Raw genomic sequence first — 57671 nt, forward strand, 5'->3', positions numbered from 1 at the left:
CCCCGGCCCCTGGTGGGCCCCCCCGCCAACCCCCCCGCCCCCTGGTTTTACACCCATTCCCGCGGGGGCCCCCCCCCTTCCCCCCCCAATGTGGGGCCCCCGCCGTCGTACTCGGCGCGAACGGACACTTAAGCCCCGGGGGCTTAAGTGTCCGTTCGCGCCGAGTACGACGGCGGCTCCGCACCTTTCGTGGGAAAGGTGCGGAGCCGCCGTCGTACTTCGTGGAAATCCCTGGGGACGTGGTCTAGGCCGGTGGGCCCACGCTGCCGAGGGGCCCCAATCGAGCTTGCGAGATTGGGGAGGCAGTGGGGACTAGGCCAGGCGGGCCTTCAGGCCCTCAAGTTCCTGCTGGAGGGCCTCCGGCAGCGAGCTGCCGAAGTTGGCGAACCATTCCTCGATGGATGCCAGCTCGGTCTTCCACTCTTCAGGGTCGACGCGCACGGCCTCCTCCACCTGGGCCGGGGTCATGTCCAGGCCCTTGAGGTCGATGGATTCGCCGGTCGGCACGAAGCCGATCGGGGTTTCAACGGCATCAGCCTTGCCTTCGAGGCGTTCGATGGCCCACTTGAGGACGCGTGAGTTGTCCCCGAAGCCCGGCCAGGCGAAGCCGCCCTCGGCAGTGCGGCGGAACCAGTTCACCAGGAAGATCTTGGGCAGGCGCTCCGGGTTGGCCTTGGCGGAGAGGTTCACCCAGTGGTTCAGGTAATCACCTGCGTCGTAGCCGATGAAAGGGAGCATGGCCATCGGGTCGCGGCGTACAACGCCAACCGCGCCGGCGGCTGCAGCCGTGGTTTCCGAGGAGAGCGTGGCTCCCATGAAGATGCCGTTGGACCAGTCGCGGGACTGGGTGACCAGCGGGATGGTGGTCTTGCGGCGGCCGCCGAAGAGGATGGCGGAGAGCTCCACACCGTTGGGGCTGTGGTATTCCTCGGCGAGCATGTCGATCTGGTCGATCGGCGTGCAGAAGCGGGAGTTCGGGTGGGCAGCAGGCTTGTCCGAGTCCGAAGTCCAGGAGTTGCCCTGCCAGTCGGTGAGGTGCGCAGGCACTTCCTCCGTCATGCCTTCCCACCAGACGCCGCCGTCGTCGGTCAGTGCGACGTTGGTGAAGATGCTGTTGCCCTTGGCGATGGCTCGCATGGCGTTGGGGTTGGTGCCCCAGCCGGTGCCCGGAGCGACGCCGAACAGGCCAGCCTCGGGGTTGACGGCGCGGAGCTCGCCCTCCTTGCCGAAGCGCATCCAGGTGATGTCGTCCCCGAGGGTCTCCACCTTCCAGCCTTCGATGGTCGGGTCCAGCAGGGCAAGGTTGGTCTTGCCGCAGGCGGACGGGAAGGCCGCGGAGACGTAGTACGTCTTCTTCTCCGGCGAAGTCAGCTTGAGAATCAGCATGTGCTCGGCCAGCCAGCCCTCGTCGTGTGCCATGACGGAGGCAATGCGCAGGGCGTAGCACTTCTTGCCCAGCAGGGCGTTTCCGCCGTAACCCGAACCGAACGACCAGATGGAGCGCTCCTCGGGGAAGTGCACGATCCACTTGTCGGGGTTGCACGGCCAGGGAACGTCAGCCTGGCCAGCCTCCAGCGGAGCGCCGAGGGAGTGCAGTGCCGGAACGAAGAACGCGTTGGTCTCGGTGATCCGGTTCAGTACGTCCGTGCCGATGCGGGCCATGATGCGCATCGACGCCACAACGTAGGCGCTGTCCGTGATCTCCACGCCGAACTTGGGATCCTCGGCGTCAAGGTGTCCCATGACGAACGGGATGACGTACATGGTGCGGCCGCGCATGGAGCCGGCGAACAGACCGCGCAGCTTCTCCTTCATCTCGGCCGGGGCCATCCAGTTGTTGGTGAAGCCGGCGTCATGCTCCTTTTCGGAGCAGATGAAGGTCTGCTCTTCAACGCGGGCCACGTCGGCGGGGTCAGAAAAGGCCGCGAAGGAGTTGGGGAACAGGTCCTGGTTGAGCCGCTTCAGCGTGCCCGCGGCGACGAGTTCGTCGGTCAGGCGGGTGTTCTCTTCCTCAGAGCCGTCGACCCAATGAATCCGGTCCGGCTGGGTCAGCCCAGCGACCTCTTCAACCCATGCCAGCAGGCCGGCATGTGTGGTGGGTGCTTCCTCAATCAGAGGCAGTCGCGCCAGATGGCCCATTTCGGTTCCCTTCTTCGGGTTCAGTGGTGTGTCCTAAATGCTATTTCCGATCATCTAGTCCATTTCCTCGTCAGACATCAGACGTCCGGGCCGCAGAGAGAGGAAAACCCCGGAAAATCAAGGGTGCTGGATTGAGAATTTGCTAAATTCGTGACGAAGGTCACATAGACCGGTCTAGTAGTGCATATTACACACCGCTCGATTTGGAACTACGGGCGTCCTCGCGTAAAGTTATTCGAGGTTCGGGGCGAGCGGAAAGTTCGCCAGGGACCGGAAGATGCGCCCATAGCTCAGCTGGATAGAGCGTCTGTCTACGGAACAGAAGGTCAGGGGTTCGAATCCCTTTGGGCGCACAGAAAGAAGATCCGCACCGGAATCCGGTGCGGATCTTCTGCTTTAAGCCTTGGTTGACGCCGGCGTTATTGACGCGCCTGACGCTGCGGCGATCGGGCGGTGGTGCCGCCGCGTGCGGCACCGCGCCTTACTCCCCCACGGCCTCCCGGATGCGCCGGCGGATGCCGTCGAAGTGGCGGGTCAGCTGTTCGGAAGCCCCGGCCTTGTCACCGGCAGCGACGGCCGTGAAGATGTTGCGGTGCAGAGCCGCCAGGGCAACGAGGTCCTCGCCGTCGGGCCCGATCTCCGAGTGGATCTTGCGGTACACCCTCCAGAAGACGCCCAGCAGGTTGAGCAGCAGCTCATTGTTCAGGGGCGCAAAGAGCCTGCTGTGGAAATCAGAGGCGGCTTCCATGAAGGCCTCCCCGGACGCTGCCAGTTCCTCCATCCGGACAACGGCCGCTTCGATGGCGGCAAGCTCCTCCGCGGTCATGACGTCCATCGCGCTTCCGATAAGCCCGGATTCCAGGGCCTGGCGCACGTCCACTAGCTGCAGCGCTTCGAGGCCATGGTGCCGCAGCGACAGCCTGCCGCGGAAGATGAGCCCGTCTGCAAGCGCCTCGAAGTTGCTGGGCGCCACGAACATGCCGAAGCCGTGGCGGATCTCAATGACCCCGAGGGCCTGCAGCACTTTGAGCGATTCCCGGAGGGTGTTCCGCCCTACGCCCAGGGCAACGCACAGCTCGTTCTCGGTGGGCAGGGCATCCCCGGCTTCGAGTTCGCGCTCCAGGATGAGTTCCATGATGTCCGACTGAAGCGCACGGAGGCGGGCCTGGGCGCTGAACCGCGCGGGCGGCACCATGTTGGCGGGCGGCATTGGAACTCCTTTGCGAGGCTGTTTCCACCGTATCGGATGTCCCATGTCCTCCGGACGGGATGCCTCCCATTATTACGCCGGAGGCCGGCACGCGTGGGGCGCGGCGCCGGCACGACACCGGGCCCGGTGGGCCACGCCCGTCCCGCCGTGCAGGCCGGAGGCGGGCGTAGGCTGTTGCCATGACGCCACATGCTGTTGAGCGGGAAGTTGATGTCGTTGTGATCGGTGCCGGCGCCGCCGGGGAAAACGTTGCGGACCGGGTGGTGCAGGGCGGCCTCACCGCAGTGCTGGTGGAGGCCGAACTGGTGGGCGGTGAATGCTCTTACTGGGCCTGCATGCCGTCCAAGGCCCTGCTCCGGCCAGGCACGGCCCTGCACGGCGCACAGTCTGTCCCCGGAGCCAGCGAGGCGGTCACCCGCACCCTGGATGCCGCGGCCGTCCTCCAGCGCCGCGACTCCTTTACCTCGCACTGGCAGGACGACAGCCAGGTGGAATGGGTGGACGGCGCCGGCATCGAGCTGCTCCGCGGCACGGGCCGGATCACGGGCCCGCGGACCGTCGAAGTAGCCGGCCTCGACGGCAACCCCTACCAACTCACGGCGCGTCACGCCGTCGTACTCGCCAACGGATCGACGCCGATCACGCCGCCCGTCGAGGGGCTTTCCGGGATCCGGTACTGGGGGACGCGCGAGGCAACGTCGGCAAAGGAGGTGCCGGAGCGCCTGGCCGTCCTGGGAGGAGGGGTGGCCGGGACGGAGCTTGCCCAGGCCTTTGCCCGGCTCGGATCAGCCGTCATGCTGATTGCCCGCAGGGGCCTGTTGGGGAACTTCCCGGAAGAGGCCGCCAAGCTGGTGGAGGCAGGACTCCGCGCCGACGGCGTGGAACTCCGCCTCAACACGACAACCCGCAGCGTCCGCCAGGACGACGACGCCGCGTTCACCCTGACGTTCGGGGACGGCGACACCCGCTCCGTGGACCGGCTGCTCGTGGCTACCGGGCGCCGTCCCGCACTGGAGGGACTCGGCCTGGAAAGCGTGGGGCTTGCCGCCCGCGACGGAAAGCCAATGACGCTGAGCACCGACTCCACAGGACTGGTCAGCGGAGCTGCCGGAACGGACGACGGACCCTGGCTGTACGCCATCGGCGACGCGGCGGGCAAGGCCTTCCTCACCCATCAGGGCAAATATGAGGCGCGGGCCACCGGTGCCGCAATCGCCGCCCGGGCCAAGGGCGAACTGCAGGGCGCGCCCGAGGCCTGGAGCCGCTATGCGCAGACCGCCGATGAGCATGCCATTCCCAACGTCGTGTTCACTGATCCCGAGGTGGCGAATGTCGGCCGTTCGGTGGAGCAGGCGAGGAAGGACGGCTACAGCGTGTCGTCCGTGGAGCTGCCCATCTCCGTGGCCGGCTCATCCCTTCATGCTGAGAATTACGAGGGCTGGGCGCAGCTCGTGATCGACGAGGACCGTCGTGTGCTGCTCGGCGCCACGTTTGCCGGTCCCGACGTCGCCGAGTTGCTGCACGCGGCGACCGTCGCCGTCGTCGGCGAAGTCCCGCTCGACCGGCTCTGGCACGCCGTCCCCTCGTACCCCACGATCAGCGAAGTCTGGCTGCGGCTCCTGGAGAAGTACGGCCTCTGACGCCCGGCCGACGTTCTCTTGGCAGCGCGAACTGGCAGCAAATGCCCTCAAGTGCGAGTTTTGAGGGCATTTGCTGCCAGTTCGCGCATGACGGATCGATCAATCTATTTGAACTGACTGGTCAGTTCAGTTAACCTTGGAAGCAGACGATCCCTGCGAAAGGCTTTCCTTGCTCTCGGCACAACAGCTTCATGTGAACGGGCGGCGGCACTCGCTGCTCCCGCCCACCTCACTGCAGGCCACCCGCGGCGAACTCCTGCTCGTGACCGGGGGCCGCCAGGACCAGCGCACCGCATTGGCGCTCACCCTGAGCGGCCGGATGAAACCGGACGCCGGAACGCTGAGCTGGGACGGTAACCCCAGGACAAGGCACCTTCGCCTCGCCAGCGCCGTGGTGGACGCCCCCGGCGTCAACGATCCCGAGCAGCACCTGAGCGTGCGCGATCTCGTCACGGAGGACCTGTCCCTCGTGCCGCGCCGCTACCGGGGAGCACTCCGCAGCATGCCCTGGCTGAAAATCAACAGCTTCGGGGACATCGCCGGGATGTGGACGGAACAGCTCCCGGCCCGCCGCCGCACGGAGCTCCTCACGGCACTCGCCCTCGCGAACCCCCGCACCGATCTCCTGGTCCTGGACTCGCCGGACCGGCACAGTGCCGACACCGCTGACTGGCTGCCCAGGCTGGAAGCCCTGGCGCACGACGGCGGCAGGCCGCTCGCCGTCGTCGCCGCCGTCAGCGCCCTCCCGGACAACTGGGCGGGACCGACGGCGGCGATCGGCAATGCGGTGCCGCATGAGGCCGCCGGACCCGCAGGCAGCCTCCCGCAAGAAGAATCCGACGATGAACCGGAAGAACAACCCGAAACCGAGGACGCCAAGTGACTGTGCTCCGGCTGGCCGGCTCTGAACTCAAGCGGATGACCGGCGGGCTGCTGCCCAAGCTGACCATCCTGGCCCTGGCCCTGGTGCCGCTGCTCTACGGCGCCGTGTACCTCTACGCCAACTGGAATCCGTACGACAACCTTGACAGGATCGACGCCGCGCTCGTGATGGAGGACGCCGGCGCACCGGCGGGCGACGGGACGCAACTGCGGGCGGGCCAGAAGGTGGCAGAAAGCCTCATCGAGGACCGCGTGTTCAACTGGCAGCCCGTGGCGTCGGCGGCTGAGGCCGACCAAGGTGTCAGCGACGGAAAGTACGCCTTCGCGCTGAAGATCCCGGGCGACTTTTCGGCGAGCCTGGCTTCGCCGGGCGACTTCGACACGGCCACCCGGGCCATGCTCAACGTCACCACCAACGATGCCAACAACTACCTGCTCAGCACGATCGTGGACAAACTGACCACGGCCGTGCATGACTCCGTCGCCAAGGATGTCGGCGAAGAAACCGCCAACCAGCTCCTCACCGGCTACGGGACCATCCATACCCAGATGGTCAAGGCGGCAGACGGTGCGGCCAAACTGGCCGGCGGCGTCACCCGCCTCCGCGACGGCAGCGCCGCGCTGCACCACGGCTCCACCCAGCTCGCGGCCGGCGCCGCGGAGCTCTACACCGGCCAGGTCAAACTGCGCGACGGCGCCACTCAGCTCTCCGCCGGAGCCGGCCAGCTGGGCAGCGGACTGGCACAGCTCGAGGCTAAGACCGCCGGGCTGCCAGCCGATTCGCAGAAGCTCGCCGACGGCGCCGCCCAGGTGGCCGCCGGAAACGCCGCGCTGAACACCAAAGTCCAGGACACCGTCGCGCAGCTGGACGCCGCGGACAACGGCCTCCGGGACCGGGTCCGGGAATCCAACGCCCGGCTGGTCGCCTCTGGTGTCCTGACCCAGGAGCAGGCTGCCAAGGTGCTTGCCGAATTTGACGCCGCCTCCGCGTCAGGTCCCGTGACTGGAGCCAAGACGAAGATCCAGGCCGACGCCGCACAGATCCAACAGCTCGCCGACGGCTCAGCCGCGGTGAGCGCCGGGGCGGCCAAGCTGGCCGCAGCCACTCCGGCCTTGACGGACGCCATCTCGGCGGCGTCCACCGGTGCCGACCGGCTCTCCGCGGGAGCAACCGCGCTCGCCGCCGGCGGCGAGGCGGCGGTGAGCGGCACAGCCTCGCTGGTGGACGGCGCCAAAAAACTCGACGACGGCGCGGCGCAGCTGGAAACCGGCGCACATTCCGCAGCGGACGGGTCCACAACGATGGCCGGCGAGCTGGCAAAGGGTGCCGGCAAGGTGCCCAATCCGGACGGACAACAGAAGGAGAACCTCTCCGGCGTCATTGCCGACCCGGTATCGGTCAGCAACGTCTCGCAGGCGAAGGCGGACTCCTACGGCGCGGGCCTCGCTCCGTTCTTCCTGTCCCTGGCCCTGTGGATCGGCGTCTTCATGCTGGTCCAGGCCATGCGTCCGGTCACCCAGCGGGCCCTGGCGTCGAATGCGCCTGCCTGGAAAATCGCGCTCGGCGGCTGGCTGCCGTTCCTGGCGGTATCCGCCGTCCAGGCGAGCCTGCTCGTCCTGGTGGTCAATGGGGTGCTGGGGCTGGACCCCGCCCACCCGGTGCTTATGTGGCTGTTCCTGCTGGTCGCGGCCATGGCGTTCAGCGCCATCATCCACGGCGTGGTCGCGCTGCTCGGTTCACCGGGGAAGCTGGTGGTGCTTGTCCTCCTGGTCCTGCAGCTCGTCTCCTCCGGAGGAACGTTCCCCTGGCAGACCATTCCGCAGCCTTTGCACCTGGTGCACCAGGCCCTGCCCATGGGCTACGTGGTCAACGGCATGCGGCACTTGGCCTACGGCGCCGACCTCAGTATGATCCCGTCCACCGTTGCGGGCCTGCTTGGCTACACTTTGCTGGGGATGGCACTCTCGATGCTCGCCGTCCGCAAACACAAGTTCTGGACCCTAAAGACCCTGAAACCGGAGATCGCCGTATGAGCACGTCGGAAGCGGGTCCGCCGGACGAGCCGCCTGCGGCTCCTGCCGCGGCCAAGAAGCTCCGCCCGGCCCGGACGAATGCCACGAAACAGAAGCTTTTTGAGGCGTCCATGGAGCTCATCGGCGAACGGGGCGCGGCGGGCGTCACGGTGGATGAGATCGCCGCGGCGGCCGGAGTGTCCAAGGGAACGGTCTACTACAACTTCGGCAGCAAATCGGATCTGATCGCCCAGCTGCTGCGGCATGGCGTGGACATCCTGGAAGCACGGCTGCTCAGCGTCACGGGCGCATCGGCGGACCCGCTCGCCGGAATGGACGCCATGGTCGGACAGGCCATGGACTTCATGGCAGAGTATCCGTCCTTTGCGAGGCTCTGGGTCAGCGAAAACTGGCGCACGCCCAGCGAATGGCAGGACACGTTCGCCGAACTGCGGACCCGCCTGCTCGCAGTGATCGGCGCGGCCATCGACGGCGTCGCGGCGAAGTACCCAGTGGATGCTTCCATCTCCCGCGGAAGCCTGGAAACGGCGATCTTCGGAGCCTGCTTCGTGGTAGGGCTGGACCGCCAGACATACAACCCCGAGCGGACCCGTGACCAAAGTGTTGCAGCCATCATGGCAATCATGCGCGGCTACGTCCTGAAGCAGCCCGATCCTCAGGGATGATTGGTCCCATGGGCCACATGGGCAACAGCGGGAAGATAGCCGTCGGAGCGTTCTTCGCTTCCCTCGGCATGCTCGTGCTGACGGCAATCACCCTTGAGGCAGCTGCGCTTCTTGCGTTCGTCGGACTCGTGGCCGTGGGCTACGTGGCTTCGGTGGCGGAAGCCTTTGCCCGGCGCCGCCACCTGGCCCTCCTCGTGGGCGCGGCGGGGACCAGCGCGTTCATCGGGTGCGCCATCGCGTTCCTTCGGATGTGGGGCCTGGCATTCAACCAGGATCCTGCTGCCCTGGGCGAGGCCGTGGCCACGACCGATTCGGACATCTACTTTTACCTGGCTGCCGCCTCGGCGGCGCTCACTCTTCTGGTGCTGTTCGCCGCCGCGGTCTGGCCGTCACGCCGCCAGGCGCGACGTCGGTCCCGCACGCCCGCCCGGAGAGGCCGCCCGGCGTCCTCGCGCGCTTCAGCCGGCCGCCCGGCGTCGCCACGCCCACCGGCGCAACGCCAACAGCGCCAACCGGCCCAGCCCCAGCCGGCCGCACGCCGGCCGTCGGCACAAGGCCAGCCGGCGCAGCGCCAGCCCGTCCAGCGCCAGCCGGTCCAGCGGCAGAGCCGCAGCGCCGGGGCGGCCAAGCCGCCCGCGGGTCCTCAGCGAGCAGCCGCGCCCCGGCCCGAGGCCCGGCCCGCCGCCGGGCGGCCCCGCCGCTGACCAGGGGTCAGCGGAATATGCTGTACGGGCCCCATCCGCTGCCCACCTGCCGGCTGCCGGTGAACTGATTGGTGCCGAGGCTGTAGTGGAACAGCCGCCCGTCGGCGGCCTTCGCCGTAAGCCCGCGGGTTCCCGAGCCCAGGAACCCGAACGAGGCATGGGACTGGGCGATGGCATTCCAGCCGTTCGCCAGCTTCCTCCGCGGCTCCGGCACGAACCTGGCCGCGCCGTCCGACCTGTACAGCAGGAGCTCGCCCGTTGACCTCGTGACCAGCAGGTCCTGCCGGCGGTCGTTGTCGAAGTCCGCCATGGTCAGCTTCATTCCCTGGAAGCCGAAACCGATGCGCTGCGGGGCGCCCAGTGCACCGCCGCCGGGGTTCGGGTAGTAAACCATGGTGCCGTCGGCCCCGGTTCCCACTACTCCCGGATAGCGGTGGCCGTTATGCCACCTGCCCACCGTGATGTTCATGGCCTGCCAGCCGTTGGCTCCCACGATGATGGGGCTGAGGAATCCGCCGGAGCCCTTGCCGCGGTACACCGTCAACCTGCCCGTGTTCCATTGGGCCACGATGTCGTTGATTCCGTCGGAGTTCCAGTCCGCGATGAAGCCCGATTTCAGGCCCGTCCATCCGGAACTGCCGATCTTCACGCGCGCGCCCAAACCGCCGCGGCCGTTGGCGGGATAGTTCCAGAGCGCCCCGCCGGGATCGGCGGCCAGCACGTCGGCAGCGCTCCTGATGGTGGGCCTGAGCGAGAAGTACTGCTCCATCGTTGGGATGGCCCGGCTCTTCATGTCGATGGCCAGCGCAACCCCCACGTAGCGGAGGTGCCACGGCTCGTACGTGTAGCCCGTGATGTGGGTATAGCCCTGCGGGTACCGCACGATGAAGCCGAAGCGGTGCGCGTTGGCCGCCACCCAGCGTCCGCCCGCCGTGTCTCCGAAGCAGGCCGTCAGCCCGCAGCCGCCGCCGACGTTCCCCACGTCCATGGCCAGGCCGGTCTGGTGCTCGCTGTAACCGGGACGGGCAGAGATCTGGTCTGCATACGCCTGGCCATAAATCTGGACGTAGTAGTTGTACAGGTCACGCTGGGTGGCATAGGACCTGTAGCCGCTCACGACCTCCAGTGAATGCCCCGCAGCCCGCGCTGCGGTGAACAACTGGTTTGCCGCCGTGGAGACGCCGCGCCGCAGAACGTGCCCGGTGCCGTTCCATGACACCAGGTCCGGCGGAATGAACTGCAGCGGGTTAAGCGGCCGGGTTTTAGTGACCAGGACCCAGGGGTGGCTCGGAGTGGTCACAACACTCGTCGACAACTGCTCGCCTGACGGCGCTGCCTGGGCTGCCGGAGCACCGGCCAGGAACAAAGCAAGAACTACGACGGCGGCAGCGCACCGCCGGGCATACGCCCGCCACTGCATCCAACCAGAATCACGCATGGCGGGCCCTTCCCCCTAGACGACGCTAGGTTAAGAGTACCCGCGCGGCTGACCTGCTAATGTGCGCGCGGAACCTTGAAGTGGGTGATTCGCGCGTCCTGCCCATCCAGCTCCGCCCACGATTTTTCGGTTTCGAGGACGGTCAGTCCACTGGTGGGAAAGCGCGTGGCGGCATCCATGTAGGCGTCGTGGTTCGAATCGCGGGACGCGAGGTGCATGGCGAGGTCCTGGACCCCGGGCATATGGGAAATCACCATCAGCGTGGTGACGGTGTCCGGGACGTGGTTTATCACCGACAGCATGCGCAGCGCAGAAGCGCCGTAGAGCCCGTCCTCGAGTTTCGGCGTCGGTGCTTTGTCGCCCAGCTCGCTGCACACCCAGGTGCAGGTTTGCCTGGTCCGCAAGGCACTCGAGCACAGGATGAAGTCGGGGACGATGTTGTGCTTGACCAGCCATTTGCCCGCCAACGGAGCCTCGCGATGGCCGCGCTCTTCCAGCGGCCGGTCGTGGTCCGCCACGCCGCCGGGCCAATCGGCCTTGGCATGGCGCATGATGACCAGCCGCTTCTTGTGGTGCCCACTCATGGACTCACCCTACTACCCGGCTGGCGGGCCGGCCGGGCAGTGCCCCGCTCAGTCGTCCAGGACGAACGTCACTTCCAGCACCACATGCCATGCCACCACTTGACCGTCGGCGATTTCGACTTTCTGTTCCTTAACCCAGGCGCCGGAGACACCGCGCAGTGTCTTGTTGGCGCGGGCAATGCCTTCCTTGATGGCGTCGTCAAAAGAGGTTTTGGAGTTGGCGCTCAAGGTAGTGATGCGTGCGACGGACATGGTCTTCCTCCTCATAGTCGGACGGACGATCCGAGCCTACGCCGGAGCAGGAAAAGTCAACAGGGAGCAAACAAATGGCCCGGCAGCACACGCAAAGGCGCCCGCCCCTCACTGAGGAACGGGCGCTAAGGCACGGCGGAAGCCGTCTTCGTGGGTGAAGCTAGATCGAGTATTCCGGAGCTGCCCAGACGACAACCTCGGGGTGCTCGTAGAAGCGGTAGCCCTGGCCGCGGACGGTGCGCACGGTGTTGGCGAGGCGGCCCAGCTTGGAGCGGAGGCGGCGGATGTGGACGTCGATGGTGCGCTCGTTGGGCACCTCCTCGGCGTTGCGCCACAGGCCTTCGAGGAGCTCATCGCGGCCCACGGTGCGGGTGCCGTTTTCGACGAGGTAGTTAAGAAGCTCGAACTCCTTGAACGTCAGGTTCAGGGATTCGCCGTCGAGGTGTACCTCGCGGCGGGCGAGGTCGATCAGGACGCCGGACGGGCGGGGGTCCTGGGCCGGCTGGAGGCGGGTGGTTTCGGTGCGCTGCCGGGAATTCACCGTCGGGTCACCAAAGGTGGAGCGGACGACGTCGAGCGCGGAACCGGGCGCGCTGGCCGGCGCCACCGCGACGGCGGCGTAGCTCTCCGCGCCGGTAACCAGCGACTGGGCGTACGCCCGGATCTCCTGGGCGAGCTTGGCAATGGAGGTGCCGGCAGCTGCGGCGGTCTCCTCGTCGATGCCCATGTACAGGACAAAACCGCGGGCCACGTTGTCATTCTGCACCGGCCGGACGGTGGCGCCGTGTGCCGGGGCCACCACAGGCGTGGGAGCGGTCAGCGGCGCGGCTTCCTCAGCCGGGACAGCGCGCAGCTGGCCGTAGGAATTGGGGTTGTAGCCCTGGGGTGCGTAACCCGGCGCGGGGACGGCGGTGCCCTGGCCTGCGGGGAATGCGGGGCGGGCGCCAAAACCCTGGCGGTGGCCGGACGCCTGGCCAGGCTTGTTGGCGTTACGAACGGAGATGTGGACGTATCCAGATGCAACTGACATGAATGCTTACCTCAATGTGAATGGCCGTCATCGCGGCTCGAATGCTTGGTTCCCCGCAATGGGTTCTGGGGAGGGCGCCCGACGCTGGGCTGGGGGGCGAATGCCTAAAAACTTTGTGGGGTAGAAAGTTAGGCGTGCATTCGACAACAGCGCATGTCGGCAGCAGCGGGTGTGCTGGGCCAATATTCTGCGGCTGCAGGTGCTGTTGAGTTCTTGTTCACATTTGAAAGTGTGCAACGTAACAATGAAAACTTGCAAGTAACAATGGGCCTCCTGGTCCACATAGTGAGATTAAATGCGCCTTTGTGGGGCAAATCACAATTCTGGGGAGCTTCGTTTTCCCTCATATTTTTCCAGAACGAACGTTCAGGAAGACCATTTTCCCGAATTAAGTGCGCCGAAGTCCCAATTCATCGATCATTATTCAGCGGGATCAACGAGGCCGGAATTCCGCGCCAGCGAATCGGCGATTGTCCAGCTATGACGCGGCCCGGAGGGCAAATTCTTCGCCGACGCACTCTTGCCCCGTCCGGTCAAGCGGACCCGGACAGCGGCTTTCTGCACCTCAGGAACCTGTGCTGTCGCGTCCGGCTCGCTAGGCTGGGATTCACAGCCGGCGCACAGGAAGCTGAAAGCACCGGCTAACCAGCAGAACGGATAGTTGTCCCATGGCCACTTCGAACTCCATGACTAACAACCTTCCCCAGCTGACCCACCCGGACGGCTCCCCCATCCGTGCCCTGGTGGTGGATGATGAGCCCAGCCTCTCCGAGCTCATGAGCATGGGCCTGCGGATGGCCGGCTGGTCCGTCGCGGTGGCGGCCGACGGCCCGGAGGCGGTAAAGCTCGCAAAGGAGTTCCGTCCGGACGTCCTGGTCCTCGACGTGATGCTCCCCGGGTTTGACGGCGTTGAGCTCCTCGGCAGGATCCGGTCATTCGCGCCGGAGGTGCCGGCGCTTTTCCTCACCGCCAAGGACGCCGTGCAGGACCGCATCGTGGGCCTCGCCGCCGGCGGGGACGACTACGTGACCAAGCCCTTCAGCATGGAGGAAGTCCTGCTGCGCCTTCACCGTCTGGTGCAGCGCTCGGGGGTCGCAGCCATGGACACTGCCGAACTCGTGGTGGGAGACCTCGTCCTGAACCTGGATACCCGCGAGGTCACCCGGGCCGGGGACGAACTCCAGCTCACGGCGACGCAGTTCGAGCTGCTGCGCTACCTCATGGAAAACCCCAAGCGGGTGGTGAGCAAAGCGCAGATCCTGGACCGTGTGTGGAATTACGACTTCGGCGGCCAGGCCAACATCGTGGAGCTCTATATCTCGTACCTGCGCAAGAAGGTGGACGCCGTCCACCCGCCCATGATCCACACGGTCCGCGGCGCGGGCTACGTCATCAAACCGGCGGACTAGCCGTGACGAAGCTGACCGGCGCCTCCCGGAGCCACAGGCGCCGCTGGCTGAACCCCGGGACGTGGCACCTCCGCACCCGCCTGGTCCTCGTGGCCATGGCCCTGCTGGTGGCCATCTGCGCCGCGGTCGGACTGTTCAGCTACGCCTCCATGGACTCCTTCCTCACCCGCCAGCTGGATGAACGGCTCACGGGCGCATCAGACCGTGCCCGCGTTTTCGGCCGGCCGCCCCTCGGGCAACAGGGGAACAGGCCCGATCCTTTGGACGCCAAGGGCCAGGGACCCGGAACGCTCGTGGGCCGGATAGAAAACGGACAGGTGTGGAGCGCGGGTGTCCTCACCAAGGAGGGCACCCGCGCCGCGGTTTCCGCAGCTGACAACCAGGTTCTCCTGAGCCTGAGTCCCAATGGGGCCCCGGCCGACCGGACGCTGTCCACCGGCGACTACCGCTTGGTCGCCGACCAGACGCCTTACGGGGATGTCATCGTGACAGGCCTTCCCCTGGCTGACAAACAGAACACCCTGACGTCGCTCATCTGGACCATCAGCATGGTGTCTCTGGGGGGACTTGTGCTGATCGGCCTGGCCGGAACGGTGATCATACGCCGCACCATGAAGCCACTCGAACAGCTTTCCGAGGTTGCCACACAGGTTTCACTCCTGCCCCTCGACGCCGGCGAAGTTGCACTGGCAGTGCGCGTCCCGCCGTCGAACGCCCATCCCGGAACGGAAGTGGGCAGCGTGGGGTACGCCCTCAACCTCATGCTGGACAACGTGTCCAACGCGCTGGAGGCCCGGCAGGAGAGCGAAATGAAGGTCCGCCAGTTCGTGGCGGACGCTTCCCACGAACTCCGCACGCCGCTCACCGCCATCCGCGGATACACCGAGCTGATGCGCATGACCGAGACCTTCACCCCTGACGGCCAGCGGTCCCTCGCCCGGGTGCAGAGCCAGTCCGAGCGGATGACCACGCTGGTGGAAGATCTGCTGCTGCTCGCCCGGCTCGACGAGGGCCAGCCGCTCAAGCTCAGTGAGGTGGACCTGACCCAGCTGGTGATCGAGACCGTGAGCGATGAGAAAGTCATGGCTCCGGACCGCACCTGGCACCTGGAACTCCCCGACGAGCCCGTGGTGGTGCGCGGCGATGCCTCCCAGCTGCACCAGGTGCTGGTCAACCTGCTGTCGAATGCGCGCAAACACACCGGTAAGGGCACCACGGTGCTCACCGGAGTTGCGAGGGCTGCGGACGGCACTGCGGTAATCACCGTGACTGACGACGGCGCGGGCATCCCGCCGGAGTTCGTGGACCGGGTTTTCGCGCGCTTCGCCCGCGCAGACGCGTCCCGCACGGTCCGGGTGCCGGCCGGAGCCGTCCCGGCTGGAGGAGGTCCAGCGGACCAGGCATCGGCCGAAGGAACCAGCGGACTGGGCCTTTCGATCGTCCAGTCCATCATCGAAGCCCACGGGGGCACAGTGGCCGTCGCATCGCGGCCCGGCCGGACCGTATTCACCGTACGCCTACCCATGCGGCCCGCCGCACAAGGAGACGCGCCGTCGTCGTGATGTCCGTTACCTAAATGTGACTTAAGCGTTAGCCTCCTGTACGGTCGATAGGGTGCGGCCATCATCTGGGCCGCATATCCGGATGGACGCCCAGCTCTGCCGCTTCCCGGATTCCGCTTGACCAGGCAGAGGCGGGGGAACCAGAGTCCCGGGCAATCCGCATCAGCCCTTGGGGTGAAGCCGACACGTGAATTTCCGTGCGGCCGGATGACCTCATCCGAACCCGACAGCTAACTCCGCAGGTGTTGAGAGGCAATCCACCATGTCTGATTTCAAGGTACAACCACGCCCTGATCGCGATCCCAAGTCCCGGCAGAAGATTTCACGCCACCGCGCCGAACCAGCACAGCCCGCATCAGCCTGGGCCCGTCTCACCGCGGACATCCCGTCGTTCGGCCGCCGCGCAGCCGTTGCCGCCACCGCCTGCGCCGTCCTGATCGGCGTCGGCGCAGCGGGCCAGGCCGCCGAGCAGGCCACTCCCCAGGCAACGTCCGAAGCGGCCCCCGCCGCGGACGCGGGGCAGACGCTCAACTTCGACAAGACCCTGATCTCCGCTTTGCCTGCCCCGACGGCAGCCCCGGTGGCACCCCAGTCGGTGGCCAAGCCGGTGACGCCCAAGGCTGCCCCCAAGGCCGCTCCCAAGGCCGCGGCTGCCAAGCCCGCTGCCGCGCAGCCCAAGGCTGCGGCCGCCGCAAAGGCTGTTGCCCCTGCCAAGGTTGCCCCCGCAAAAGCTGCGGCCCCCAAGCCTGCAGCGCCCGTAGCAGTGGACGACCCGGCCGGCGCGCAGGCCTATGCCGCCAGCAAGCTGTCCTCGTACGGCTGGGCCGCAGACCAGATGCAATGCCTGAAGAAGCTCTGGACCAAGGAGTCCGAGTGGCGCACCACCGCGACGAACCCCAGCAGCGGAGCGTATGGCGTGGTGCAGTCCCTGCCTGCCGAGAAGATGGCGAGTGCCGGAGCTGACTACCGCACCAACTACCGCACTCAGATCAACTGGGGCCTTGACTACGTCGAGGAGCGCTACGGCTCCCCCTGCGCTGCACTGAACTTCCACTACGCCAACAACTGGTACTAAGCCGCCAGCCAGCTCTGTGGCGGAGGCGGTTCGCCTCGCATTTCTGCACCGCTTTGAGTTTCCGAAGGGCCCTGGATCCGCGTGATCCCGGGCCCTTCAGCGTCGGTGCACCTGCCGCAGGCGGGAAAGTGGGGCAGAAATGCGTCAGAGCGAAATGCGTCAGAGCAGGAACGAAATGACGGGTCGGCCGTCCGGGCCGGCTTCCACCGAGGCTGTCACAGCGGAGTAGTCCGGGATGTGCGGTACGCCGTCGGGCACCACTCCTGTGTTCGGGCCCACCGCCACCGTCCGGATTCCGGCAGCCAGGCCGGCCGCGATCCCGGCTGGCGCGTCCTCGAAGACCACGGCATCCGCAGGTTCCACGCCCAGCAGCTCGGCGGCGCGCAAGTATCCCTCGGGATGCGGCTTGCCGCGGGTGACCAGGTCCGCCGTGACGGCCGTGGCCGGCATGGGCAGGCCCGCCGCGCCCATGCGGACGTCTGCCAGTATTCGGTCTGCTGAGGTCACCAGCGCCACCGCATCGGCAGGCAGGGCCCGCAGGAGTGCGGCAGCCCCGGGCAACGCTACGATGCCTTCGGTCCGGACCCGCTCCATTGCGCCGAGTTCGGCGGTGAGTGCCACAACATCCGCACCGGCGGGGGCAAACCGCCGCACGGTATCCCCTGCCTGAACGCCGTGCGAAGTCCGCAGGATCTCTGCGATGTCCAGGCCGTACCGCGCGGCAAACTCACCCCACACCTGCTCCACCACCGCCGTGGAATCAACCAGGGTGCCGTCCATGTCAAAGAGGACGGCACGGGCAACCAGGGCAGTGGAGACGGATTCGGCAGGAAGGTTCATGCATCCATCCTGCCTCATGCGCCGAGGCGGTGGCCCGTCCCTCAGCCGTCCGACCGGTTGGGGATGTACTGCACGGCCCACTTGTTGCCGTCGGGATCGGCGAAGTAAACGAAGTGGCCCCAGGCCTGCACGTCGACGTCACTGACGTCCACGCCGTTGGCCTTCAGCTGGTCGTGGGCTGCGTGGATGTCGCTGACCACGAGCTGGAGGCTGGGTGCAGTGCCCGGCGGGGCGTCGTTGAGGCCCTCGCCGATGGCGATCGAGCAGCCGGAGCCCGGAGGTGTCAGCTGGACGAAGCGGATGCCGTCCATGGGCCTCTCGTCGTAATCGGCGTTGAAGCCGACCTTGTTGACGTAGAAGTCCTTGGCGCGGTCCACATCGGACACCGGGACGAAGACGAGTTCAAGTTTCCAGTCCATGGTGCACAGGCTAACCCGCGGGCGGAACGATAAGGAAGGGTCCGGGGCAGGCGGCCTGAGTCAGTGGGCGATGCCGTACAGCCGGTCACCGGCGTCGCCCAGCCCGGGCACGATGTAGGACTTCTCGTTCAGCTTCTCGTCAATCGAGGCCAGCACGATGGTGACGTTGGCATCGGCGAGTTCTTCCTCGAGTTTGGCCAGGCCCTCCGGGGCGGCCAGCAGGCAGATGCACGTGACGTCGGAAGCCCCGCGCCTGAAGAGGAATTTGATGGCCTCCCGCAGCGTGCCGCCGGTGGCGAGCATCGGGTCCAGAACGAAGATCTGCCGGTCCGTGAGGTTTTCCGGCAGCCGCTCGGCGTAGGTGATGATGTCCAGGGTTTCCTCGTCACGGGCCATGCCAAGGAACCCGACCTCGGCCGTGGGGACCAGCTTGGTCATCCCTTCGAGCATGCCCAGGCCTGCCCGGAGGATCGGGACAACGAGGGGTGTGGGCTTGGTGAATGCCGTGCCCACGGTGGGGGAAACGGGGGTCTCAATGGTGACAGGCTCGGTGCGGACGTCGCGGGTTGCCTCATAGGCGAGGAGGGTGACGAGCTCCTCGGTCAGCTGACGGAAGACCGGTGATGGTGTGTTCTTATCCCGCAGGACGGTGAGCTTGTGGGCGACCAGCGGGTGGTCCACGACGAGAGTTCGCATGGGTCAAAACTATCACCCGGAGGAGGGCTCCCCGCCGCGGCTTCCGCCCCCTGCGGCAGCGCCGCCGGGGCCGTTCTCCGGTTCGCGTGCACCTACGTCGGAAGACGCTTTGTCCGACAGACGGGCCGGGTGCTCGAAGGTCGGCGCCGGACCTGCATGCTCACGGCGCCGGATGACGTGGAACAGCCTGTGGGCCATGATCACAATGCCCACCCACGCGAACCCCAGCAGCCATGCCGCCATCACATCCGTCATCCAGTGGTGCCCCAGGAACACCCTGCTCAGGCCCATCGCGATGATGAACAACACACCCACCGTGATGACGGACGCACGGACCAGGTTCTTCTGCGTTTGCAGGCACATCAGGTACACCACGACGCCGATCACCACCGTCGTGTTGAGGGTGTGCCCGCTCGGAAACGAGGGCGAAAACTCGAAGGGCGGAACGGCGTCGATGTGGTCCGGACGGACCCGGCCCATGAGCGTCTTGCTCACAGTGGTGGCGGTGATTGATACCGCCGCCGCGCCGCCCACCAGGATGAGCGGCCGCCAGCTGCGGCTGACATAGGTCAGCCAGGCAACGAGGATGCTCGCCAGAATGGGCATGCCGATGCCGCCGCCGATGTTGGTGAACGCCGTTACGACAGCATCCAGGCCAGGATTTCGGTATTGCTTGGCCACCTCAAGGGCAGGCTGGTCCAGACCGGCAACACCGTCCTTGGCCACAACGCTCTGGTAGACCTCGGCTCCGAGCAGCGCCATGGTAATGACCAGGAAGCCGCCCACTATGAGCGTGATCCACAGCGCCGCGTACGGGCCGAGCCACCGGCCAAACCGATCATTCAGGGATTTCATCATTTCTCCCGGCCACGCGCTGTCCGAAGCTAAGTACCCTTCGAAACTATCATTGAGCCATGGCACCGGCAGATCCGCAACACCTCGAATGGATGGGCCTTGCGCTCAAAGAAGCCCGACGGGCGCTGGCCACGGAGGACGTGCCCATCGGCGCCGTCGTCATCGGTCCCGACGGCGCGGTGCTGGGATCCGGACGGAACGAACGGGAGGCGCTGGGTGACCCCACCGCCCACGCCGAAGTCGTCGCCATCCGGGAAGCCGCCGCCCGGCTCCGCGAGCGGGCTGCGCGCCAGGGCGGCCGCGGCGACGGCTGGCGGCTCGAGGACTGCACTCTGGTGGTGACACTGGAACCATGCGCCATGTGCGCCGGTGCGATCGTGCTGGCGAGGATTCACCGCGTGGTGTTCGGCGCCTGGGATGAGAAGGCGGGGGCAGCGGGCTCCGTATTCGACATCCTCCGCGAGCGCCGCCTCAACCATTGGGTTGAGGTCTATGGGGGCGTCCAGGAGGAGGAATGTGGTGCCGTACTGCGGGAATTCTTCGCCGCCCACCGGGGTGCGCCGCGCCTGTAAGCCTTTCTAACTCCGGTAAGCCTTCCTAGCCCCGGCCCCCGGCGGCGTCCAGCGCGTCGAGCCGCTCCTGCCGGGACGCCGGCGAGTCCAGGCTGTAGGACCGGAAATCGCCGAGGTCCTCCTGGATCCAGGCCTCCACCTCCGCGATTCGGCGTGTAACAGCCGGCGTGGGGCCGTCGAAGAGCCAGTGCGCGATCCGCGCCTTGGCGGGGTCGTACTGCCACAGCCCGATGATGCGTCCGCGGTCCAGGACGGGGTGGTCCGGGAGGTCCGCCTGCAGCGCCAGGGTGGAGTTCAGCACCTTCCTGCCTTTGTCTGCCTCGGCGAACAGGTCAGCAGAGTTCCGGCGCTGCAGCACGAGGGAGTCAGTTCCTGCCAGCAGCTGGATCTGCTCCTTCTCCGGGGCCGTGAACCGGGCGAGGCTGCCGACGTCGTCGGGCAGCATCCACAGTGGCCCGCCGCTTGCGACGGGAACCTCGACGGCGGCGGCGGCCAGCGCCGCTTTGCTCTGGGCGACGGTGAAGCCGGTGAACCACTGGGACTGCCCAAGGGTGGCGCCGCCGGTCCAGCCCAGGTAGCGGCGGATCAGCTCAGCCCGGGCGTCCTCGGGGCCGAGTGTGCTGTGCGGCAACCCCCAGGGGGTGTAGGTGTAGCGCTGCTGGTCCAGCCGGCCGTTGACGGGAACGCGGCGGATCCGGCCGTCCGCCTGCAGCAGTCCCAGGGCCGTGGGCAGGGTGGTGGACGCGCCCTTTTTCCTGCCCTCCTCGCCGAGGCTCCGGACGGATTCGCCCAGTTCGTCCCTGAGCTGTTTGGGGTCCATGGGACCGTCGGCTTCCGAGAGCACGTGCAGGATCTGTTCTTCGAGCAGGGTGATCTCGCCGCGGTCCACGCCCAGCCGGGCCAGGACCCTGAAGGCCTCCTCGGCGTTCTTGCCCAGGCTCAGTGCCCAGGCGAAGTCTTCCCGGCCCAGGACGTAGGTGCAGCCCCGCGCCGTGGGAAGCTCATGGATCTTCAGGTCCAGCACGTCCCGGTCCACCTGGTCGCGGCGGATGCCGGCCCGCGCAAAGAGCGTGAGGTACGGGTTGGCGCCGCCCACCGAGCGCGCCCACCCGGCGCGGGCGAGCACCTCTTCGGACGTGGCGCCGGCGAGGCTGCCGTCCAGCCCCTGTTTGTGCCAGGCCCACGCACGGAGCAGCCCGGGCGTGAGTCGTTCAGCCTGGAGGCCGTCGGCGCCGACGCTGTCAGGGGTCGAGACGTGGGTAGTCATGCGCTAATTGTCCACCAGCATCCCGGAGCTAGGAATGCCCGGCCTGCGGTGTCGCTGCTCCGATGACATCCAGCACGCACCGGGCGGTCGCATCCCAGCCCGGCAGCTGTTCCCTGCCGGCTAGCGCCGCCCGGCGCCACGCGGCCTGCCGCTCCGGCGAGGTGAGCCAGCTCCGCAGCGCTTCTGCGAGCGGGGCCGGGTCCGAGTCAAGGACGACGACGGCGCCCGGCAGCGGGGATTCGTCGCCTTCCGGTGTGGTCCCGTGTTGTGCTCCGAGATTCAGTGCCTCCACCGCGCCCGTGCCGGCACGCACCACCACCGGCACGCCCCGCGCCAGCGATTCGGTGACGGCCATCCCGAAGGCCTCCACTTTGGAGACGAGCAGGCTAAGGTCCGCCGCGTGCCATTCATTCTCCAGCTCCTGCCCCTTCAGCTCGCCGGCGAGGCGCACGCGGGCCTCCAAGCCGGACTCCTGCAGCGCCGCCCTGACGTCCCGCGCGTAGCCAGGGTCCGCCTCGTCTGAACCGACCAGTGCAGCCGTCCACTGCAGATCCTGCAGCAGTGACAGGGCCCCCAGGACGATCAGCTGGTCTTTGTTGGGCAGCAGGGCCGCTATGGAGACCAGATGCGGCGGGTCCGATCCTTCGGCCGGCTCCCCCATGTCCGTGCCGGGGAGCGCCACGTGCACGTTGCGGGTGCCGTGGCGGCGGGTGATCTCGGCGGCGACGGAGCCGCTGGTACAGATCACGCCGGCGGCGGCGCTGAGGGCGCGGATCTCCAGCTGCGGGTGGTCGAGCAGGACCATGTGCAGCAGGATCCACGGCGGCTGCCCGGCCGCTGCCGCGGCTTCCAGGGCCTCCGGGGCTCCGGAAGCGATGAGCCCGTCCACTATGGTGACCGTGCCGCCCGCCGCCTGCCCCTCGTCGGGGGCGGCGGAACCTTCCCCCAGGAGGCGGGCGAACCGCCGTCGGTCTTCACTGCTGCCCACCGGCCAGTTACCGTCCACCCGTTCCACGGTCGCGCTGACGCCCAGTTGGGCGAGTCCGCGCACCAGGGATGCGTTATAGACGTTGCCGCCGGAGTTGTGGAGGATGTTGCCGGGAACGAGCAGGCGGACGGCGGCTGGACGGGGCTGCATGGGGGCTGCTATTCGAAGTCGAGGGTGTAGGTGGCCCAGGCATCCGGGTTTTCGCGCAGCGTGACGTCCAGTCCGGACAGCTCTCGCCCGTCCACGTCGTCACGGATCTGCGCCGCCACCGCGTCGGCGATGTACTGCGCCAGGGCTTCGGTGGTGCTGAGCTTGCCTTCGAAGTCCGGGTGTTCGTCCAGGTTGCGGTAGTTGAGACCGGCCAGCACCTTTTCGATGATGGTGCCCGCGGCACCGATGTCCAGGACGATGGCGTCGTCGTTGAGCGCACGACGGCGGAAGCTTACCTCTGTCACGAACGTCGCCCCGTGCAGGGCCTGCGCGGGCCCGAACGCCTCTCGGGGCAGGCTGTGGGCGATCATGAAGTGGCGGCGGACGGTCAGGCTGAACACTGGTTACCTCGTGGTTTCTGTTGCGCGGGATTCAATGACTGTTGGGTATTCGATGACATGGCACAGCGCCTCCAGCGTGCCGTCCGAGAGCCGCTCGACGACGCCGGGCAGTTCCTTGAACGCAGACGTGCCCGTGAGGAAGGCGTCGAAGACGGGGTCTGTCAGCAGGGACGCCGCGGTCTCGAGGCGCTGGGCGCTGGTGCGGCGGTGGCGCCGTGCCCTGGCCACAGTGCCCACCTGGCTGGCACGGATGGAGAGCCTGCGGGCGTGGAAGTCCTCCCCCAGCGGCAGAGTAACCTTCCGGTCCGCGTACCAGGACATCTCGATGATTTCGCCTTCGTCGCCCACGAGCTTCAGGCTGCGCTCCAGGCCTCCCTCGGAAGCGGAGCAGTGGAAGACGATGTCGCAGTCCGGCAGGGCGTCGTCCGGGTGGGCAAAGTCCACGCCCAGGGCGTCGGCGAGTTCCTTGCGCCCAGGGTCGAGGTCCACCAGCTGGAGGCGCGCGAGCGGGAAGGTGCGGAGCAGCGTTGCCACCATGCCGCCCACCAGTCCTGCGCCGATCACCGCGATGCGGTCGCCCAGCCTCGGTCCCGCCTCCCACAGTGCGTTGACGGCCGTCTCCACGGTGCCGGTGAGCACCGCCCGGCGGGGCGGGACGCCGTCGGGAATGCGGGTCAGCGCGGAGACCGGGACGACGTACCGGTCCTGGTGCGGGTGGAGGCAGAAGACCGTCTGGCCGGGCCAGCCGTCCGGCCCCTCCTCCACGACACCGACGGAGAGGTAGCCGAACTTCACCGGCGAGGGAAAGGAGCCTTCCTGGTGCGGAGCCCGCATCTGTTCCGCGACGCACTGCGGAACGGCGCCATGGTGCACCACAAGTTCGGTGCCCTTGCTGATTCCCGAATACAGCGCGCGGACCAGAGCCTCGTCATCGCCCGGACGGCGGAGCTCCTCGGCGCGCAGCTCGCCCTGCTCAGGGCCGATGGTCCAGTATGCGGTTGCTTCTGCGTGCTGCGGAGAGGTAGTCATCTTGCTTATGAATCTAGTGCCCGGCCGCCTGCAGGCGGAAGAGGTCGCCCGGCGTGCCCCGCTGCCTGCACGTAATCTACGCGCGGGCGGCAGGTCCGCGGCCGCCGTTTTGGGGATGCGGGCCTTGCTCCGGTACCCTAGTCAGGTTGGTGACGTGTCCGAGCGGCCGAAGGTGCAACACTCGAAATGTTGTTTGGTGTCAAAGCCAACGTGGGTTCAAATCCCACCGTCACCGCCAAATAGCGAGGCCCCTGCTTCCCTTTGTTGAGGGAAGCAGGGGCCTTTTGCTTTGCCCACGAAATTCGCCCCGCAGCAACGCAGCGGTAACAGAAATCTCGCGGGGCGCTGTGCGTTCAGTGCGCTGTTGGTGTTAGTGCTCTGCTTCTGCGGCAGCCTTCTTGGCGTTCTTCTCGGCGTCCTTCTCGGCGCGCAGAGCCTCCGCATCGTGCTGTTCCTCGGCTTTTTCCTTGTGGATGACCTCTGCCAGGAGCTTCTCCATCTCCTTGGCGACGCCGGCCGCTGACGCCGGGTTCTGGCCGGTTACCAGCCGGTCGTCCACCACGACTTTCTCTTCAAAGACACCAGCAGAGACGTGGGTCGCGCCTTGTTCCTCAAGCCGGTCTGCCAAAGGGAACGGGATGACTTTGTCCTTCCCCGCGGCAACCTCCTCGTCGTTGGTGAAGGCAGCGACCTTCCTGCCCTCGACTAGCCGAAATCCGTTGGCCAACTCGACGTTCAGCAATCCGGCCGGCCCGTGGCAGACAGCACCCACCACGCCGCCCGCGTTGTAGACGCTGGCTACCAGATTCTGCAGGCCCTCGCTGTCCGGGAAGTCCCACATGGTGCCGTGGCCTCCCACGAGGTAGACGGCGTCGTACTGGTCGGGATCAACGACGTCGACGCGGGCAGTGTTGTAGAGACCGGCGCGAGTGGTCTCGTCCTCCGTGAAGGCAACCTGGATGGGATCATCCACGTCCACCTCGTCGCGTGGGGGCTGGCCTCCCTGGATGGACGCGAAGTCGACGAAATGCCCGGAATCCTTGAAGACCTTCCAGGGATGTGCAGCCTCGGCCACGTTGTACCCGGTCTTCTCTCCGGTATCGCCGATCTCGGAAACGCTGGTCAGTACCATGAGGATTTTCTTCATGAAGTGCTCCTTTTCGTCCGACTTCCACCCTACGCCCAGCCCTGTTCAGGCCCTCCCTCCCCGCCTTAGACGGTGGCGGCCTGAACGAGTACGAGCCCCGTCCTTCTGGACGGGGCTCGTACTCGTTCAGCGTTGGTCGTGTCGTTGGCCGGCTGGGACAGATCTATCCCAGCAATCATGCGCGCCATATGGGCGCCCGTGCCGCTAATTGATCGGTGCGGGCGGTCCTTCGCCGCTGAGCACGGCGAGGGCGTTGTCGGCGGCGAGCATCGCCATCGCGGTGCGCGTCTCCACTGTGGCGGAGCCCAGATGCGGCAGCAGCACCACGTTCTCGAGCTCAAGCAACTCGGGGTGCACACGGGGCTCGTGCTCATAGACGTCGAGCCCAGCGCCCGCGATCTGTCCCTCGCGAAGCGCAGACGCGAGCGCCGCTTCGTCGACGATCGGTCCGCGCGCGGTGTTGACGAGGTACGCTGAGCTCTTCATCGCCGCGAGTTGTTCGGCGCCGATCAGATGATGCGTGGCAGGCCCGTAGGGGCAGTGCAGCGAAACGACGTCGGAGACGGTCAGCAACTCGTTGAGATCGACCCGCCGGGCGCCCAGCTCGGCGGCGATCTGGGGATCGATCTCACTGCGCGACTGGTAGACGATTTCCATGCCGAAGGCCTTGGCCCGGCGCGCGGTCGCCTGGCCGATGCCGCCCATGCCGACGACGCCGAGGGTCTTACCCTGCAGGCTGCTGCCGAGCAGGAAGAACATGCCCCACTTCCAGGCCTGGCCGGAGCGGATGAGCCGCTCCCCCTCGCCGAGCCGGCGGGTCGACATGAGGATGAGGCCCATTGCGATGTCGGCTGTGGCATCCGTGAGCACGCCGGGGGTGTTGGCGGCCACGATGCCCCGTTCGGTGCAGGCGGGCACGTCGATGTTGTCATAGCCCACGGCGACGTTCGCGACGACCTTGAGCTGCGGGCCGGCGGCGTCGAGCAGCTCGGCGTCGATGCGTTCGGTGAGCAGGCTCACCACGGCATCGGCCCCGGCTACTCGGCGCAGGAGCTCCTCGCGGCCAATCGACTCCGGACCCTGCCATGCATCGACTTCGTGCTCGGCGCGCAGCTTCTCGAGTGCGGCTTCGGGTACACGTCCCGTGACGACGACCCGGCTCATGCCGTCTCGATCCACTTGCGCAGGCGGCCGAGGCCGTCGCGGATGTCGGCGACGTCGATGCCCGAGTAGGCGAGCCTGATGTACTGCCGCTCTTCGCCGGGCTGGCGTCGGCCGAAGTGCTCACGTGTGCAGAAGGAGACGCCGGTTTCGTACAGGGCTGCGGTGGCGAAATCGCCAACAGCCGTGTAGCCCATGCGCTCCATCGCGTCGGTGACGTCGGGGAACAAGTAGAACGTCGACTGCGGCACGGCGACGTGCATGCCGGAAATGTCGTTCACGAGTTCGCATGCGGCATCCCGGCGCTCACGAAGGATGTCGAGCATCTGCTGCACGGGTTCCTGGGTGCCACGGAGTGCTTCGATGCCGGCCCATTGCACGTAGTGCGTGGTGCACGACTCATCGTTGGTGTTGAGTGTGCTGAGAATTTTGGCGATCTCGATCGGCGCGACGGCGCAGCCCAGGCGGGAGCCTGTCATGGCGAATTTCTTGCTGAATGTGTAGAGGATGACGGTGCGCTCCGCCATGCCGGGAAGCGACGCGATCGAGCTCGAGACCCCCTCGTAGCGCGTCTCGAAGTAGGCCTCGTCGGAGAGTACCCAGAGATCGTGCTCCTGGGCGAGCTGCGCGATGGCCTCACGCTCGGCCGCCGTCGACTCGGCCGAGATGGGGTTCTGCAGGTCGTTGTAGATGATTGCGACCGTGTTCGGGGTGATCGATGCGCGCACCTGGTCGAGGTCGATCGCGAAGCCCTGGCTCGTGGGCAGGTAGCGGTAAGGCACGGCCGTGCCGCCAAGGTACTCGATCTGCGATTCGTAGATCGGGAAGCCGGGGTTGGGATAGAGCACTTCCTGGCCGGGGTTCATGACCGCCTGCAGGAACTTCGTGATAACGGGCTTGCCGCCCGTCATCACGACGACGTTGTCGGGGGAGAACTTGATACCCCGGCGGGCCCCGAGATCGTCTGCGAGCGCCTCGCGCAGCTGCGGGATGCCGGGGCCGGGGCAATAGCCCGTATAGCCGTCGGCGATGGCCCGGTTCATCGCCTCAACGATGTGCGGGGCCGTCGGGATGTTGATGTCGCCGAGATGGAAGGGGTACACGAGGTTCCCCTTCGCTTTCCAGGCGGCCGCGGCCTGGGCGACGCTGAAGGCAGTTTCGGTGCCCAGACGTTCGAGCCGGTGCGCGAGTTGCTGCATGCTGTTCCACTCCTCATCGAGTTGACGATCGATCCTCCGGCGGATTCAGATCAAGTATAGGACTCATATATCAATCTCCGCAATAAGATATACAGCCAAATCCTGGAGGGAACCTTAGAGGGTCCGCCCTCACAGTGAGGTGCTGAATCGCCCCCTCGAGGATTTCCAGCTTTTAGCTGGCGGCTCGGGCGAGGAGGAGGGCGAGGAGTACCACGAGGGCGTTGTTGGCTGCGTGGAGGAGTATTGGCGCCCACATGTTCTGGTGAAAGCGTCGGACGAGGGCCAACGCGATGCCAAGCGTGAAGAGGTAGGGAAAACTCAACGGGACAACGTGGACGGCGGCGAAGAGGGCTGCCGAGAGGATGATCGCCACGGCTGGCCGGAGACGCCTGGAGAGGCCGTCGAGGAACGCACCCCTGAAGAGGACTTCCTCCCACAAGGGTGTCAGGACAACGATGACAAGCACTGTGACTACAGCGATTGAAGCAGGTAGGTCTGCGAGGTCTGTGAGGGGGTCGTTGGCAGCTTTTGCGGTTGTCGTATCCAGGCCGGTGAGGGTGAGCAGTGCAAGGGACAGGCCTTGCATGAGGGCGCACACGATGATGGTGGCAGGTATCTGCCAGAGCAGATGGAACAGTCTTGGCGTGAACCGTCGGAATCCAAGGTCCGCCGGCGTGAGGTTGTTCCGCCGGAAAAGGTGCAGGTAGATGGCGAGAATCGCGGCTGCGGTAGCAGTGGGAAGCAGGACGAGAAGGAGTGAGTCGGGGGTGAAATCGATGATGCCTGGCAGGCCGAGCGCGAGGATCACGCCGGCGACTAACGCGATGTAGATGGCGACGAACATCAGCGCCCATGCTGCCTGCCCGAGTGTCACAGACACTGTTCGATGTGTAGGAGCGTGCATTTCACTGGCTGGTGTGGCTGACAAGGATCCCCAATTGTTGGTGCAGACATGCTGATGTGCGGGCGGAAGTCTCATTTACGGTGCTGGTCTAATGGTTCGCTGCTGAGGGCTTCGACCGCACGCATGAACATGTCCCATTGCGCGCCTAGGTCCTCCAGCTGTTGACGCCCTGCGGGTGCTAGTTGGTAGACCTTCCGCGCGGGCCCGGATCCGCCCTGTTCCCATTGGGCAAGGATCGCTCCCTCGTCTTCGAGCCGCACGAGTGCAGGGTAGAGCTGAGCGCCCTTGATGGGTTGGAGTCCTACTGAAACGAGGGCTTGGGAGATGCCATACCCATGCCGGGGAGCAACGGCAAGCACCTTGAGGATAAGCATCGGCAATGAAGCCCGCTGCCAGGCCGGGAGAGTCATCGCTTCATCATCCGCGGTTGGTCCCTCCAGCCCACGCTGAACGCGACGACGGCGGACAGAACGAAACCTACCGCGATAGGTACCGTCAACATCCCCCAGCTTTGGTTCGTGAGGATGAGAGCAGCCATCAACAGCGGACCGCCGGTACTGACAGTCGTGACCGCCCACCGCTGTCGCGCCCGCGTGGCTCGGTCAGCTGCTGCCAGTTCACGCGCGAATGACAACGGGTGCCCGAATTCCGTGTAGGCCGTGTTACCCGCCCATTCCAGGGCCTGCTCGACTTCAGCAACGTGACCTCGTGCCGTCTTGGACGGCATCAGACGAGACCGCAAACCGCCCCTGAATCGGCGCAACCACGCGCCGTCATCCCACGTACTTCGCAGATCGTGCTGCGGCATTCGACTCAAAACCAAAAGTACGACGATGCCCGGCCCAAGTATCACCGGCGCGAGGAGGAGAACAGATACATCGCTGGCCGCCATGTGTCCGGTGCCGAGATTCGCTGCGGAGGCGATCCCGGCGACAACGACCGTGCCGACGGCGATCAGTGCACCGATCGCCGAGCCCGATCGCCCAGCGGTGAAAAGCGCACGTCCTACGTTCCAGCCCAGGAACGCGGCAGCCACACTAGCGGCGACAAGAACATGGGAGGCATCCAGGTCCACGGACCAGCCGTGACGCAGGACCATGATCAGCACCGCGACGGCACCAATGCCCACCCAGGTGCCTGCAAGTTCCCGAAGCGCTGGTTTCAGCCCTCCTCCCATAGAGGTTCGCACCGTCTCGTCCGTAGTCGCGAGCTCAGCGGCATCTTCGGTCGCGAGTGTTTTGGCATCACCGAACAGCTCGGCCGCGGGCATGCCGGCCTCACGGATCGCGTCGAGCAGATCTTGTTCCCGCTCTCCAAGCGAAAGGGCCGGAACACACTTACCCGTCATCGCCAGGCGGTACCGCATCGCCCACCCCTGATCGATTGCAGGCCACTCGTCGATGTCAACCACGATTCCCCCGTATCTAGGTAAAATATCTACCTAGATAGAATCATGAGTTTGGCGATATAGGCAACATCCAACCGGCCAGGATAGGAGGTCAGCGCCGGAGGAGGTCCGCCGGCGAAGCCCCCACCCTCGCCGCCACATAGCGAAGGCCCCTGCTTCCCTTTGCTGAGGGAAGCAGGGGCCCTTGCTGCGCCCGACACTGCCGGTCACCCGCTTGCTACATGGCCTCCGGCCTCTGGTCTCCCTTGTGGCCCCTCAGGTTCTCCTGCACCTTGCCAAACAGGTCCTTTATGGTGGTCTCGGTGTTGGTCAGCATGTCCGGCTGGACGTACACGTTTTGGGTCGGGGAAACGGTGTAGTTGGTCTGCAGTCCGCCGGTGCCATCCACCCCTTCCAGGGCAATCGTCACGCCGGTGTCCTTGCGCACAATGGCGCCGATGCGGCCAAACACCAGAGTGCCGTCGTCGGGCTGGAAGCTGACGGTCAGCCCAACGTGTGTCCTGTTGAGGTCGGTGGCCGCGACAGTCTTCTCGTTGCCGGTCCCTGCGTAGTTCATGACTTCTCCTTGCGTTAGAGAGCGACGTACCTCAGCAGTCTATGGCGGGGTGTTAAGCCCGTACAGGGCGCCGTCCACAGCCACCCCAGGGGCCTGAGGCATTGAGCCCGGCGGCCAACGGCGCTTGAATGGACGTCAGACCGTTAACCCTGAGGAGGCCCTGTGGATTCGCGGCGCACCAGAAGCACCGACTACGAGTTCCGCACCGTGTGGCGTGTGGCCGGAACCCCGGACGAGGTGGCGGCCATCCTGGGCGAGGCGGCCACGCTGCCGGACTGGTGGCCGTCGGTCTACCTGTCGGTGGAAGGCATCCACGCGGGCAGGGAGGACGGCACCGGACGCATGGCCAGGCTTCACACCAAGGGATGGCTGCCGTACACACTGCGCTGGACGTTGACCGTCACCACACCCATCACCAGCAGGGGCTTCGCCATCCGGGCTACCGGGGATCTCGACGGCACAGGCACATGGGTTTTTGAACAGGACGGCCCGGAAACCGTCGTCACCTATGACTGGAAGGTCAGCGCCAGCAAGCCACTGCTGCGGCGCCTGAGCTGGCTGCTGAAGCCGGCGTTCTCGGCCAACCACCGCTGGGCCATGGCACGGGGGCAGGAAAGCCTCGCCTTGGAGCTGCGCCGCCGGCGGGCCCTCACGGACCCGCACACCGTACCCGCACCACCGCCGCCCACGTTCCCGCGGTTGGCGGGGCGTCGGCGGCGGGTGGCCTAATTACTGTTCGGGTGTTACTTACGCGTTGACCAGCTCGGGCTGGGGCGGCGCCTCATTCCGCTCCTTCCGGGATTTGGCGAACCTCAGGTAGAGCGACGGCACCACGAAGAGGTTAAGCAGCGTGGACGTCACCAGCCCGCCGAGGATCACGAGCGCCATGGGATGCTCGATCTCGTGTCCCGGAATTGCGCCCAGGACCACCAGCGGAACGAGGGCCAGCCCGGTGGCGAGCGTGGTCATCAGGATCGGCGAGAGCCGCTCCCCTGCACCGCGCAGCACGAGCTCGGGGCCAAACTTCATGCCCTCATACTTCTCCAGGTGCTGGCAGTGGTTGATGAGCAGAATGCCGTTCCTGGCCGCGATACCCATGACTGTCAGGAAGCCCACGATCGAGCCCAATGACAGCACGCCACCTCCCAGGAAGGCGGCGAACACGCCGCCCACGAGGGCTATCGGCAGCGTGAGGATGACCAGTGTGGCCAGCCGCCAGCTCGCGAAGGCTACCTGCAGGAGCAGGTAAATCACGGCCATTGCCCCGATGGCGAGGGTCATCAGCGTGTTGGTTGCTGCTTGGCGTTCCTGGTACTCGCCCAGGATTTCCGTACGGAAGCCCGGGGGCAACTCCAGTTTCTTGAGCCCTTCCTCCATGGCCGCAACCACCGTGCCCAGTTGGCCTTCCTTCACGTTGGCCTGGATATCGATGCGCCGGGAGTGGGCATCGCGCTGGATGACGTTCGGGGTGGGCTTGACCTGGACACTTGCCACATCGGACAGCAGTATCTTCTGCCCGCTGGGTGTGTCGATGGGGAGGTTCCTGATGGCGGTGAGATCGGAGCGGACCTCTGGCGGACTCCAGACCTGGACGTCATATGCCTTACCGCCGCGGTACACGTCGCCCACTTCCTCTCCGGCCACGAGCGTTGCCGCGGCCCGCCGGACGTCGCCCGGCTTCAGCCCATAGCTCTGGGCCTTTTCCAGGTCAACCTCGACATTAATCTGCGGAATGTCCTTTTGCAGGGCCGTGTTGGTGCCGACGGCTCCTTCGGTCCCTTCAAAGATCGCGTGGATTTCCGCGGCCTTTGAACGCAGGAGCGCCAAGTCGTCCCCGTAAAGCCTCACGACGACGGCGTTGCTGGCGCCCGTGAGGACCTCGCGGATCCTCTCCTTCAGGTAGGTCTGAACGTCGCGCACGATCCCGGGGTAACCATCCACAACTTCGTGGACTGCGGCCAACGTCTTGTCGTAGTCCACTGCGGGGTCGACGCTGATCCAGTTCTCACCGAAATACACCCCCACCACTTCGTCGGCGTTGAAAGCCTGCCCGATGTGGGAGCCGCAGTTCCGCACCCCCGGGATGGTCAGCAGTTCCGCGCAGGCCTTCTGGCTGACGCGGTACTCCTCCTGGACCGAAGTGCCCGGCTGAGTCAACCAGTGCATCAGGAAGTCGCGCTCCTTGAAGTCAGGCAGCAGCGACTGGCCCAGCAGCGGTGCCGTGATGACACCGATGGCCGCCATGGCGCCGAAGGTCGCGTAACCTGCCGCAGGGCGCCGGACGGTTTTACTCAGGATCCGGTGGTAGCCACGCTTGAGCACCCGGACCAGGGGTGGCTCCTGCTCCTTCAACGGAACCTTTCGCATGAAGATCAGCGCCAGGGCAGGGGTCACTGTCAGGGCCACAGCCATTGATGCCAGCACCGCCAGGGTGTAGGAAATGGCCAGCGGTCTGAAGAAAGCGCCGGTGAGTCCCTGCAGGAAGAAGATCGGCACGGCAGCTGCGATGATGATCAGCGTGGCATAGACGATCGGTCCGCGGACCTCCAGGGAGGCCTCCAACACCACCGAAGCGATGGAGCGGGTTCCGCCCGTCGCCCGGTGCTGCCGGAGTCTTCGGATAATGTTTTCAATGTCGATGATGGCGTCATCCACCACCACCCCGACGGCAATCACCAGCCCGGCCAGGACCATGGTGTTCACAGCAGTACCGGTGAGGTAGAGGACGGACGCGGCCGTCACGAGCGAGAGCGGGATGGCTATCAGGCTGATGAGTGCCGTCCGCCACTGGAAGAGAAACGCCCCCAGCACCAACACCACGAGGATGCAGCCCAGCAGCAGCGCGCGGCTGAGGTTGTTGAGGGACTCCTCGATGAAGGTCGCCGGGCGGAAAATCTCCGTATCAACGGTGATGCCGCTGAGTCCCGGCTCCATCTGCTTCAGCGCTGCCTCTACACCCTTGGTGACTTCCAGGGTGTTGCCCCATGGAAGTTTCTCAACGATGAGCATCAGCCCTTGGCCCTGGTTGATCACAGCATCACCAATGAGCGGCTGATGGTCTTCCACAACATTGGCCACGTCACCCAGGCGGAGCGGCTTCCCGTTCTTCTCCTCGATGGTGATCTCCGCGAGATCCTTCGGAGTGGTGATCGGCAGCACGTGCTGGATGCTGAGCCGCTGGTTCGGCGTCTCGATGTGGCCGCCGGTGCCGATGACCGAACCCGGCGAATACTGCAACAGGCCGGCGTCCAGGGCATTGGCTGTAACATCCATGACCTGGTTCAGCGTGACGTCGTGGGCCTTCATCTTCTCCGGGACGGCCTGCACCTGGAGCATTTGCAGCCGCTCACCCCAGATGGCGATGTTGGCGACACCCGGGACACGCAGCAGGTGGGCGCGGATCTTCCAGTAGGTGATCATGGACATTTCCATCAGCGAGCGCTCGTCCGACGTCAGGCCGATTTTCATGACCCGGCTGGTGGACGAAAGCGGCTGCAGCATCATCGGCGGTGCCGCCCAGGTGGGCAGCGACGGGGTGACGGTGGCGATGCGCTCCGAGACCAGCTGGCGGGCCTTGAGCAGGTCCGCCCCCGGGGCGAAAATCAGCACGATCGAGGACAACTGTTCCACGGATTTGGAGCGAATTTCGTCCAATCCCTCGACGCCGTTGAGGGCGTCTTCGAGCGGAACGCTCACCAACTGCTCCACCTCGGCAGCGGTGAGACCAATGGCGATTGTCTGGATCTCGACCTTTGGCGGCGCAAATTCGGGAAAGACGTCCACGGAGGCCGTGCTGAGCTGGACGCCGCCGAACGCCATCATTGCCACCGCGATGGCCACCACCAAGGCGCGGAATTTCAGGCTGAACCCGACGATCCGGCGCATGTCAGTGCCCCTTCGTACCGAATTCGGCGCCGAACAGTTCAGCGGCCCCCACGGTCACAACATCGGTTCCTGCCGGCGGGCCGGACCGGAGCTGGACCTTGTTGTCGGTGATCCGGTCCACCGTCACCGCAGCCCGGATGTAGGTACGCGGCTCCGGGTTGGTGTAAACCCAGGTCTTACCGGCGCCGTCGTAAATCAGCGCCCCGTATGGCATTTCAACGGCGCTGCCTGCGCCCTTGGTGACCTTCGCCGTGGTTACCCCCAGCCTTTCCACTGCCTTGTCTGTCAGCGTCAGCTTGTTCAGATCCGGGCCGACCTTCTCCATGGTGGACGCTGCCTCCCCGGTGGCCACAGCAGCAGGTTTCACTGCCGCACACCCGGAGAGGCCCACTGACGCTGCGAAGGCAAGCACCAGAACAGAACGCCAGCCCCCAAAACCACTATTGCTTTTCATGACAATTCCGACCTCTCCGGCAGAACCGGTCCGTTGTTAATCACCAATGAGCTTCCCCAGTCCGTGTTGGCGGCCGGACCGAAGCGGAGGAAGAGGACCGGCAGGACATACAGGGTGAGCAGGGCCGACGTGATCAGGCCGCCCCACACGATCAGCGCCAGCGGCAGCAGCATGCCAGAGCCGACAGACCCGCCGAACAGCACCAGCGGCAGCAACGCCAGACCGGTTATGAGCACCGACAACACCGTCGGCTGCAGACGCTCCGAAGCCGCCTGTTTCATCAGCACTCCCGGAGCCTCCGTTGGCGCCTGTTGTTGCAGGGACTGATAGGTCCCCATCAACATGACGGCGTCTCTGACCGCGAAGGCCAGTACGGCCGCCAGGGCCACCAGGACGTACAGGGATCCGAAGCCGCCCGTAAGCCAGGCGGCAATGATGCCCCCTGCCAACGCCACCGGCAGGAGCACAAATACCAGCGCTGCGAGCCGCCAGCTGCCGAGCACCGTGAGCAGCAGAACCAGGATGCCGGCGGCCGCAGCCAGTGCCAGCCACCAGAACAGCGAGCCGGCAGCCTGCTGCTCGCCGTACTGCTTGGGAATCTCGGCGTGGTATTCGATGGGAAACTGCATTCCCTTAATCGCCGACTGAATTTCTGCGCTGACATCAGCGAGGTTACGGCCCTGAATGTCAGCCACAACATCGAGGCGCCTGGACGTGTCGTCGTGGTGGATCACCGTCTGGTTGGGGCTCAGCCTGACACTTGCGACGTCACCGAGACGTACCTGACCGCCTTCGGGCTTGTCCACCAGCATGTTCTGGACAGTGGTCAGGCTGTGGCGCGTCTCCGCCGTGCCCTTAACGACAACCTGGAACACCTTCTGCTGCTCGAACATGTAGCCGACTTCGATGCCCTGCAGCACGGTGGCCGCGGCACGCCGCACATCGCCGGGCTTGACGCCTGCCTGTTGAGCCTTCACCAGATCTACCTCGATCTCGGCGACGGGTTGTTCGGCAGTGGCTTCCACGGTCGGATTGACAACCCCGCCCGTGCGCGACAGGATGGCGCGGATTTCCTCTGCCTTTTCCCGCAGGATGGCCAGGTCCACACCGTACACGCGGACCCGGAACTGGCGGTCGTCAAGGGCCTTGGCCGCGGCGACCTGCTGCTCAGGATACGTGGTGACATTGGCGTTCAGGCCGGGGTAGCCCGCCACGATCTGCCCGACATCGTTCCGGACGTCAGCGGAATTCGCACCCTCTTTCATGGTGACCCAGAGTTCGCCGGCGCTCACGTTGGAGGACTGGTCCGAGGTGACGGCACGGCCCACATGACCGCCAACTTTCGCCACTCCTTCCACAGTGCTGAGCTCCTCACCGGCTTTGGTCATCAGCCGGTTCATGACGTCCGGTCCCGTTCCTGCCGCCGCTTCCCACTCAACCAAGAGAGTACGGTCCGGAACGGAGCCCACGATCGGCAGTTCCCTGGTCAGTCCCGGCACCAGTGCCACGGCCACGATGGCCAGCACTGCGGCGACGGATGCAACCAGAACGGCCCCGGTCTTGGCGAAGGCTCCCGCTGCCCTGCGGTAGCGCTGTCCCATCTTCTGGACCAGCGGCGCAGTCCGCCGTGGCCGCTGGCGGCCGCGCAACAGCAGGCTCGCCAGTGCCGGCGTGACCGTCAGGGCTACCAGCATTGCCACGGCAGTGGCCAGCAGATATGACAACACCAGGGGCTTGAAGAAGGCCCCGTCCACGCCGGGAACGAACAACGCCGGCGCCAGAGCCAACAACGCGACAAGGCCCGCAAAGAGGACAGGTACCCGCGAACGCTGCAGCCCATGGGCCAGCAGGGCACCCTGGGACACCTTGTCGTCTGCGGCGTCCCTTCGGAAACTGTGCAGGTCCATGATGACGTCGCCGATGATGACGATAAGTGCCAGAATCAGGCCGGCGAACGCCATCGTGTTCAATATCGCGCCCTGGAAGTGCAGCACCAGCGCGGCAGCCGTCGCTGCCACGGAAATCGCCACGAACGCCAGCACCGCATACCGCCAGGACCGGAATGCCAGCCCGATCGCGGCCGTCACCACCAGGAGGCTCACTAGCAATGCGACGCCAAGCCCGCTCGCAGCGGATTCAAGGAACGATGCCGGACGGAAGACTGTGGAATCTACTGTGATGCCTGTCAGGCCGGGACGCAGACCGTCGAGGATTTCTTCAACGCCCTTGGTTACGTCCGCAACGCTGGTGTCCGGGAATTTCTCGATCACCAGCAGTAGCCCCGGAGTCTTGCCGGTGACGGCGTCGCCGATCAGGGGCTGGTGATCCTCGACCAAGGTCGTCACATCGGACAACTTCAGCGACTTGTTTTCGGCCCCCTCAACACTGACCTTTCCAAGGTCCTCGGGAGTCCTGATCGGAAGAACGTGCTGGATGCCGATCCGCTGGTTGGCGGATTCCAGGAACCCGCCGGTTCCCGGGGTTGAGGCCTCAAGGAAGCTCAGCGGCGAAACCCACACGGCGTTGCCGGCAGTCTCCACGACCTGGTTCAGTGTCACATTTTGGGCGCGGAGCTTAGCGGGGTCGACCTGGACCTGCAGCTGCTGCTCCCGCTGGCCGTAGATGGAAACGTTGGCAACACCTGGCACGCCCATGAGCGCGGGTTTGATGTCCCAGCGTGCCAGCACCGACATGTCGATTGGCGAGACCTCCTCCGAGGTCATCTGCACCATCATCACTCGGCTCGTCGATGACAGCGGCTGCATCAGCACCGGCGGCGTCGAGACATTTGGCAGGGCGAACGCCTGGGTCAGCCGTTCGGCCACCAGCTGCCGGGCACGCAATATGTCCGTTCCCGGCTCGAAGACCATCTCAATGGAGGACAGGCCCGGAACGGAAACGGAACGGATTTCATCAAGCCAGGCGACCCCGTTCAGCAGGTCCGCCTCCATGGGTGAGGTAATGAGCTGTTCGACTTCTACGGCGGACAGGCCCAGCGCCTCGGTTTGAATTTCCACATGCGGTGGAGAAAATTCGGGAAGATTATCCACTGGCATGGACGGCAGGCTGGTCAACCCAAGCCCTAAAATGCCGGCCGCAGCGGCCAAAACGATCAAACGAAACTTAAGACTCCAGCGGACAAGCCAACCGGTCATATCCTCAGCCCCCATCGCCATCGGAACGGGCACCACTGCCGGTTCCAATTACTGATGCGCCTATTCAGGGTTCACCCGCAGCGGCGTTGCCGCGGATGAGTGCCGAGTTGCCTCCCTCAACCCTGCACGTCCCCGATCATCCGGGGACGTGGCTGGCGCGCAGGTGATGGAGCAGACGCGGCCAGACGGAGAGCTATTTTCTTATCCGAATTGATTAACCAATTCCCGGGCAAGTGAGACCACGCTCATTCTGACATAGGAAAATGAGCTTATCCATTGATTTTTGGCCCTTATCCCGGCCTTTTTTCGGGCGGGCAAAGATTTATCGTTGCATCATTCTCCGCAGGCGCGGGAACCTCCGAATTAAGGGCCCGCCGTGAGACCGTCACGGGCCCAGGAGGTCACAATCGGGGCAGCAAATCCGCCACGCGGTCCTGCCTTCGTTGACTCCGGACGCGAGTGCCGCAAGGTTAGACCTATGAGGCTTCAGCGAATCCCCACCGGACTGGCAGGCACGACGGCGGCTGCCGCCCTGGCGCTCTTGCTCACGGCCTGCGGGCCGAGCCAACCGTCCAGCCAGTCAAGCCCAGAGCAGACAACGGGCCCGGCTGAGGCAAGCAGCAGCGCCAGCCCAGGGGCCTCCGCAACGTCGGATCCGCCGTCGTCCTCCCCTGCTGCCTCACCTACCGCCTCGGCGCCGTCCAAGCCGGCTCCGAGCAGCGCGGCGCCAGCGCCAGGTTCCACGGCCGCCGGCGCGCAGCTGTGCAAGTCGTCGGCGCTGAAAGCCAGCACGGACGCCAGCGGCGGCGGTGCGGCCGGCAGCGTTTACATGCGGCTGATCCTGACCAACAGCGGCACCGTGGCCTGCCACCTCAAGGGCTTCCCCGGTGTATCACTGACCAACGGTGCCGGCGGCCAGCCGATCGGCGCGCCGGCCCGGCGGGATGCGGCCACGCCCGTGAGCGATGTCCTGCTGGCCCCCGGACAGTCAGGTTCTGCCGAGCTGCGCTACACCCAGGCCCGCAACTACCCGGACTGCGCCCTGGCTCAGGCGGCCGGTTTCCGGATCTACCCGCCCGAGGACACCGCATCGCTCTTCATGGCCAGGCCTTCGGACGCCTGCAGCAACGCCTCCATCGAACTCCTCACCATCGGGGCGTTCCAGCCCAGTTAATCCTGCCGCCTCACCGGCTCCTTCGCTTCCGCCTGGTCCTGCCCACGGGTTGGTGGCTGCGCTGTTCCTCCGCCCCAATTTCATAAGTACACTTGCGATTACGTCGGGGGCCTCACCGCCTGGCAGGGCCCACGGCAGGAGTGCTCCGCGATGTGGCTACGGTTGAAGGCAGGTTGATTTCCATGACGTCGCTCTGGTTGGACCGCACCGATACTTTCAGCGGAGACGACTTCCACCACGGTGGGAAGTACGACACTGTCGTCGTCGGCGCGGGCCTCACCGGGCTGGTCACCGCGCTCCTGCTGGCACGCTCGGGACAGAACGTCCTGGTGCTCGAAGCCAGGAGCCCCGGCGCCGTGACCACCGGCAACACCACCGCCAAGGTCACCCTGCTCCAGGGGACCGTCCTCTCCGCCCTCCGGCGCCAATACCCCGCCAGAATGGTCGATGCCTACGTGGCCGCCAACCGCGAGGGGCAGGCCTGGCTGCTGCGGTACCTCGAATCCAGCAACCTTCCCTACCAGGAGCGTGACGCTTATACGTACGCCACCACGCCGCAGGGCGCCGGAATCCTGCGCAAGGAACTCGCCGTGGCTTTGGCCGCGGGCGTCGAGGTGGACTACCTGCGGAACCCCGGGCTGCCCTTTCCGGTCCACGGTGCGGTGCGGCTCCGCGGACAGGCGCAGATCAATCCCATGGATGCTGTCCTCGCCTTGGCCAAGGACGTGCGCTCGCACGGCGGCACCGTCGTCACCGGCGTCCGGGTCCTGAACGTCAGCGGTACCGCCCCGTCCACGGTCGAGACGGACCACGGGGCGGTGCGAGCCAATTCCGTGGTGGTCGCCACAGGCACGCCGATCCTGAACCGCGGCCTGTACTTCGCCAAACTCAAACCCAACCGCTCCTATGCCGCAGCGATGGAACTGGCAGACTCCACGGAACCCCCGGACGGCATGTATCTGTCCGTGGAGCAGCCCGTCCGGTCGCTGCGCGACTACCCTGCCGACGGCCGGCGCCTGCTGCTGGTAGGCGGCAACGGCCATCCTGTGGGACAGGCGGGATCGGAACAGGCGCACCTGGACGAACTGCTGGCCTGGGCGCACTCGCACTTCCCCGGCGCCACCGTGACCCACACCTGGTCTGCCCAGGACTACCAGTCCACCAACCTCATGCCCTTCTTCGGGAAACTCCCCCGCGGACGGGGCCGCATTTTCTTCGCCACGGGGTACAACAAGTGGGGAATGACCAATGCGGTTGCGGCATCCCTCGGCATCGCCGCGGACATCCTCGGCGGCAATTTGGAGTGGGCCAACACCATCCACCGCCGCGTGACCGCGCCGCAGGGCGCCGTGTCCGCCGTCACGCTCAACGCCGGCGTGGCAGCCACCCTCGCGAAGGACTGGGCGCGGGCCGGACTCCAGAAACTGCCCCAGGAAGGCCCCGCACCCGCGGAGGGGACGGGCAGCGTTGCCCTTCGCGGTCGCAGACCCGTCGCAACGTCCACCGTGAACGGGACGACGTGTTCCTTGTCGGCCGTCTGCACGCACCTCGGCGGCATCGTGCACTGGAACGACAACGAGAAATCCTGGGACTGCCCCCTGCACGGTTCCCGTTTCAGCAGCGACGGCACGTTGCTCGAAGGACCGGCCACACGCGACCTGCAGCCTGCGGCGGAGTCCGGGCCGGAAGACCGCGGCTGACGGGCCGGCCTCGGCGGGCCGGCGACGGGTGCTCGCCCGCCGACGGCGGAATACTGTCGGGGCCTTAGGGCATGATGGAGGCATGCAGTCGCAGGGGCCCGCCGGCACATCCGGCGGCACATCTTCGGTGGACTCCATGGGCCAGTTCAGCCGGCCCACCAGGGAGTGGTTCCTGGGTGCCTTCTCGGAGCCTACGCCGGCCCAGCGCGGTGCCTGGAACGCCATCTCCTCCGGTTCTCACGCCTTGGTTGTCGCCCCGACCGGTTCGGGAAAGACGCTCGCCGCCTTCCTGTGGGCACTGGACAGGCTGCTGCATTCCGAGGCAGAGGTTTCCGGGCCCTCCATGCCCGCGGAACTGCCGGGCCTGGAGGGCCGCCCGAAGGCCGAGGGCGAGGATCCTCCCGCCGGCGCCCCGGGCGGCGCACGGGCCGCCAAACAGTCCAGGGCCCGGCGGCCAAAGCGAAAAACCCGCGTCCTGTACATTTCGCCGCTCAAGGCGCTTGGCGTCGACGTCGAACGCAACCTCCGCTCCCCCCTCATCGGCATCACCCAGACGGCCAAGCGGCTGGACCTGCCCGCGCCGCTGATCACCGTGGGCGTCCGGTCCGGGGACACGCCGGCGTCCGAGCGCCGTGCCCTGCTCAGCAACCCGCCGGACATCCTCATCACCACCCCGGAATCGCTGTTCCTCATGTTGACGTCCAGGGCGCGGGAAACCCTCAGCGAGGTGGACACCATCATCGTGGACGAAGTCCACGCCGTGGCTGGCACCAAGCGCGGCGCCCACCTCGCCGTCTCCCTCGAGCGGCTTGACGCGCTGCTGCCCAAACCGGCACAGCGGATCGGTCTGTCCGCCACGGTGGAGCCGCGGGAGCTCGTAGCCCAGTTCCTGGCAGGCTCCGCTCCGGTGGAGATCGTGGCCCCGCCTTCCCGCAAGAACTGGGACCTCACTGTGTCTGTCCCGGTGGAGGACATGTCGGATCTCCAGGGCGCAGCCGGGGCCTTCGATTCAGGTCCGGCCTCGGGGCTGCAGCCCCAGGCCTCCATCTGGCCGCATGTGGAGGAGAAGATCGTGGACCTGGTGCTGGCTAACCAGTCCACCATCGTCTTTGCCAATTCCCGGAGGCTCGCTGAACGGCTGACCGCGAGGCTGAACGAGATCCATGCCGAACGGCAGCTCCTGGCTGTCGGCGGCGGCTGGGAGGAGCCGGCACCGGCTGTGCCCGGCCCCCTCCAGACCTCCACGGCCACTCCCGCCCACATGATGGCGCAGGCCGGAAGCACCTCGGGCGCCGAACCGCTGTTGGCCAGGGCCCACCACGGCTCCGTCTCCAAGGACCAGCGGGCCCTCATCGAGGACGACCTGAAATCCGGACGACTGCGCTGCGTCGTGGCGACGTCCTCATTGGAACTCGGCATCGACATGGGCGCCGTGGACCTTGTGGTCCAAGTGGAATCGCCGCCGTCCGTGGCCAGCGGGCTGCAGCGCGTGGGACGCGCCGGGCACCAGGTTGGCGAGATCTCGCAGGGCTACCTCTTTCCCAAGCACCGTGCCGATCTCGTCCACACCGCAATCACCGTGGAGCGCATGCTGGCCGGCAAGATCGAGCGGCTCAGCATTCCGGCCAATCCCCTGGACATCCTGGCCCAGCAGACCGTCGCCGCCACGGCCCTGGGCAGGATCGATGTGGAGGAGTGGTTTGCCACCGTGCGGCGCTCCGCCCCGTTCGCCACCCTCCCCCGCTCCGCCTTCGAGGCCACCCTGGACCTGCTGGCCGGGCGCTACCCGTCCGACGAATTCGCCGAACTCCGCCCCCGCATCATCTGGGACCGGAACGAAGGGACCATCGAGGGCAGGCCAGGCGCGCAGCGCCTCGCCGTCACGTCCGGAGGCACCATTCCCGACCGCGGGCTGTTCGGCGTCTATATCATCGGCACCGAAGCGGAGGGATCGGCCTCACCTGGCGGGGACGCCGCCGGCAAGGTTTCCGGCACGGCCTCGCCCGCAAAGGGCGGCCGACGCGTCGGCGAGCTTGACGAGGAGATGGTCTACGAATCCCGGGTTGGCGATATCTTCGCCCTCGGTGCCACGAGCTGGAAGATCGAGGACATCACGCACGACCGCGTGCTGGTCTCCCCCGCCTTCGGACAGCCCGGCAAACTCCCGTTCTGGAAGGGCGACTCCTTGGGACGGCCCGTTGACCTCGGCCGCGCCCTTGGCGCGTTCGTCCGGGAACTGTCCGCGTCCGACGTCGGCCCTGCTACCGAACGCTGCAAGGCCAGCGGCCTTGACGACTTCGCCGCCAACAACCTGCTGCAGTACCTCAATGAGCAGAAGCTTGCCACCGAGGTGGTGCCCAGCGACACCACGCTGGTGGTGGAACGCTTCCACGACGAACTCGGCGACTGGCGGGTCATTCTCCACAGTCCGTTCGGCATGCCGGTCCACGCGCCGTGGGCACTTGCCGTGGGCCAGCGCCTCCACCAGCGCTATGGCTTGGACGGCTCCGCCATGGCGGCAGACGACGGCATCGTGCTGCGCGTGCCCATGATGGAGGATGAACCTCCCGGCGCCGAGCTGTTTCTGTTCGACCCCGAGGAACTGGAGCAGATCGTCACGGCCGAGGTGGGCGGCAGCGCCCTGTTCGCCTCCCGCTTCCGCGAGTGCGCAGCCCGTGCCCTGCTGCTGCCGCGGCAGACCCCGGGCAAGCGGCAGCCGCTGTGGCAGCAGCGGCAGCGGTCGGCCCAGTTGCTGGATGTCGCGCGGAAGTACCCCGCTTTCCCCATCGTGCTGGAAACGGTTCGGGAGTGCCTCCAGGATGTCTATGACCTGCCGGCGCTGAAGGACATCGCCGCTTCGGTGGAACGGCGGGAACTCCGGATTGTCCAAACCACCACCCAGCAGCCCTCCCCGTTCGCCAAGTCCCTGCTGTTCGGCTACGTGGCGCAGTTTCTTTACGAGGGCGATTCCCCGCTCGCCGAACGCCGGGCGGCTGCATTGGCGCTCGACTCCACGCTGCTCAACGAACTCCTGGGGCGTGCGGAACTGCGCGAACTCCTGGACGCCCGGGTCATCGAGGCCACAGAACGCGAGCTGCAGCGCCTTGCCCCGGACCGCCGGGTACGCGGCATGGAGGGCGTCGCCGACCTGCTGCGGCTGCTGGGCCCGTTGTCTCCTGACGAAGTCGCCGCCAGGCTCGAGGCGCCGGATGAGCCCGCGCCGGTGGTTGAGCCTGTCGAAACCGCCGCGCCGGTGGTTGAGCCTGTCGAAACCGAGCCCTTCGAAACGGCGCCTGACGAGACCGTCGTCGCGGCCGCCGCCTCCCACCTCGCGGCACTCCAGCGGGCCAACCGCGCCATCAGGGTGAACATCGGCGGTGTCGAGCGCTTTGCGGCGGTGGAAGACGCCGCCAGGCTGCGCGACGCCATTGGTGTCCCCCTTCCCATGGGCGTGCCCCTGGCGTTCATCGAGCCAGTGGCCGATCCCCTCGGCGACCTCGTCTCCCGCTATGCCCGAACGCACGGTCCGTTCACCGCCACGGAAGCCGCAGCGAGGCTCGGGCTTGGGGTCGCCGTCGTGGGTACTGCGCTGAAACGGCTCGCAGCGGACGGCCGCGTAGTGGAGGGCGAGTTCCGGCCCCACTCCGAACCGGCGGCCGAGTCTGGAGCGGGGCCAACACCCGAACGGCAAGGTGCCGACGGCCCTGAGGAGGCAGAGGCGGCAGAGGCGATAGACCACTCCGGTACCGTTTCCCCTGCCGGGGCGGTTCCGCCTTCCACAGTCACCCTGCCCGCCGGCAGCGAATGGTGCGACGCCGAGGTGCTTCGCAAGCTCCGCCGTCGTTCGCTGGCCGCGCTGCGCGCGGAAGTGGAGCCCGTGGATGGCACTGCGTACGGGCGGTTCCTTCCCGCCTGGCAGAATGTGCGCTCACCGGGAACCCGTGGCGGTCAACCGGCGCTGCGGGGGCTGGATGGAATCGTCACTGCCATCGACCAGCTCTCCGGCGTGCCGGTACCGGCGTCGGCCTGGGAACCGCTCGTGCTGGCCAGCCGCGTGTCGAACTACCAGCCCGCGATGCTGGACGAACTCATGGCAGCCGGCGAGGTCCTCTGGTCCGGTGCAGGCTCCCTGCCCGGCAACGACGGCTGGATCAGCCTGCATCTGGCCGACTCGGCCGAGTTGACGCTTAATCCCGCGATCGACTTCGAGCCCGGGGATGCCCAGAGGCGGCTGCTGGACCACCTGCAGACCGCCGGTGGCGGTTACTTTTTCCGGCAACTCACTGATATCGCGGGCGGGATGGATGCCGTGCTCAGCGATCAGGACGTGGTGTCCGCGCTGTGGGACCTGGTGTGGGCGGGCCGCGTGACCGGTGATACGTTCGCACCCGTCCGCGCCCTCATCGCCGGCGGGCACACGGCCCACCGCCAGGTGGCCCGGCCGCCCCGTGCCCGGGCACCGCGGTTGAGCAGGCTGGGGCGCTCGCACGGAACGGGCCTGCTGGGTTCGCCGGGGCTTTCCGGCGGGCGGTACGGCCAGATCACCGGACAAGCCCCCACGCCGCCGCTGGCAGCGGGGCGGTGGTCGGCGCTCCCCTCCCCTGAGCTCGACGCCACCATTCACGCCCGCGCCACCGCGGAACTGCTCCTCGACAGGTACGGTGTGGTCACCCGCGGTTCCGTCATGGCAGAGAACATCCTGGGCGGCTTCGGGCTGATGTACAAGGTGCTGGCCAGGCTGGAGGAGGCCGGACGCTGCCGCCGCGGCTACTTCATCGAGCACCTCGGTGCGGCCCAGTTCGCCGTTCCTGCCACGGTGGACCGCCTGCGCTCATATTCCGAGGACACGCAGCTTGCCAAGCCGGAACCCGCAGCTTTGGCCCTCGCCGCCACGGACCCTGCCAACCCGTACGGGGCCGCGCTGCCCTGGCCGGCCCTGAGCGTGGAGGCCGGCAGCGGCCACCGTCCGGGCCGCAAGGCGGGGGCGCTGGTGGTGCTGGTCGACGGAGCCTTGGTGCTGTATGTGGAACGCGGCGGCAAGACACTCCTGGTTTTTACGGAGGACGATGCGGTGCTGGCCGCCGCCGGGGCGGCGCTTGTCGACGTCGTGAAGCGCGGTGCCGTGGACAAGCTCGTCATGGAAAAGGTCAACGGCCACGGCATCCTGGACACTCCGGCCGCGGCGGCTTTGACGGCGGCCGGCGCCTACTCCACCCCGAAGGGACTGAGAATCCGTGCCTGAAGGTGATTCGGTCTGGCGTGCCGCCCACCAGCTCCACGGCGCCCTCGCCGGCCAAAAACTGACAGCCTCGGACTTCCGGGTGCCGCGCTTCGCCACGCTGAATCTTCGGGGCTGGACAGTGGGAGAGGTGGTCCCGCGGGGCAAGCACCTGCTCATGCGGCTGGTCGGCCCGGGCGATGAACGGCTGACCATCCATTCGCACCTCAAGATGGAGGGCAGCTGGCAGGTCTACCCGCCCGGCGGACGATGGCGGAAACCGGGCTTCACAGCCCGGTGTGTGCTGCGCACGCCGGTGGCGGACGCCGTCGGCTTCTCCCTCGGGCTGCTTGAAGTCATCAAAACCTCCGAGGAGGACAAGGCTGTGGGCTACCTAGGACCGGACCTCCTGGGCCCGGACTGGGATCCGGAAGAGGCGGAGCGGCGCGTGGCATCGGCGCCGGACGTTCCGATCGGCGTGGCGTTGCTGGACCAGCGCAACCTTGCCGGCATCGGCAACATCTACCGCTGCGAGGCCTGCTTCCTTTCGGGAATTCACCCGGCCACGCCAGTCTCGGCCGTGGCGGATCTGCCCGCCTTGTTCGCCGATGCCAAGCAGCTGCTCGAAGCCAACCTCGGTCCAGGCCGCCGCACCACCGTGCTCAATGCGCGCGGTACGCCGGTGGGCAGGGCCGCCGGCCGCCCCGGGTACTGGGTCTACCGGCGGGAGCACCAGCCATGCCTCCGCTGCCGGACCCCCATCCGTCACGGCGTGCTGGGCAGGGCTGTGCCCCGCCGGCCTGTGTCGCACGGGGCGTCGCCGGCCTCCATCTCGACGTCCGGCGGGCAGGGTGTGTCTGCGCCGGGCACGGGCATGCCGGCGGCTGGCACGCCGGAGCTGGTCACCGAAGAGCGCGACATCTACTTCTGCCCGAAATGCCAGCCGCTCCTGGGCGCCGGCGACGCCTGACCCTGCCTCCCCATCGGCGGGGGGACGCGCAAGCGGCCTGTCGCCGGAGGGGTTCCCTGTCGCCGGAGGAGTTCGCTGTCGTCAGGAGGCGCGGACGGTCGCCTCGGACTCGCCGACAGGGCTCGTCGGCTCCTTTTCGCGCGTCGGCTCCGCCTTGGAGGCTGCGTCCGCCTGAACCGCCCCGACCGCGGCCGGGACCATGAAGTACGGCAGCAGGAGTTGCACCAGAGGCCCGATGGCCAGTGCATACACCACGGTGCCCACGCCAACGGATCCGCCAAGCAGCCAGCCCGCGCCAAGAACCACCACTTCGATGAGGGTCCTGGAGATCCGGACCGACCATCCCGTGCGGCGGGCCAACCCGGTCATGAGGCCGTCGCGGGCACCCGGACCAAAGCGCGCACCGATGTAGCAGGCCGAGGCGATGCCATTGAGCAGCACGGCCCCGGCGAGCAGGGCGATCTGGCCGCCCAGATGCGAAAAAGCGGGGATCAGGGCAAGTCCGATATCGGCGAACACACCCACCAGCACGGCGTTGCACAGCGTGCCGAATCCGGGCCACTGCTTCAGAGGAATCCACAGCAGCAGCACCAGGAAGCTGACGATGATCACCACTGCCCCGATGCTCAGACCCGTCCTGCCAGCAACGCCCTGATGGAACACGTCCCAGGGATCCAGGCCCAGTCCGGCACGGATGAACATGGCCAAGGAGACGCCGTACATGGCAAGGCCGGTAAAGAGCTGGAGCAGTCTGCGAGTCATCATCCACCCATCCTGAACCACAACTGGCCTTGTTTTCCATGGCCAGTTTGAGATACTGGCCTTATGTCCGGTTCCCTCAGCCCCGCAGCACTTGCCCGCCTCCTGGGCCGATGGCACGTTGGCGCGTCCCCTGCCTACCGCGAACTGGCCGACGTCGTCCGCCTTCTCGTGCTGGACGGCCGCATCCCATTGGGAACCGCCCTCCCGAGCGAGCGCACCCTGTCCGACACCCTGGCCGTCAGCCGGACCACCGTCACCGCCGCCTACGCAAGCCTGCGCGAACAAGGATTCCTAAGCAGCGGCCAGGGCTCCCGCGGCCGCACCTGCCTTCCGCGCAGCTCCGACCAAGCCACCGGCGCGGGGCCCGGCGCGGAGGCAGGCGCTGGCCTTCCTGGCGCTCCCGGCCTAGCCGTTCCCGAGGGCGTCATCGACCTCGCCTACGCCTCCCTCCCCGCCAGCGGCGAAGTCGTGCACCGGGCCTTTGCCTCCGCCCTGACCGAGCTGCCGGCCCTTTTGCCTGGATTTGGCTATGACGCGCTGGGCGTCCCCTCGCTCCGGGAGGCTATCGCCGCCCGCTACTCCGCCGTCGGGGTGCCCACGGCGCCGGGCCAGATTTTGGTGACCTCGGGTGCGCAGCACGCCCTGAACATCGTGCTCCGGGCGATGGTCGGCAAGCAGGACAAGGTGCTGGTGGAGCAACCCACGTACCCAAACGCCCTCGATGCCATCCGCGCACAGGGCTGCCGGATGGTCCCGGTGGCACTGCCTCCGGCGCCGGAAACCGGGTGGGACCTGGACGCGGTGGAGACTGCCCTGATGCAGCAGCGTCCCAAGCTGGCGTACATGGTCCCCGACTTCCACAACCCCACCGGACGGCTCATGCCCGACGCCCAGCGCCGCCGGCTGGTCCGCGCCGCCGCCGCTTCGGGCACGGTGCTGGTGGCGGATGAGACTCTTCGGGAATTGAACCTCGACGGCGGAACCGCGGCGCCGCTGGCAGCCTTCAGCCCTGCGGTGGTTTCCATCGGGTCGCTGAGTAAATCACACTGGGCAGGGCTCCGCACAGGCTGGATCCGGGCCTCCGAAAGCCTGATCCAGCGCTTTGCCGGGGCCAGGACCACGATGGACCTGGGCGGCCCGGTGGTGGAACAGCTGGCCGCGGCCCACCTGGTCCGGGCACTGGACGAGCCGCTGCCGGCGCGTCGGGCGGCACTCAGGGAGAGCCGGACGGCACTGCTGGAGCTGATCGCCGCCCACCTGCCGGAGTGGCAGGCGGAAAGGCCCGAGGGCGGCCTGGCCGTCTGGTGCCGGCTGCCCTCCGCCAGCAGCACGGCGCTCACTGTCATCGCGCCCGACTTCGGCATCCGGCTCGCCGCCGGACCGCGGTTCGGGGTGGGCGGCGTCTTTGAGAACCACCTCCGCGTGCCGTTCACCCTGCCCCCGGACAAACTGGAGCAGGCGGTCCGGGCACTCCGCTCGGCCCAGGACCGGCTGGACGCCGCCCCGCAGTTGCGCAGGACACTCAGGGAATCCCCGGCCGCGGCCATCGCCTGAGGCTCCGGCTCCCAGCTACGCGAGCCCACTGGGCTGCATCTGCGGCGGCTTGGCCGGATCGCCGCCGCTGGGCCTCCTGACGCGCTACGCGGGGTCACCGCCGGAGGTGAATTCGCCGGAACGGGTCGAAGTCGCCGGAAGGTTCCGGCGACCGGGCAGGGTTCCGGCGAACTCGACGCAGGAACGGGCCGGGCCGGAGCACAAAGTAGAATGGACCGGTGATGCAATCCCCCCTCCCCGTGCGCGACGGCGTGAACGCAACCCGCCTGCGCCTGCCGGACGAGGGGCCCTGGGCCACGGCGATGGACTACATGATGCACCGCTGGGGCCACATCGACCCGCAGGGCATCGAGGACCGGTTCGACGCCGGCGAGATCGTGGGCGAGGGCGGTGTCCCCCTGGACCGCCGGACACGGCTCGAGGACCACACCTTCATCTGGTACTACCGCACTCTCCCGCCGGAGACCCGGCTGCCCGTGGAGCTGAACATCCTTCACCAGGACGATCACATCCTCGTGGTGGACAAGCCCCACTTCCTTCCCACCACGCCCGGCGGAACGTATATCCAGGAGTCGGCTCTGGTGCGTCTGCGGAACCAGCTGGACCTTCCGGACGTGATTCCCATGCACCGGCTGGACCGCATGACAGCGGGGATCCTGCTCCTCTCCACCAACCCGGAGACGCGGGGCCGCTACCAGGTGCTCTTCGAGAAACGCCAGGTCCAGAAGGAATACGAATGCGTGGCCGCCGCTGAGCCTGCTGCCGGGAACCCCGCCGTCGGCTTCCCCGTGGTGGTCCGGAACCGGATGACCAAGTCCCGCAGCTACCTGCTCGCCGAGGTCATCGACGGCGAGCCGAATGCCGAGACCCGGATTGACCTGCTGAAGACGTTCGACGCCGGAAATGCCGACGGCGGTCGTCCCGCCTCCGGTGACACCCACGCCCGGCGCGGCCTCTACCGGCTGGAGCCTCACTCAGGCAAGACCCACCAGCTGCGGGTGCACATGGCGTCCCTCGGCCTGGGCATCCTCCACGACGCCTTCTACCCGGAGCTCCTGGACAAGGCCCCGGACGACTACACCAAGCCGCTGCAGCTCCTGGCCCGCGGGATCCGATTCGTTGATCCGATCACCGGGAAGCCCGTGGAGTACCGGAGCCGGCTCGAACTGAGCGAAGCCCGCTAGCACTACAGCTTCGCGGGCCGGGCCGGCTTCTTACCCCGGCCCGCCGCCGGACTCTTCCAGCGCCTGCCGGAAAATCCCGGCGGTCTCCTCGCTGAACAGCACGAATTCCACCAGCTCCACCATGGGCTTTTCGCCCTCCAGCGGACGGCCGGCGTACGCCCGCACCGCTTCGATCCCCAGCTGCGCCACTTTGCGGGCATCCCAGCCGTACACGCCCGCGCTGACAGCCGGAAACGCCACGGACCGTGCCCCGAGACCGTCGGCTATCCGCAGGCTTTCGGTGAAGCACGAGGCAAGCAGCGCCGGGTTGGTCTGGCCGGCATGGCGGTTCGGCCCAACGGTGTGGATCACCCACTTCGCCGGCAGCAGGAACCCCGGCGTGGCAACGGCCGCGCCCACCGCCAGGCCGTGCGGCAGCTTCGTCGCGCGCAGTTCGCGGCAGGCTTCGAGCAGTTCCTGCCCGGCCGCCCGGTGGATCGCACCGTCCACGCCGCCGCCGCCCAGCAACGAGGAATTCGCTGCGTTGACGATCGCGTCAACAGGCCGCACAGTAATGTCGCCTTCAACAATTTCAATCCGCATGCAGCCAGTCTGGCACCGCTGCCCGTTCGGACGAAGACCCCAGGATCCCCTGCCGGCGATAAGTGCGGTACCTTGTGCGAATGGACTTCGGCAACGCGGAAACCTGGGGGGCCGCGATCTACTTCTGGATCGTTCCGGCGGTACTCGGCGACGCCATCTTCCCGCCCGTCCCCTCCGAGATGGTTGTCATCACCGGCGGGGCGCTCTCCGCCGAGGGCCGGGCCAACCTGTTCCTGATCGGCTTCCTGGCAGCATCGGCCTCCTGGGCGGGCGACGTCGTGGTCTTCCAGCTGTTCAAGCGGCGGCTCAGCCATGTGCTGGACCGCTGGCGGTGGGGCAGGAAAGTGCACCACGGCATCCACGAGGCCATCGCCAAGGCGGGACGGTCCTCCACGTACGGCACCATCATCGGGGCCAGGTTCATTCCCGGCGGTCGGCTCGCCACCTCAGCTGCGGCCGGCATAGCCGATGTCTCCTCGGGAGGCTTTAATCTCTGCGCGGGGCTGGGTGCGGTCCTCTGGGCCACGTGGCTCGTCGGGCTCGGCTACTTCACCGGCTCGGCCACCCGGCTGCCCTTCTGGGCCAGCTCCCTTATCGGAGTGGCCGCCGGCCTGGTGATCGGCGCCGTCGTCGGAGTCATCGCCACCCGGCGCCGCGGCAGCCGGTCCCCGGTCGATGAGCCGGGCGAGCCCGCCCCCTAACGGGGCCCGAAGGGTCAGACGGGCGCCCACCTGCCGCGGCTGCGGCGGAGCACCAAAAGCGAGCCGGTCACCGCAACGCTTTCGACGGCGTCGCGCATCATGGCGGCGGACTCCAGCGCCTGGCGGTTCTCACCGCTGTATTCGGTCGGCTCCACGAGGAACCGGAGATTCAGCTGCGGCACGCCGCCGGCCAGTTCCAGCTGGTTCGCTTCCACGTGATGGCGCGTACCGAGGGCTTCGACGGCGGCGGCCATGACGGCTTCGGGAGGGTTGCCGGGCTTCAGCCCGGTGATTTTCAGTCTGGTCTGGAACGACGGCATGGACACCACCCTAGCGGCCCCGCGCCTGCGAACGTTGAGCGCGAACGGGCAGTTAAGGCCCCTCAAGTCCGGATCCAAGGGGCCACACCTGCCCGTTCGCGCTCCGGCAAAGTCGGCCGTGAAAAGGGGCAGTTGCGTTTTGTCTGGGGCGAGCCTATGTTGGCAAAAAGGGGCGCGATCATGCACGAACTCTCTATCACGCAGGGCCCTGTTGGCGCCGTTCCGGACACCACAGGCGAACGGCCGGCCACTGCACTCAACGTCGGCATCGCCCTGTTCCCGTTCCATGGCTGCGGCGGCGCCGATGTCGGAGTCCCCGGCCAAAACACAGACTCAAGTCCTCGGAGGTGCCATAGAACACTGGCATACAACGTGCGGCTGCGGCGATGAGGCCGGCATCCGCATTTCATACGGGCACAAACCGATCCGGTACCTAATCGGATCGCTGACAAGAGGACACCAGGCCCCACAAGGGCCATTGAAAGAGGCAACGATGCCTGCTGAAACTGCCCGCAAGGCGGAAGAAGCCCACTCCCCCACCCAGCACCTGACGGGCAGGTAAGCCATGTCGGGCGAAGAACGGCCGCTGCAGAGCGGCGACTGGATCCGCGGTTTCCTCCGAGCCTGGAGCACCGATGAAGCGGTCGCCCGTGGCGGCACCGAGGACCTCGTCAAGCAAGTGGCGGAGCTTTATGGATCCGCGCTGCGACGGATCTTGGAAATCCTGCATCGCCAGGGGAAACTCGACGAAGCCACTCTGGAGGCGCTCACGGCGGACGACCTCGTGTCTGCCCTCCTGCTGGTCCACGGGCTGTACCCGCGCTCGTTGGAAGCGCGCGTCGCCGCGGCGCTGGAACGGATCCGGCCCTATCTCGACTCCCACGGCGGCGACGTGGAACTGGAGGGCACCAGCACGGACGGGGTGGTGCGGCTAAGGCTATACATCGACCCGGCTGCCCCGGGGTCGTCCACACCGCTCAGAGTTGCCATGGAGGAGGCCATCAAGGCAGTAGCACCGGAGGTCGCCGCCATCGACGTCGTTGAAGTGGAAAAACAGCCCGGACTGCCGGACCTCATTCCCGTGGACTCACTTCCTGTCCGGGCGATCAGTCCTGCTGACGCAACACCTGCGGCTACCTGGCACGATATGACTGGCACCTGGGTACCGGTTCCGGAAATCGCCGGGCTCGAATCCGGGGATGTCGCGGGCTTCCTGATTGGCGGCTACCCGCTGCTGGCCTGCCGCGCCGGACAGGATGTCTACGCGTACCGCGACTACTGCCCGCGCTGCACCGGCTCCATGGCCGGCGCAACCCTGGAGGCCGCCGCCGCAGGGGCCGGCGGAAGCGTCCTCCGCTGCCCCACCTGCCGCGGCCATTTCGACGTGCACCGCGCCGGGGCCTGCCTCGAGGACAAGGGGCTGCACCTGGATCCGCTTCCGCTGCTGGTCCGGGCCGGAGTATTGTCTGTGGCCATCCCCAGTGAATCCGGGCAGCCCGCACCGTTGCCAGCCGCCCCGGCACCTCCAGCCCGGGCAGAGGTGACGCCCGTGCAGTCAATCCCGCTGGTCGCACCGGCAGGACAGGCGGTCCCCATGGCACTGGCCCCCGAACCGGCGTCGCCGGCAATACCATCACCGGCCGTGCCGGCGCCAATCATTCCCGTGGCGGCCGCCCCGGAGCTGCAGCCAGCCGCAGGACAGGACATATGAGTTGACTGCGTGCACGGAACGCTGTGCACGCCTCGCCCCGCTCCCTCAACCGGCGAAAGGTGAGGGAGCGTCCGGGGTTAACCGGCGAAAGGTGAGGGAGCGTCCGGGGTTAACCGGCGAAAGGTGAGGGAGCGTCCGGGGTTAACCGGCGAAAGGTGAGGGAGCGTCCGGGGTTAGCCGGCGAAAGGTGAGGGAGCGTCCGGGGTTAGCCGGTGTTGCGCAGGCCTGCCGCGACGCCGTTGACCGTGATCAGCATGGCGCGCTGGAGCCGGTCGTCGATCTCGGCGCCGGAGATGCTCTTGCCCTCCGCCGCCTCGGTGCGCACACGGCGGAGGAGCTCCACCTGCAGGTAGCTGATCGGGTCGAGGTACTGGTCGCGGATTTCCAGCGAGCGCTTCAGCGTCGGCTGGGCGTCCAGGAGCACGTGCTCGCCGGTGAGGTTCTGGATCTCCGTAACGGTCAGCTCGTACTCCTCCCGGATGGCGTGGAAGAGGTGGTGGAGCTCCTTGGGGACCAGGGTGTCCACGTAGTAGCCCGCGATGTCCAGGTCCGTCTTGGCCAGGGTCATCTCCACGTTGGAGAGCACCGAACGGAAGAAGTTCCAGCGGTCCATCATCTCCACGAGCTGGGCGGAGTGACCCGCCTCGCGGGCGGCCCTCAGGCCGGATCCCACGCCGAACCAGCCCGGCACGATCTGGCGCGACTGCGTCCAGCCAAACACCCACGGGATGGCGCGCAGCCCGCCCAGGCCGGCGCCGGAGTCCGGGCGCTTGGAGGGCCGGGAGCCGATGTTCAGCGAACCCAGCTGCTCCACGGGAGTGGACGCCATGAAGTAGGCGGGCAGGTCAGGGTGGTCGATGAGGCTGCGGTAACGGGCGAACGCGGCGTCGGAGATGGTCTCCATGACGTCTCCATAGCGCTCCCGCTGGTCATCGGAATTGCGGGGGGTGCGGTGCAGGGCCGACCCCTGCATCACGGCGGCCAGGGAAAGCTCCAGGTTCTCGCGGGCCAGCTCCGGCAGCGAGTACTTGTCCGAGATGACCTCGCCCTGTTCGGTGAACTTAATTTCACCCTCGAGGACGCCGTGCGGCTGGGCCATGATGGCGTCGTAGGTGGGTCCGCCGCCGCGTCCGACGGATCCGCCGCGGCCGTGGAACAGCCGGACGCGGACGCCGTGCTTGGCGGCGATGTCACGTAGCTTCTGCTGGGTCTTGTGGATCTCCCACTGGCTGGTGATCACGCCGGACTCCTTGTTTGAGTCCGAGTAGCCGAGCATGACTTCCTGGATGTCGCCCCGCAGCCGGACCAGCTCCCGGTAGGAGGAATCGGACAGCAGCTGGTCCACGATCTCCGCGGAGGCACGCAGTTCCTCAACGGTTTCGAGCAGCGGCGCGAAGCCGATCTTCGCATACGGGGCCTCTCCGAAGAGGCTGACCAGGCCGGCTTCGCGGGCCAGGACGGCCGCGGCCAGGACGTCGTCGGCGCCGCGGGTCATGGAGATGATGTATGTCTCGATGACGTCGGGACCGTACGTGCGCAGGGCGCGCCGGATCTCGCGGAAGACGTCGTACGTGCCGTCAGCGACGCCGTCGAGCTTGATCGGGTGGCCGGACAGCGGACGGCGCGAGGCCAGTTCGGCGCTCAGCACTTCGAGCCGCTGTTCGCGCGTCAGTTCGGCGTACTGGATGCCGGGTCCGCCCAGGCGGTCCATGAGCTGCCCGACGGCGTCATGGTGGTGGTCGGCATGCTCGCGGATGTCCAGCGTGGCCAGGTGCAGGCCGAAGGAGGCGATGGCGCGCCGGACGCGGGCCAGCGCACCGTCGGCCACGAGGGACGCCGAGTGGTTGCGCAGCGAGAGTTCGAGCACTTCCAGCTCGCCGATGAGTTCCTCGGTGGAGGTGTAATCGCGGCCGGGCTGGTGGGGCGAGCCGGATGACACCCGCTTGCCCGTGTTGATGAGCTTGGCCTTGATGCAGGTGAGCTTGAGCCGGTAGGGCTCCTGGGCGTTGAGTTCGAGGATGCGCCGGTCCAGGCCGGGCAGCTTGGCCAGGTCCGCGTCGATCGAATCGAGCAGCGTCTGGTCCGCACCGGCGAGGGCCGTGGAGTTGGACAGGACGGAGATGAGCTCGTCGATCAGGGCGATGCTGATCCGCACCGCGTTCTGGTTCTGCAGCTGCAGGATCTCGCGGGTCACGGCCGCGGTCACGTTGGGGTTGCCGTCACGGTCGCCGCCGATCCACGAACCGAACTTGATCGGGGCCTTGTGCGCGGGAAGCGTGACGCCGTGCTCGCCCAGGAGCCCGGACAGGTCCGTGAGCATCTCGGGGAGCGCGTCGGTAAGGATGCTGTTGAGGTAGTAGATGGCGTTGCGCGCCTCATCCACCGGAGTGGGCCGGACCTGGCGGAGCTCGTCCGTCTGCCACATCTGGTCGATCATTTCGGACAGCTGGCGGTCCTGCCGGCGCCGGGCCGTGGTGCCTTCCCCGGTGGGCTCGGCCAGCACATCGGAGAGCTTGCGGATCTTGTCCAGCACGGAGCGCCGCGAGGCCTCGGTGGGGTGTGCGGTGAAGACGGGACGCACGTCCAGTTCGTTCACGACTTCCTGGAGCACCGCCGGGCCTGCCTGGCCGGCAATATCGGCGACCGCCTTGGCCAGCCATCCGTCCTTTTCCTGCCGCGTGCGCAGGCCGCGGACCCGGTGGACCTGTTCGGCGGCGTTGGCGAGGTGGAAGTAGAACGCAAAGGCGCGGACCAGGTCGGTGGCCTGTTCAAGCGGCAGCGAGGCGAGGAGCTCACGGACCTGGGCAACGACGTCGTGCGCGCTCCACGGACCGGTGGCATCCGCGCCGCCGCGGGCGGCTTCCTTCGACTCCTTGGTCAGCAGGCGCACCTGCTCCACGAGATCCAGGAGTTCGGGGCCGTGCTGGCGGACCAGCGATTCGCCCAGCAGGGTGGAAACGCGGCGCACGTCCGCACGGAGTTCGGCGGCGAGATCTGTTTCGGAATTCATTGCAGTGTCAGCCATGGAAACTATCTTTCGAGGGTTCGGACTTGGCTCGTACACTGCGCTGGATACTGTGAGCCGGCTTACTTGTTCCTATGGCATGTTACCCGCAGCACGCCGGGGCCGGGAATATGTCTCAGATGCTGTTACCGCCTTGAACCGCGTGTCCGGGCCCGGTATGGGGCCCTCCCTCCGGTCCTCCAGCCGCTCTCCAGCACGGAATCCAGGGGGCGGAATGAAGTATCTTTGCCAGGGGTTGTACAGGCAGCCGTCTACCTGGAGGAACCATGAGCACAGCACCCGATGCCCAGCTGCAGCGCTGGCAGCGCTTCCGCAACAACCGCAATGCCGCTCTCGCCGCAGAGCACGGCTGGCTCACGCTCACGTCGTTCCAGTGGCTGGAAAGCCAGCCCTCCGCCGTCGACCTCGTCCCCGGCCTGTGGTCAACCGACGGCACGACGGCGGCACTTGCCGCCGGGGCGGCCGACGGGCTCACGCTCGTGGAGACCGGCGACCCGGTGGATGGGACCATTACGGCCCAGCTCGCCGATGAGGAGTCACTGATGTGGGTCCAGTTCGGCGGCCCTGACGGCCGCCAGGTGGTGGTGGAGCTGGCCATGCGTGCCGGCAAGTACGCCATCCGCACGCGGGATTCGCAGTCTCCCGTGTTCACCGAGTTCGACGGCGTGCCCACCTTTGATTACCGCCCGGACTTCGTGGTTGAGGCACGGTTTGAGGCGTTTGCCGAGCCGGAGGACGTTCCCATTGCGACGGCAAACCCGCTGGTGGACGGCGTGCACAGGAGCGTCGGCGAGCTGGTGTTCCGGCTCCCGGGAAAGGACCACGAATACCGGCTCCATGCCGAGGAAGAGAAGCTCGGTGCCCTGACTGTCACATTCCACGACGAGACCAACGGGGACAGCACGGATGAGTGGCGGAAAGTCTCCACGGCCCGGCCCCGGCCCGACGGAACCGTGGTTCTGGACTTCAACCGCGCCATCAACTACCCCAGCGCCTTCACCCCCTACGGCACCTGCCCGATGCCCGTGAAGAACAACAGCCTCGACGCCAGGATCGAAGC

The 57671-nt window shown here is 66.8% G+C and carries 47 protein-coding genes, 2 tRNA genes and 1 riboswitch (1 of these 50 running past the window's edge); of the genes, 21 read left to right on the top strand and 28 right to left on the bottom strand.

Annotated features, from left to right (window positions below):
- Positions 1–312: 312 nt before the first annotated feature.
- Complete coding sequence (locus tag JYA52_RS15775; RefSeq protein WP_205654119.1) at positions 313–2139, bottom strand: phosphoenolpyruvate carboxykinase (GTP); 1827 nt, start codon at positions 2137–2139, stop codon at positions 313–315.
- 279 nt (positions 2140–2418) lie between these two features.
- Here JYA52_RS15775 and JYA52_RS15780 point away from each other — a divergent pair.
- A tRNA-Arg gene (locus tag JYA52_RS15780) sits at positions 2419–2492 on the top strand.
- Between the two features lie 128 nt (positions 2493–2620).
- On the opposite strand, the gene JYA52_RS15785 is transcribed toward JYA52_RS15780, so the two are convergent.
- Entirely contained in the window at positions 2621–3349 is a 729-nt protein-coding gene (locus JYA52_RS15785) for a FadR/GntR family transcriptional regulator (protein ID WP_205654120.1), read from the bottom strand.
- Positions 3350–3528: 179 nt separating this feature from the next.
- On the opposite strand from JYA52_RS15785, the gene JYA52_RS15790 reads away from it, so the two are divergent.
- From JYA52_RS15790 to JYA52_RS15810, 5 genes are all read left to right on the top strand, one after another.
- Positions 3529–4989 (top strand): dihydrolipoyl dehydrogenase family protein, encoded by a 1461-nt coding sequence (locus tag JYA52_RS15790; RefSeq protein WP_205654121.1) that lies wholly within the window; start codon positions 3529–3531, stop codon positions 4987–4989.
- Between the two features lie 169 nt (positions 4990–5158).
- Complete coding sequence (locus tag JYA52_RS15795; RefSeq protein ID WP_240460427.1) at positions 5159–5872, top strand: P-loop NTPase family protein; 714 nt, start codon at positions 5159–5161, stop codon at positions 5870–5872.
- Entirely contained in the window at positions 5869–7905 is a 2037-nt protein-coding gene (locus JYA52_RS15800) for a YhgE/Pip family protein (RefSeq protein WP_205654122.1), read from the top strand. Before JYA52_RS15795 ends, JYA52_RS15800 begins: the two co-directional genes overlap by 4 nt.
- On the top strand, positions 7902–8570 hold the full coding sequence (locus JYA52_RS15805; protein WP_205654123.1) for a TetR/AcrR family transcriptional regulator: 669 nt from the start codon (positions 7902–7904) through the stop codon (positions 8568–8570). The genes JYA52_RS15800 and JYA52_RS15805 overlap by 4 nt, the downstream gene beginning before the upstream one ends.
- A 17-nt stretch (positions 8571–8587) precedes the next feature.
- Complete coding sequence (locus JYA52_RS15810) at positions 8588–9274, top strand: hypothetical protein (protein ID WP_240460428.1); 687 nt, start codon at positions 8588–8590, stop codon at positions 9272–9274.
- Positions 9275–9281: 7 nt separating this feature from the next.
- On the opposite strand, the gene JYA52_RS15815 is transcribed toward JYA52_RS15810, so the two are convergent.
- The 4 genes from JYA52_RS15815 to JYA52_RS15830 all read right to left on the bottom strand — a co-directional run bounded on the left by JYA52_RS15815 (position 9282) and on the right by JYA52_RS15830 (position 12578).
- Positions 9282–10712 (bottom strand): D-alanyl-D-alanine carboxypeptidase family protein, encoded by a 1431-nt coding sequence (locus JYA52_RS15815; RefSeq protein WP_205654125.1) that lies wholly within the window; start codon positions 10710–10712, stop codon positions 9282–9284.
- 56 nt (positions 10713–10768) lie between these two features.
- A complete protein-coding gene (locus JYA52_RS15820) occupies positions 10769–11296 on the bottom strand; it encodes a SixA phosphatase family protein (protein WP_205654126.1) in 528 nt (175 codons plus the stop codon).
- 48 nt (positions 11297–11344) lie between these two features.
- Complete coding sequence (locus JYA52_RS15825) at positions 11345–11548, bottom strand: dodecin family protein (protein WP_205654127.1); 204 nt, start codon at positions 11546–11548, stop codon at positions 11345–11347.
- A gap of 160 nt (positions 11549–11708) precedes the next feature.
- Positions 11709–12578 (bottom strand): winged helix-turn-helix domain-containing protein, encoded by an 870-nt coding sequence (locus JYA52_RS15830; protein WP_205654128.1) that lies wholly within the window; start codon positions 12576–12578, stop codon positions 11709–11711.
- A 668-nt stretch (positions 12579–13246) separates the two neighbouring features.
- Here JYA52_RS15830 and JYA52_RS15835 point away from each other — a divergent pair.
- The 3 genes from JYA52_RS15835 to JYA52_RS15845 all read left to right on the top strand — a co-directional run bounded on the left by JYA52_RS15835 (position 13247) and on the right by JYA52_RS15845 (position 16624).
- Positions 13247–13987: a response regulator transcription factor gene (locus JYA52_RS15835; RefSeq protein WP_205654129.1), complete on the top strand. Its 741-nt coding sequence runs from the start codon at positions 13247–13249 to the stop codon at positions 13985–13987.
- A 2-nt stretch (positions 13988–13989) separates the two neighbouring features.
- Positions 13990–15549, top strand: coding sequence for a HAMP domain-containing sensor histidine kinase (locus tag JYA52_RS15840; protein ID WP_205654130.1), 1560 nt, complete (start codon positions 13990–13992; stop codon positions 15547–15549).
- 94 nt (positions 15550–15643) lie between these two features.
- A riboswitch (cyclic di-AMP (ydaO/yuaA leader) is annotated at positions 15644–15806 on the top strand.
- A 5-nt stretch (positions 15807–15811) separates the two neighbouring features.
- Positions 15812–16624: an aggregation-promoting factor C-terminal-like domain-containing protein gene (locus JYA52_RS15845; RefSeq protein ID WP_205654131.1), complete on the top strand. Its 813-nt coding sequence runs from the start codon at positions 15812–15814 to the stop codon at positions 16622–16624.
- 159 nt (positions 16625–16783) lie between these two features.
- Here JYA52_RS15845 and JYA52_RS15850 read toward each other — a convergent pair whose 3' ends face one another.
- From JYA52_RS15850 to JYA52_RS15865, 4 genes are read right to left on the bottom strand one after another with little or no spacing between them, the layout of a single operon-like run.
- Entirely contained in the window at positions 16784–17464 is a 681-nt protein-coding gene (locus tag JYA52_RS15850; protein ID WP_240460429.1) for an HAD-IA family hydrolase, read from the bottom strand.
- A 41-nt stretch (positions 17465–17505) separates the two neighbouring features.
- Positions 17506–17883 carry a glyoxalase superfamily protein gene (locus JYA52_RS15855; RefSeq protein WP_205654133.1) on the bottom strand — a complete coding sequence of 126 codons (378 nt, stop codon included), beginning with the start codon at positions 17881–17883 and terminating at the stop codon, positions 17506–17508.
- 60 nt (positions 17884–17943) lie between these two features.
- Positions 17944–18579, bottom strand: a complete 636-nt coding sequence (upp, locus tag JYA52_RS15860; RefSeq protein WP_205654134.1) for a uracil phosphoribosyltransferase — start codon at positions 18577–18579, stop codon at positions 17944–17946.
- A gap of 12 nt (positions 18580–18591) precedes the next feature.
- Positions 18592–19434, bottom strand: coding sequence for a phosphatase PAP2 family protein (locus JYA52_RS15865; RefSeq protein ID WP_205654135.1), 843 nt, complete (start codon positions 19432–19434; stop codon positions 18592–18594).
- Positions 19435–19493: 59 nt separating this feature from the next.
- Between JYA52_RS15865 and JYA52_RS15870 the strand changes: the two genes are divergently transcribed.
- The gene (locus JYA52_RS15870) at positions 19494–20006 is read left to right on the top strand and encodes a nucleoside deaminase (protein ID WP_205654136.1); all 513 of its coding nucleotides are present in this window, start codon (positions 19494–19496) and stop codon (positions 20004–20006) included.
- Positions 20007–20031: 25 nt separating this feature from the next.
- On the opposite strand, the gene JYA52_RS15875 is transcribed toward JYA52_RS15870, so the two are convergent.
- The 4 genes from JYA52_RS15875 to JYA52_RS15890 are packed head-to-tail and all read right to left on the bottom strand — an operon-like array spanning position 20032 to position 23841.
- Positions 20032–21273, bottom strand: coding sequence for a DNA glycosylase AlkZ-like family protein (locus JYA52_RS15875; RefSeq protein WP_205654137.1), 1242 nt, complete (start codon positions 21271–21273; stop codon positions 20032–20034).
- Between the two features lie 28 nt (positions 21274–21301).
- Positions 21302–22411, bottom strand: coding sequence for a glycosyltransferase family 4 protein (locus tag JYA52_RS15880; protein WP_205654138.1), 1110 nt, complete (start codon positions 22409–22411; stop codon positions 21302–21304).
- Between the two features lie 8 nt (positions 22412–22419).
- Entirely contained in the window at positions 22420–22812 is a 393-nt protein-coding gene (locus JYA52_RS15885; RefSeq protein ID WP_205654139.1) for a 6-pyruvoyl trahydropterin synthase family protein, read from the bottom strand.
- A gap of 3 nt (positions 22813–22815) precedes the next feature.
- Positions 22816–23841, bottom strand: a complete 1026-nt coding sequence (locus JYA52_RS15890; RefSeq protein WP_205654140.1) for a zinc-dependent alcohol dehydrogenase — start codon at positions 23839–23841, stop codon at positions 22816–22818.
- Between the two features lie 148 nt (positions 23842–23989).
- Here JYA52_RS15890 and JYA52_RS15895 point away from each other — a divergent pair.
- A tRNA-Ser gene (locus JYA52_RS15895) sits at positions 23990–24079 on the top strand.
- A gap of 132 nt (positions 24080–24211) precedes the next feature.
- Here JYA52_RS15895 and JYA52_RS15900 read toward each other — a convergent pair.
- From JYA52_RS15900 to JYA52_RS15930, 7 genes are all read right to left on the bottom strand, one after another.
- Positions 24212–24988 (bottom strand): type 1 glutamine amidotransferase domain-containing protein, encoded by a 777-nt coding sequence (locus tag JYA52_RS15900; RefSeq protein ID WP_205654141.1) that lies wholly within the window; start codon positions 24986–24988, stop codon positions 24212–24214.
- Positions 24989–25192: 204 nt separating this feature from the next.
- Positions 25193–26152 (bottom strand): 2-hydroxyacid dehydrogenase, encoded by a 960-nt coding sequence (locus tag JYA52_RS15905; protein WP_205654142.1) that lies wholly within the window; start codon positions 26150–26152, stop codon positions 25193–25195.
- On the bottom strand, positions 26149–27348 hold the full coding sequence (locus tag JYA52_RS15910; protein ID WP_205654143.1) for a pyridoxal phosphate-dependent aminotransferase: 1200 nt from the start codon (positions 27346–27348) through the stop codon (positions 26149–26151). Before JYA52_RS15910 ends, JYA52_RS15905 begins: the two co-directional genes overlap by 4 nt.
- A gap of 172 nt (positions 27349–27520) precedes the next feature.
- Positions 27521–28228: a CPBP family intramembrane glutamic endopeptidase gene (locus JYA52_RS15915; protein WP_307869397.1), complete on the bottom strand. Its 708-nt coding sequence runs from the start codon at positions 28226–28228 to the stop codon at positions 27521–27523.
- Positions 28229–28323: 95 nt separating this feature from the next.
- Positions 28324–28662, bottom strand: coding sequence for a PadR family transcriptional regulator (locus JYA52_RS15920; RefSeq protein ID WP_307869398.1), 339 nt, complete (start codon positions 28660–28662; stop codon positions 28324–28326).
- Complete coding sequence (locus tag JYA52_RS15925) at positions 28659–29663, bottom strand: hypothetical protein (protein ID WP_307869399.1); 1005 nt, start codon at positions 29661–29663, stop codon at positions 28659–28661. The genes JYA52_RS15920 and JYA52_RS15925 overlap by 4 nt, the downstream gene beginning before the upstream one ends.
- A 214-nt stretch (positions 29664–29877) precedes the next feature.
- Positions 29878–30216: a hypothetical protein gene (locus tag JYA52_RS15930; RefSeq protein WP_205654144.1), complete on the bottom strand. Its 339-nt coding sequence runs from the start codon at positions 30214–30216 to the stop codon at positions 29878–29880.
- A 162-nt stretch (positions 30217–30378) separates the two neighbouring features.
- On the opposite strand from JYA52_RS15930, the gene JYA52_RS15935 reads away from it, so the two are divergent.
- Complete coding sequence (locus tag JYA52_RS15935; RefSeq protein ID WP_205654145.1) at positions 30379–30945, top strand: SRPBCC family protein; 567 nt, start codon at positions 30379–30381, stop codon at positions 30943–30945.
- Positions 30946–30963: 18 nt separating this feature from the next.
- Here JYA52_RS15935 and JYA52_RS15940 read toward each other — a convergent pair whose 3' ends face one another.
- Genes JYA52_RS15940 through JYA52_RS15950 form a run of 3 tightly spaced genes read right to left on the bottom strand, consistent with a single transcriptional unit; the run spans position 30964 to position 37731 of the window.
- Complete coding sequence (locus tag JYA52_RS15940; protein ID WP_205654146.1) at positions 30964–34101, bottom strand: efflux RND transporter permease subunit; 3138 nt, start codon at positions 34099–34101, stop codon at positions 30964–30966.
- 1 nt (position 34102) lies between these two features.
- Positions 34103–34555 (bottom strand): efflux RND transporter periplasmic adaptor subunit, encoded by a 453-nt coding sequence (locus tag JYA52_RS15945; protein WP_205654147.1) that lies wholly within the window; start codon positions 34553–34555, stop codon positions 34103–34105.
- Complete coding sequence (locus tag JYA52_RS15950; protein ID WP_307869401.1) at positions 34552–37731, bottom strand: efflux RND transporter permease subunit; 3180 nt, start codon at positions 37729–37731, stop codon at positions 34552–34554. Before JYA52_RS15950 ends, JYA52_RS15945 begins: the two co-directional genes overlap by 4 nt.
- Positions 37732–38188: 457 nt before the next feature.
- Here JYA52_RS15950 and JYA52_RS15955 point away from each other — a divergent pair, with 457 nt between their 5' ends.
- The 4 genes from JYA52_RS15955 to JYA52_RS15970 all read left to right on the top strand — a co-directional run bounded on the left by JYA52_RS15955 (position 38189) and on the right by JYA52_RS15970 (position 46772).
- Positions 38189–38884, top strand: coding sequence for a DUF4232 domain-containing protein (locus JYA52_RS15955; RefSeq protein ID WP_205654149.1), 696 nt, complete (start codon positions 38189–38191; stop codon positions 38882–38884).
- A 182-nt stretch (positions 38885–39066) separates the two neighbouring features.
- Entirely contained in the window at positions 39067–40584 is a 1518-nt protein-coding gene (locus tag JYA52_RS15960) for an FAD-dependent oxidoreductase (protein ID WP_205654150.1), read from the top strand.
- A gap of 136 nt (positions 40585–40720) precedes the next feature.
- Positions 40721–45826, top strand: a complete 5106-nt coding sequence (locus JYA52_RS15965; protein ID WP_425545831.1) for an Lhr family helicase — start codon at positions 40721–40723, stop codon at positions 45824–45826.
- Complete coding sequence (locus JYA52_RS15970; RefSeq protein WP_205654152.1) at positions 45819–46772, top strand: DNA-formamidopyrimidine glycosylase family protein; 954 nt, start codon at positions 45819–45821, stop codon at positions 46770–46772. The genes JYA52_RS15965 and JYA52_RS15970 overlap by 8 nt, the downstream gene beginning before the upstream one ends.
- A gap of 81 nt (positions 46773–46853) precedes the next feature.
- Here the strand turns inward: JYA52_RS15970 and yczE are convergent, their stop codons facing one another.
- Entirely contained in the window at positions 46854–47537 is a 684-nt protein-coding gene (gene yczE / locus JYA52_RS15975) for a membrane protein YczE (RefSeq protein WP_240460430.1), read from the bottom strand.
- 60 nt (positions 47538–47597) lie between these two features.
- Here yczE and yczR point away from each other — a divergent pair, with 60 nt between their 5' ends.
- Both yczR and JYA52_RS15985 read left to right on the top strand, forming a co-directional pair.
- On the top strand, positions 47598–49088 hold the full coding sequence (gene yczR / locus JYA52_RS15980; RefSeq protein WP_205654153.1) for a MocR-like transcription factor YczR: 1491 nt from the start codon (positions 47598–47600) through the stop codon (positions 49086–49088).
- Between the two features lie 221 nt (positions 49089–49309).
- Positions 49310–50272, top strand: coding sequence for an RluA family pseudouridine synthase (locus JYA52_RS15985; RefSeq protein WP_205654196.1), 963 nt, complete (start codon positions 49310–49312; stop codon positions 50270–50272).
- A 30-nt stretch (positions 50273–50302) separates the two neighbouring features.
- On the opposite strand, the gene JYA52_RS15990 is transcribed toward JYA52_RS15985, so the two are convergent.
- Positions 50303–50854 carry an O-acetyl-ADP-ribose deacetylase gene (locus tag JYA52_RS15990; RefSeq protein ID WP_205654154.1) on the bottom strand — a complete coding sequence of 184 codons (552 nt, stop codon included), beginning with the start codon at positions 50852–50854 and terminating at the stop codon, positions 50303–50305.
- An 80-nt stretch (positions 50855–50934) separates the two neighbouring features.
- Here JYA52_RS15990 and JYA52_RS15995 point away from each other — a divergent pair, with 80 nt between their 5' ends.
- The gene (locus JYA52_RS15995) at positions 50935–51555 is read left to right on the top strand and encodes a DedA family protein (protein ID WP_205654155.1); all 621 of its coding nucleotides are present in this window, start codon (positions 50935–50937) and stop codon (positions 51553–51555) included.
- Positions 51556–51569: 14 nt separating this feature from the next.
- Here JYA52_RS15995 and JYA52_RS16000 read toward each other — a convergent pair whose 3' ends face one another.
- Complete coding sequence (locus tag JYA52_RS16000) at positions 51570–51875, bottom strand: hypothetical protein (protein ID WP_205654156.1); 306 nt, start codon at positions 51873–51875, stop codon at positions 51570–51572.
- A gap of 565 nt (positions 51876–52440) precedes the next feature.
- Between JYA52_RS16000 and JYA52_RS16005 the strand changes: the two genes are divergently transcribed.
- Positions 52441–53586, top strand: a complete 1146-nt coding sequence (locus JYA52_RS16005) for a NifU-related iron-sulfur-binding protein (protein WP_205654157.1) — start codon at positions 52441–52443, stop codon at positions 53584–53586.
- 205 nt (positions 53587–53791) lie between these two features.
- Here the strand turns inward: JYA52_RS16005 and ppc are convergent, their stop codons facing one another.
- On the bottom strand, positions 53792–56611 hold the full coding sequence (gene ppc, locus JYA52_RS16010) for a phosphoenolpyruvate carboxylase (protein ID WP_205654158.1): 2820 nt from the start codon (positions 56609–56611) through the stop codon (positions 53792–53794).
- Between the two features lie 266 nt (positions 56612–56877).
- Here ppc and JYA52_RS16015 point away from each other — a divergent pair, with 266 nt between their 5' ends.
- A protein-coding gene (locus JYA52_RS16015; RefSeq protein WP_205654159.1) for a DUF1684 domain-containing protein crosses the window boundary here: on the top strand, positions 56878–57671 show its 5' portion. 25 nt of this gene lie beyond the right edge of the window; the window shows 794 of its 819 coding nt (coding positions 1–794); its start codon is at positions 56878–56880; the stop codon falls past the right edge of the window.

It is taken from the genome of Arthrobacter pascens, assembly GCF_017052465.1.
GTDB classification, from domain to species: Bacteria; Actinomycetota; Actinomycetes; order Actinomycetales; family Micrococcaceae; genus Arthrobacter; species Arthrobacter pascens.

Coding starts and splice junctions, on each gene's coding strand:
- JYA52_RS15965 (WP_425545831.1), top strand. CDS start 40,721: ATGGGCCAGTTCAGCCGGCCCACCAGGGAGTGGTTCCTGGGTGCCTTC.
- JYA52_RS15955 (WP_205654149.1), top strand. CDS start 38,189: ATGAGGCTTCAGCGAATCCCCACCGGACTGGCAGGCACGACGGCGGCT.
- JYA52_RS15830 (WP_205654128.1), bottom strand. CDS start 12,578: ATGTCAGTTGCATCTGGATACGTCCACATCTCCGTTCGTAACGCCAAC.
- JYA52_RS15790 (WP_205654121.1), top strand. CDS start 3,529: ATGACGCCACATGCTGTTGAGCGGGAAGTTGATGTCGTTGTGATCGGT.
- yczR (WP_205654153.1), top strand. CDS start 47,598: ATGTCCGGTTCCCTCAGCCCCGCAGCACTTGCCCGCCTCCTGGGCCGA.
- JYA52_RS15865 (WP_205654135.1), bottom strand. CDS start 19,434: ATGAAATCCCTGAATGATCGGTTTGGCCGGTGGCTCGGCCCGTACGCG.
- JYA52_RS15990 (WP_205654154.1), bottom strand. CDS start 50,854: ATGCGGATTGAAATTGTTGAAGGCGACATTACTGTGCGGCCTGTTGAC.
- JYA52_RS15810 (WP_240460428.1), top strand. CDS start 8,588: ATGGGCAACAGCGGGAAGATAGCCGTCGGAGCGTTCTTCGCTTCCCTC.
- JYA52_RS15985 (WP_205654196.1), top strand. CDS start 49,310: ATGCAATCCCCCCTCCCCGTGCGCGACGGCGTGAACGCAACCCGCCTG.
- JYA52_RS16005 (WP_205654157.1), top strand. CDS start 52,441: ATGTCGGGCGAAGAACGGCCGCTGCAGAGCGGCGACTGGATCCGCGGT.
- JYA52_RS15820 (WP_205654126.1), bottom strand. CDS start 11,296: ATGAGTGGGCACCACAAGAAGCGGCTGGTCATCATGCGCCATGCCAAG.
- JYA52_RS15785 (WP_205654120.1), bottom strand. CDS start 3,349: ATGCCGCCCGCCAACATGGTGCCGCCCGCGCGGTTCAGCGCCCAGGCC.
- JYA52_RS15940 (WP_205654146.1), bottom strand. CDS start 34,101: ATGCGCCGGATCGTCGGGTTCAGCCTGAAATTCCGCGCCTTGGTGGTG.
- JYA52_RS15850 (WP_240460429.1), bottom strand. CDS start 17,464: ATGAACCTTCCTGCCGAATCCGTCTCCACTGCCCTGGTTGCCCGTGCC.
- JYA52_RS15855 (WP_205654133.1), bottom strand. CDS start 17,883: ATGGACTGGAAACTTGAACTCGTCTTCGTCCCGGTGTCCGATGTGGAC.
- JYA52_RS15880 (WP_205654138.1), bottom strand. CDS start 22,411: ATGCAGCCCCGTCCAGCCGCCGTCCGCCTGCTCGTTCCCGGCAACATC.
- JYA52_RS15775 (WP_205654119.1), bottom strand. CDS start 2,139: ATGGGCCATCTGGCGCGACTGCCTCTGATTGAGGAAGCACCCACCACA.
- JYA52_RS15870 (WP_205654136.1), top strand. CDS start 19,494: ATGGCACCGGCAGATCCGCAACACCTCGAATGGATGGGCCTTGCGCTC.
- JYA52_RS15805 (WP_205654123.1), top strand. CDS start 7,902: ATGAGCACGTCGGAAGCGGGTCCGCCGGACGAGCCGCCTGCGGCTCCT.
- ppc (WP_205654158.1), bottom strand. CDS start 56,611: ATGGCTGACACTGCAATGAATTCCGAAACAGATCTCGCCGCCGAACTC.
- JYA52_RS15845 (WP_205654131.1), top strand. CDS start 15,812: ATGTCTGATTTCAAGGTACAACCACGCCCTGATCGCGATCCCAAGTCC.
- JYA52_RS15995 (WP_205654155.1), top strand. CDS start 50,935: ATGGACTTCGGCAACGCGGAAACCTGGGGGGCCGCGATCTACTTCTGG.
- JYA52_RS15945 (WP_205654147.1), bottom strand. CDS start 34,555: ATGAAAAGCAATAGTGGTTTTGGGGGCTGGCGTTCTGTTCTGGTGCTT.
- upp (WP_205654134.1), bottom strand. CDS start 18,579: ATGCGAACTCTCGTCGTGGACCACCCGCTGGTCGCCCACAAGCTCACC.
- JYA52_RS16000 (WP_205654156.1), bottom strand. CDS start 51,875: ATGCCGTCGTTCCAGACCAGACTGAAAATCACCGGGCTGAAGCCCGGC.
- JYA52_RS15875 (WP_205654137.1), bottom strand. CDS start 21,273: ATGACTACCCACGTCTCGACCCCTGACAGCGTCGGCGCCGACGGCCTC.
- JYA52_RS15930 (WP_205654144.1), bottom strand. CDS start 30,216: ATGAACTACGCAGGGACCGGCAACGAGAAGACTGTCGCGGCCACCGAC.
- JYA52_RS15950 (WP_307869401.1), bottom strand. CDS start 37,731: ATGGCGATGGGGGCTGAGGATATGACCGGTTGGCTTGTCCGCTGGAGT.
- JYA52_RS15815 (WP_205654125.1), bottom strand. CDS start 10,712: ATGCGTGATTCTGGTTGGATGCAGTGGCGGGCGTATGCCCGGCGGTGC.
- JYA52_RS15835 (WP_205654129.1), top strand. CDS start 13,247: ATGGCCACTTCGAACTCCATGACTAACAACCTTCCCCAGCTGACCCAC.
- JYA52_RS15890 (WP_205654140.1), bottom strand. CDS start 23,841: ATGACTACCTCTCCGCAGCACGCAGAAGCAACCGCATACTGGACCATC.
- JYA52_RS15905 (WP_205654142.1), bottom strand. CDS start 26,152: ATGAGCCGGGTCGTCGTCACGGGACGTGTACCCGAAGCCGCACTCGAG.
- JYA52_RS15910 (WP_205654143.1), bottom strand. CDS start 27,348: ATGCAGCAACTCGCGCACCGGCTCGAACGTCTGGGCACCGAAACTGCC.
- yczE (WP_240460430.1), bottom strand. CDS start 47,537: ATGATGACTCGCAGACTGCTCCAGCTCTTTACCGGCCTTGCCATGTAC.
- JYA52_RS15825 (WP_205654127.1), bottom strand. CDS start 11,548: ATGTCCGTCGCACGCATCACTACCTTGAGCGCCAACTCCAAAACCTCT.
- JYA52_RS15960 (WP_205654150.1), top strand. CDS start 39,067: ATGACGTCGCTCTGGTTGGACCGCACCGATACTTTCAGCGGAGACGAC.
- JYA52_RS15920 (WP_307869398.1), bottom strand. CDS start 28,662: ATGACTCTCCCGGCCTGGCAGCGGGCTTCATTGCCGATGCTTATCCTC.
- JYA52_RS15900 (WP_205654141.1), bottom strand. CDS start 24,988: ATGAAGAAAATCCTCATGGTACTGACCAGCGTTTCCGAGATCGGCGAT.